The sequence below is a fragment of the Helcococcus sp. KG196 genome (genome assembly GCF_046035495.1).
GTDB lineage: Bacteria > Bacillota > Clostridia > Tissierellales > Peptoniphilaceae > Helcococcus > Helcococcus ovis.
On sequence record NZ_JBFNFI010000005.1, the window covers coordinates 1 to 57671 of the forward strand.

A 57671-nucleotide genomic window follows, 5' to 3' on the forward strand; every position below is an offset into this window, starting at 1 on the left:
TTATACCATTACCAATAATCGAAGAAAAATTTAAGACGTCAAATCTGTCAGCATTTAAATTTCTAAATGATTTTGAAAGAGGATGTTCTGAATTATATTCTAAAGAATAAGCTATATTCAAAACTTCTTCTCTTTGATATCCTTCAGATATATAAATATCTGTAATTTGTGGATTTCCTTGTGTAATCGTACCTGTTTTATCAAAAATTATAGTTTTAGCCTTACTTAAATTTTCCAAAGCTTCAGAATTTTTTACAAGTATGCCATTTTCTGCTGCTTTACCATTTGCAACCATCATTGCAACTGGAGTTGCCAATCCTAAAGCACATGGACATGAAATAACCAAAACTCCTATGGCAATTGATAATGCAAAAGTAAAACTATATCCTAAAATCAACCATGTTACAAAAGATAAAAATGAAATTATTATAACTATAGGTACAAATATACCTGAAATTTTATCTGCTAATTTTGATATAGGTGCTTTTGTAGCTGAAGCCTCTTCCATCAGATTAATTATTTTAGAAATTGTTGTTTGCTCTCCTACATTTTTAGCTCTCATTATAAATGTACCTGTTAAATTTACAGATCCGGAAATTACTTCTAATCCTACCGATGCTTGAACGGGAATAGATTCACCTGTAATAGCTGATTTATCAACACTTGATATCCCATCTGTTATAATCCCATCTATAGCAATTCTCTCACCCGGAAAAATTTTAATTAAATCTCCTACTTTAACATCATCCAAAAGAGTTTCAACTATTTTATCATTTTTAATCACATTTACTGTATCAGGTTGTAACTCAATCAGTTTATTAATAGCATCTGTAGTTTTAGCCTTTGATCTTACCTCTAAAAACTTTCCAAAAGTTATCAACGTTAATATCATAGTTGCAGCTTCATAGTACAAATCATGATGATATAACATAACTAAATTTTCATTTTTTTGACCTAATCCATAAAAAATCATAAATGATGCAAATATTCCATATATTACAGCTGAAAATGAGCCAATCGAAACTAACGAATCCATATTTGGATGTAACTTGATTAAAGACTTAAAACCATTTTCAAAATATATCCTATTTACATAAATAATTGGTAAAGCAATTATCAATTGCAAAAACGCAAATAAACCCGCACCTTCATATCCTTTTAAAAAATTTGGATATGGTAATAATAACATTTCTCCCATTGCAATATACATTAAAATCAACATTAAGGGAATTGAAATAATAAGTCTATTTTTGATTAAATTTATTTCCTTATCAAATTTATCTTTAGGGTTTACACTATTTTCTTTTTTGTTAAAATCATTTCTTGAATATGCTTTATATCCAGCATTTTCAATTGATTCTATAATTTTTTTATCAGATATATCAGTATTAGAAATTTCTAGTGTATTAGTTAATAAACTTACATTAGCATCTTCAATTCCTAATTTTTTAACAGCTTTTTCAACTGTTAGTTGGCATGAAGCACATGTCATACCTTCAATATCAAATTTTCTTTTCATCTTTTTAATACCCCCTACCCGTATATATTATATCCAATTAAAATGAATTATTCAATAATTAAATAAAAAAGGTACTGTTGCAAAAAGTCATTTTCTCTTAAAATTATTTCATTAAAATCATACATGACAAAACTTCAAATTTTTCTATAATAAAATATTTTATAAATTAATTTATATTTTATATCAACATATTTTTAATGTATAATTTATAATGAAATGAATTGGAGGGATTATGTATAAAAATTTTATTAAAGTAGCAAGTGCTAATATAAGCACAAAATTGCTAAATGTAGAAGAAAATAAAGAAAGTATATTAAAATATATGGATTACGCCTCAAATAATAATGTAGAAATTTTATTATTTCCAGAATTGACTCTGACAGGCGTAAGTGCTGGAGAATTAATTGCAACAAATGAAATTACAGACAGATGTAAAAAGGCTTTATATGAAATTATTGATAATTCAAAAGATTCTGAGATACTTATAATATTTGGTATGCCTGTAAAAGTTAATAATAAATTTTATAATGCAATGTTTTTTGTACAAAATGGTGAAATTATAAATATAACAAGCAAAAAAAATCTATCTTACGAAGAAAAAAAATATTTTAATGTTGTTAGAGATAATTTATTTTTTGCTGTTAATTATGGTAATGATTCTTTTTACTTAAGAATGTTTAATACTGATAAAATAAATTCTTACGAAGGAAATATAAATTTTAATTTACAATTGATTTTTGAAAATGAATTGATTAATAATAATTATACAGTTTCAGAAAATACTAATTTATTACTCGTTCCCGGAAGTATTAAATCAACTGTAAATCAAATAAATAATATTAAAGATATATTAAAATTTGTAACCAAATCAAATAAAGTGGGTTTAGTTTATGCAGGTGCTTCAAATTATGAATCTTCTGGTGATGGAGTATATGCTTCACAAAAATTCATACTTGAAAATGGGAAAACTATTTCGAAAGGTAAATTATTTACAAATGGTTTAATTATTTCAGAAGTTAATACTTATGAATGTAAAAATAGAAATATTGAACTACACATCGAAGAAAATTATTCTCCATATGAATATAAATTGTCAAATAAGACATTTAATCTAACTAGAAAACTAGATAAATATCCATATTTCCCGGGTAATGAGAACTTTGAAAAATCTATGAGAAACATATTGGAAATACAATCAGAAGCATTAGCTAGAAGATTAAGACAAATACCTGAAAAAAAAATATTTTTAGGTATTTCAGGTGGTCTTGATTCGACATTAGCACTTATAGTATCTTCTCTTGCCTATTACAAATTAAAACTGAATAGCAAAGATATTCACACTATAACATTACCAGGACTTGGAACTTCAGATAGGACAAAAAATAATGCAATTAATTTATCTAAAGCTTATGCAACTACATTTAAAGAAATAAGCATAGTAGATTCTGTTAAGCAACATTTTAAGGATATCGAGCACGATGAAAATGATACATCTATAGCATATGAAAATGCTCAAGCACGTGAAAGAACTCAAGTTTTGATGGATTTGGCAAATAAGCATGGTGGTATAGTATTAGGTACAGGTAATATGTCAGAAATTGCATTAGGCTGGGCAACATTTAACGGAGATCATATGTCTATGTACAATGTTAATAGTGGTTTACCAAAAACATTGTTAAAACAAGTAGTTAAATATGTAGCAAATAGCACTGAAAATACATTACTTAAAAATACATTATTAGATATAATCAAAACTCCTATATCTCCGGAACTTTTACCTACAAGTGAAGAAGGAACAATATCTCAAAAAACAGAGGATAATATCGGACCATATGAACTCCATGACTTTTTTGTATATCACCTAGTAAGAAATAAATCTAAATTTGATGATATTTTATTTATGGCAAAAAACGCATTTTCAGATATTTATTCAGAAATTACTATTGAAAAATGGTTTAAAAAATTTAAATGGAGATTTATAACTCAACAATTTAAGAAAAACATTGCGGTTGACGGTCCACAAATACTTGATTATTCCTTAAATCCAAAAAATGGATTTATGATACCATCCGATTTAGATCCAAATTCATTTAACTAGTATACAAATAAAACATACTAAACAAAAAATAAAGAGCTGTTGTAAAATAACTAAAAACATTATTTTGCAACGGCCCTTTTTATTATAATTTATTTTCAATTAAATTAACCAATGATTTTACAGCTTTTTCTTCATCTTCTCCATTTGCTCTAATTATAATTTCTTCTCCTTTACCAGCGCTCATACTTAATACACTCATAATTGACTTTCCATTATAAACTTTTTCATTTTTTATGACATCAATATTTGATGAAAATTTAATAGCTTCTTGGATAAATAAAGATGCTGGTCTTGCATGTAAACCTATTTCATTTTTAATTTTCACAGCTGACTCATACATATTTATGCCTCCTAACTTCACATTCTAACTAGTAGATATTATACCATAAACAAATATAAAAAGCTACACTTTTTTTGAAAAGGTTTACAATATTATAATTAAATTATCTAATTTTTAAAAATATTTAATATTTATTTAATTAATAGTAATAAAATAACCCCCGGAATACCCAATACTCCAACAATAAATGCATTTAATGTTGTAATTTCAATATTTGCTCCAAGAGCATTTGCTATCGTCAATATAACAACTCCGATAACACTATTAACTATAAATTTTAGTATTAACTTAAACGATGCCTTAAATAGCTTTAATATTAAAAATAATACTATAATACCTATTATAGCAACTGAAATTTCCATAATTTCCTCCTTTAATTTTATAATAATATAATACATTATTTACCTTAAATATAAAAATTTTATTGATTTAATTTAACTCATAGTATATCATACAATTAATACATATTAGGAGGTATTATGGAAAATTTTAAGAATGCTTTCAAAAAAGAATTCGAAAAGAATAATCAAGAAAATTTTGGAAATATTTTCAATAATATAGATTTAAAAATGAAAAATAAATTTAGAAAGGGGCAAAAAATATCCGCAATAATTATTTCCTTAGTTTTTGCCTTAATCTATTTTTATATATTTTTACCACCAATAAATATAAGATCTATTGAAACGTGGATTTTTCTTATTTTAACATTTACTATATTTGTTGCAATAGGAGGAAAATCATTTAAATATTATAAATTGCTTAGACGTATTTTAGTCGGTGTAATATTATTAATGTTACTTTTAAAAATCCCTGGATTAAAAATATTTAGTTCTAAGTTATATGCAAACATTATAAAAATTGAAAATTCAACATTTGAAAAAGATATTACTCAATTACCAATAAATAAAATACCAACAATTGATAGAGATTCTTCTATTAAATTAGGTTCAAGAAAAATGGGAGAACTTTTAGACTTGGTTTCTCAATTTGATATTGATAATACTACCTATACTCAAATCAACTATAAAGATCAACCTATAAGAGTTACACCATTAAAATATAATGGGTTCATAAAATATATCTTCAATATGAGTCAAGGTTTACCAGGATATCTAAAAGTTGATATAGTTAACGGAAATACTGAACTTACAAAGCTTGACAAAAAAATTAAAATTTCAAAAGAAGATTATTTCTTCAGAAATGTTTGGAGATATGCTAGATTAAGATATCCTTCAGAGATTTTTGATAATATAAGCTTTGAAATAGATGAAAATGGTATTCCTTATTGGGTAATACCAACTTATGAACCTAAAATATTTATGTTTGATGGACTGGATGTAAACGGTGCAATATTAATAAATGCATCAACCGGCGAACATAAAAAATATGACTTAAATCATATACCTAAATGGTTAGACAGAATTTATGAAGCAGATAATATAATAGAACAACTTAATTGGAACGGATTATATCAAGGTGGATATATTAATTCACTATTTGCTCAAAAAAATGTGTTAAAAACGACTGAAGGTTATAACTATTTAGCTCTAAATGATGATGTATATCTTTATACCGGATATACTTCAGTTGCAGGAGATGAATCAAATGTCGGTTTTATATTATCAAATATGAGAACTAAAGAAACTAAGTTCTATCCAGTTTCATCCGCTAAAGAACAATCAGCAATGGAATCAGCTGAAGGTGCTGTACAAGAGAAGAAATATAAATCAACATTCCCATTATTACTTAATATAAAAAATAAGCCTACTTATTTCTTATCATTAAAAGATAATGCAGGGTTAATTAAACTTTATGCATTCATAGATGCACAAGATTATCAAAAAGTTTCTGTTGGAAACACAGTTGCACAAGCATTATCTAATCATTTAGGAAATATAAATACCGCTCAAAATAATGATAAAAAAGATGATAAAAAGAAAGAAGTTCTTAATTTAGAAGGCAAAATTACAGATATTAAACAAGTTGTTATAAAAGGAAATACTCATTATTACTTTACATTAGAAGGTAAAAATGAGATATATGTAAGTAATATAGCTTTATCTGAAAAATTACCTTTCCTAAAAGAAGGCAAAACGATTAAATTCCAATATGAAAAAGATAATATAAATAAAGTTATTATAATTGAACAAATCAAATAAAAAAGTTCTGATAATGTATGTACATTATCAGAACTTTTTTTATATTTTATTCTTTTTAGTTGTTGATTTAAGTTTATTAAACGCTCTTGATAGATTTGCTTCCGCCATATGAAATTCTTTACTACTATTTTTTTCTCTAATTTTACGTAAAGCTTCTGCTTCAGCTCTCTTTATTGCATTTATATCTATTTTATCAGGATCTTCACATCTGTGAACTAAGACTAATACATTTCCTTCTTCAATTTTAATTAATCCTCTTGTAACTGCTGCTTTTATGTCTTTTCCACCAGCCGGTCTAAATGTCATAATACCAGGTTCAACTTCTGATATAGTATTTCTATGATTTGCCAAAATACCATATTGTCCATTTTCAATTGGAATCATTACATGTTCACATTCACCATCAAAATAAATATGATCAGAGGCATATATTTTCAAATTAAATGTATTCATTAATTTTCACCTTTAATCTTTTCAGCTTTTTCAATTACTTCTTCAATTGTGCCAACATTGAAAAATGCTGCTTCTGGATATTGATCCATTTCACCATCTAATATAGCCTTAAATCCTTTTATGGTATCTTCTAATTTTACATATTTGCCATCTAATCCTGTAAACTTCTTAGCAACATGTGTAGGTTGTGATAAGAATCTTTGAATTCTTCTAGCTCTATAAACAATAGCTCTATCTTCTTCACTAAGTTCGTCCATACCTAAAATTGCAATAATATCCTGTAATTCATTATATTTTTGTAGTGCTTCTTGAACTCTTCTAGCAGTTTGATAATGTTCTTCCCCTACAATTTCCGGTTCCAAAATTCTTGATGTTGAATTTAATGGATCAACAGCAGGATATAAACCTTGTTCAGCAACTTTTCTAGACAAAACCGTTGTTGCATCCAAATGAGAAAATGTTGTCGCAGGGGCAGGATCTGTCAAATCATCAGCAGGAACATAAACAGCTTGAACAGATGTAACAGAACCTTTCTTTGTTGATGTAATTCTTTCCTGTAATTGTCCCATTTCTTCTGCTAATGTTGGTTGATACCCTACAGCTGATGGCATACGTCCAAGTAATGTAGAAACTTCTGAACCTGCTTGAACAAATCTAAAAATATTATCAATAAATAAAAGAACGTCTTTTCCTTCTTCATCTCTAAAATATTCAGCCATTGTTAAACCTGTGAGAGCAACTCTCATTCTAACACCTGGTGATTCATTCATTTGCCCGAATACCAGTGCTGTTTTATCAATAACTCCTGATTCGTTCATTTCTAACCATAAGTCGTTACCTTCTCTTGATCTTTCACCAACACCGGTAAATATTGAATATCCTCCGTGTTCTTGTGCCACATTATTGATTAACTCTTGTATTAAAACTGTTTTGCCAACTCCGGCACCACCAAATAACCCAATTTTACCACCTTTTGGGTAAGGCTCTAGTAAGTCGATAACTTTAATACCTGTTTCAAGAATCTCCACAGCAGGGCTTTGGTCTTCAAATTTAGGTGCATCTCTATGAATCAACCATTTTTTTACATTTGGATCTAATTCAGAACCTTTATCTATCGGAATACCTAAAACATTAAACATTCTTCCTAATGTAACATCTCCTACAGGTACTCTTATACCAAATCCATCCCTTTCAACTATCATATCCCTATTTAGCCCTTCACTACCTGATAGCATAATGCATCTAACAATACTACTTCCGATATGTTGAGCTACTTCCATAACTTTTAATTCATTCCCAACTTTTGTAGATAAGGCTTCTTTAATTCTTGGCAAATTCGCACTTTTTTCAAACTCAACGTCAACTACCGGTCCTGAAATTGCAATTATTTTTCCTTGTTCTTTCATACTTTCTTTGCCTTTCTTCTATTTTGTTTCATTACTTTCGCACCAGCACTTACCTCTGTTATTTCTTGTGTGATGGATGCTTGTCTTACTCTATTATATTCTAAAGATAAATCAGCTAGAATCTTATCAGCATTTTGATTTGCTGAATTCATAGCATTCATTCTAAAATCCAATTCACTACAATAACTATCTACTAAAGCACCGTAAATAAATCCGATAATATAATTTTCAGTAAGACTTTCTAGTAAACTTGATGTATCAGATGTAAACTCAAATTCATTTTTTACAACTTCTTCTTCTAATTTTTTTGAATCTTCGAAATAATCCCTATGAAATGGTAAAAGTCTGGTTAATCTAGCCTCAGCACCTGCTTTTCCATCAAAATCCGTATATACTATAAAGATTTTTTTTATTCTTCCAAAATTATATTCATCAAGTAATATTTTAGCAATTTGTCTTGCTTCTTCCATCGTTGGTGCTTGTGCACTATAATGAAAATCTTCTTCATAATCTAAACCATGTCTATTAAAATATTGTCTACCATATTCTCCAACTATAAAATATCTCGAGTCATTTTCATGAGAGATTTCTCGTGACTTATTTATAATATTATGATTATAAGCTCCTGCCAATCCCTTATCAGCCGTTATTACAAGAATACCGTATGTTCCATTTACAAATTGATTCATATTAGTTGGATATAAATACGGACTATCAATATCCTTTACGGTTCTAAAAATTCTTTTAATTTCTTTTCTTAGTGCATAAAAATATGGTCTAGTATCATCTAAAGATTTTTTTGCTTTTTTAATTTTTGTTGAAGAAATTAAATACATTGCATTTGTTATTTTTCTTGTATCAGTAATACTTTTTATTCTTGATTTTATTTCTTTTGCACTTGACATTTAATCCTACTTTCCCTGATTTAAATATTCTTTTGCAAGTGAAATTATCTCATCCTTTGTATAATCAAGTAATTGTCCTGTAGATTCAATTTCTAGATAAATATTTGGATTTTTCGTATTAATATAATTAATAATTTCATTCATTGTATTTTTAATATTTTTTTCTTCAACACCAATTAAAACTTGTGACAATGAAACTACTAAAGTAATTACTTGTTCTGATTGATTCAATGGACTATATTGATCTTGCTTTAGTAATTGCATCAAACCCTTACCAAATTTTAATTGTTTCTTTGTTGTTTCATCCAAATCACTTGAAAATTGTGTAAATATTTCCATTTCTCTATATTGAGCTAACTCTAATCTTAATGTAGATGCGGCTTTTTTTACAGCTTTTGTTTGTGCAGCTCCACCAACACGAGAAACTGATAAACCAACATTAACAGCCGGCCTTTGTCCTGCAAAAAATAAATCACTTTCCAAGAAAATTTGTCCATCTGTAATGGAAATAATATTTGTTGGAATATATGCTGATACATCACCTGCCTGCGTTTCAACAATTGGTAATGCAGTTATGGAGCCTCCACCATTTTCAGCTGACATTTGTGCTGATCTTTCTAATAATCTTGAATGTAGGTAAAATACATCACCCGGATAAGCTTCACGTCCCGGTGATCTACCTATTAATAAAGAAATTGTTCTATATGCAATAGCATGCTTTGATAAATCATCATATACTATAAGAACATCTTTACCTCTATCCATAAAATATTCTGCAATTGCTGTTCCCGAATAAGGAGCAATATATTGCATTGATGCTGGTTGACTTGCCGTCGCAGCAACTATAATTGTATAATCACTAGCCCCTTGTTTTGATAAATTCTCAGAAATTTGTGCAATTGAACTTGCCTTTTGTCCAATGGCAACATAAATACAGATTACATCCTTACCTTTTTGATTTACAATTGTATCTAAAGCAATAGCTGTCTTACCTGTTTGTCTGTCACCAATAATCAATTCTCTTTGTCCTCTACCGATTGGAAACATACTGTCTATAGCTAAAATACCTGTTTCCATAGGTCTTGAAACTGGTTTTCTTTCTAAAATTTCTGGTGCTGGTTTTTCAATTTGATAGTATTCTTCCGGTACTATATCTCCTAACCCATCAATTGGTGCTCCCAATGCATCTACAACTCTACCTAAAAGTTGTTCAGATACCCCTACACCAGCTGTTCTATTTGTTCTTCTTACTTCATCACCTTCTAAAATTTCCGAATCTTTTCCAAATATAACACATCCGATATATTCTTTTTGAATATCTTGTACAAGTCCTTTTTCTCCATTTTCAAAAACTACTATTTCTCCATATGTTACATGTTTTAATCCACTTATAATAGCAATGCCGTCTCCAACTTCTTCAACATAACCAACTTCTTTTGCAACAACTTTAGGACTCCATTCTTTAACACTTTGTCTTAAAAGTGGCATAAAATCATCAGTCTCAGTATTAACTTGTTCAATATTTTCTCTTAATTGCTCTACTTTACCAATTGTAGACCAGTCATATATATCCGATCCAACTTGTAATATTAAACCATCAACAATACTATCATCATATTTCCAGTCAAATTCGACATTGTTATATCTTTTATCAATAAATTTCTCTAACTTATTTAGTTGCTCTTTTGTAGGTTTTTCATTACTTCTTAATCTAACTACTAATTTACTCATCAATATCCTCTTCCGTATGATCCAAAAAATCATCATATACATTACCATTTAATAATGCTAATTTAGCTGCCGCTTCAACAACAACCTCTTTTAAGTCTTTTCTTGTATTTCTTATCAAGGTATCTCTTTCCAATTTAGCTTTAATTCTAGATTGTTCAATAATTTTTTCACCCTCCGCTTGAGCATTTTCAATTTTTAAGTTAGCTTGTATTTGAGATTCTCTAATTGCCTTATCTTTAATTTCTTTAGCTTCTTGTTGAATAATTGCCAATTTTTGAGTTCTTTCTTGTAATAAAGCTTTGGAATCCTCTAAATTTTTTAATTTCTCTATTTCTAAATTTTTATAATATGCTTCTCTATTTTCTATGAATTTATTTATAGGATTATAAAGTAATTCATTTAATAAAATTGCAAGTAATGCAAAATTGAAAACATGAAGTAAAATATCTTGCCAGTTTATGCCTAGCATGTTTCACCTCCAAAATTTTCTATAATACAAATATTACTAATATAGCTACAATCAGCGCATAAATAACAACAGTTTCAACGAAAACTAGCCCAATCATTAATGCTGATCTTATTTTTCCTTCTGCTTCCGGTTGTCTTGAGATACCATCTGCGGATTTAGCGATAGCTAGCCCCATACCAAGTGCTCCTCCTAAACCGGTTAAACCTATTGCAATACCTGCTGCTATTGCTTTTGAACCGGTTGAGGAATCAACTGCTTGTGTTTTTGTTGTATTTGTCTCTTGTGCATTTGCTACTCCACCTAAAAACATAAAACTTGAAACTAATATTAATGCTAATAATAATGATGCTAATTTATTTGATTTTTTCATTTAATTCTCCTTAATTTTTATTTGATTTTTTAATGTGTTTCATGTATTTCTGAAACTTCTCCATAATATATTGATGTTAATAATGTTAAAACATAAGCTTGAATAATTGCATGCAATAATGTAAATAATACAGCTACTACAACCGGTAAACCAAAACTTAAAAATATTGAGTGATATACTAAATCCATTACTAAAAGTCCACTAACTAATGCACCGAATAATCTAAAACTCATTGATATTGGTAGTGAAAAATCTTTTAATGTCTTTAATACTCCCTTAAAGCCGTTTGATGTTAATCCCCCAGACATAATAAATAGATATGATAAACATCCCATTGCTATAGCGGCATTTAAATCTGATAATGGAGCTGGCAAAGTTATTGGATTTCCTTGAATTGAAACAACTTGCACCCCTGATAATTCAAATAAAGTACCAATAAATATGTAAACTCCAGCAGCGAAAATATATCTAGATAAAATTTTATATTTATGAGGACTGTTTGAAATAGCCAAATTTTTAAATGTCATTACAACTTCTTCTAATATTAATTGAAATCTCCCAGGAACTCTTTTAAATTTTGGAATTATAAATATTCTTACTATTAATGAAAATATAAAAATAATTCCTGTAACAATTAAAGCTGAAATTACAGATGGATTAACATTTATTAATCCAAATAAGTTTATCTTATCTACTTCGTGTAAAACAGCTTCTCTCATAGCTAATTTTAATCCATGACTTTCACCATGAGATCCAACTATGAAACTTCCCACAAGAGATGCAACTGCAAGAAAAATCAAAAAATATCTGATTTTTTTCTTCATTTATTCCCCTTTCTATATTTTTATTTTTTGTGAATTTTAAGCACAAAAAATACAAGAACTCTTTTAGAGCTTGTATTGTTCAAATATTCAATATTGATTATACTCCTAAAAAGTTAAGTATTCAATAAAATTAAAATAATTTCTAAGAGTACTTTTAATGAAAAAGTTTACAAAATTAAAATAAAAAATTTTATTAATATTTTATAAATATTAACAAAAAATAAAAAAATAGTAATCAAAAATAATTGTGATTACTATTTATAGTATATTATTTTATATATTTTTTTCCTGTAAATACCTCAATGTTTTTATTTAATATTGAAACATCTAATGGTAATCTAGGACCTCTATCTCCATCTAAATCAACATTAATTTTTTCTGAATTTAATGATTCAATTCTGATATTTTTCCCCTTCATGTACTCTACATTTTCATTATCTAATAAATTTCCTATAATAACTTCGATTCCAACTCTTAGTTTTTCAAATATAGCACCTTTTTTTAAGATATATACATTAAGGTATCCATCATCTATTGATGACTCTTCATTAGGAATATTTAAATTTCCAAATTTATCTGAAACTAATATAAGTAAATGATCAACTTTACCTTCATATTCTTTACCATCTACAATAACTCTTAAATAGTGAGTTTTTCTTTTTCTTATAAGTCTTTTTAATAAATTAGAAAAATATGCAAAAAAACCATTTTTTTCTTTTTCTTCATTTGTAACTTCATTAATAGCTTCAGGAATTTGGCCAATACTTAAAGCAAAGCTAAAAACTTTTTCTCCTGCTTTACCTATATCAATTTTTTTAGTTTTAGTAAAGTCTATTGAATTAATAACAGTCTTTTTATTTTGTCCAATTTTTAATGATTTAGACATAATGTTTCCTGTCCCAGCCGGAAATATTACTAATTTTGGAGATTTCTCATATTTTACCATGCCTTCAATAACTTCTGATAATGTGCCATCTCCTCCCACTGAGCAAATTGAATGATAATTATCTTCACACGCCTTTGCTGCTATTATAGTGGCATCTCCTACTTCTTTTGTATATTCAAAATCTACAGTTTTATAATATTTACTTAGTTGTTCTTTTATTAATTCTTCAAAATCCTTACTATCAGATTTGCCTGATTGTGGATTTGCAATAACTTTAATATTACTATATCTTCCCATTAATAATTCCTATATAAACCTTTCGATCTAAATTTAGGATCTGAAGTAAAATGTAATCCTAATTTTCTTAATATAGTTTTATCATTAGATTCTAGCATTATTGTTGAATGAGCTTCACATCCTCTTAATTTCTCTAATTGTTCCATAGCTAAATGTGAAACCGGATTTGTTGTTGCAGACATTGCTAATGCTATTAAAACTTCATCAAGATGTAATTTAACTCCATCCTCTTTAATTATATTATACTTCATTTCTGTAATAGGTTCTAGTATATTAGGTGATATTAAAGGAATTTCATCGTTTATATTTCCTAAAGTTTTTAATGCATTCAATAAGCAAGCTGAGGAAGCATCTAACAACTGAGTTGTTTTTCCGGTAACAATTTTATTATCTGGTAATTCTATAGCAAAAGCTGAAGTATTATTTTCTTCTGATTTTTTTCTTGCTTGTAGTGTAACTTTTCTATCTTCAGGTTTAATGTTTAACTGAGTCATTAATATATCAATTTTTTGTATTACATTTTCTTTTACTTTACCAATTTTCAAATCACATAAAGCATCATAATATCTTCTGATAACCTCATCTTTACTTGCAGAAATAACCCCATCATTATCACTTATACAGTATCCAACCATATTAACTCCCATATCTGTTGGCGATTTATATGGACATTCTCCCATAATTTTATTAAACATTGATTGTAATATTGGAAATGCTTCTACATCTCTATTGTAATTTATCGTAGTTTCACCATATGCTTCTAAGTGAAATGGATCTATCATATTAACGTCATTTAAGTCAGCAGTTGCTGCCTCATAAGCAATATTTACAGGATGTTTTAATGGTAAATTCCATACTGGAAATGTTTCAAATTTTGCATATCCGGCTTTAACACCATTTTTATATTCATGATACATTTGGGACATACACGTTGCTAATTTTCCACTTCCCGGTCCGGGAGCAGTAATTACAACTAAAGGTCTACTTGTTTTAATATATTCATTTTTTCCAAATCCTTCATCACTTACTATTAAAGAGGTATTGTTTGGGTATCCTTCAATTGTATATGAAACATAAGATTTAATATTCATTTTATCTAAGTAATTTCTAAATTTAATTGCATTTGGTTGATTTTCAAATTGGTTAATCATTACAGATGAAACATATAGATCAACACTATTAAATGAGTCAATTAATCTTAAAACCTCACTATCATATCCTATCTCTAAATCACCTCTTAATTTATTACTTTGAATATCATTTGCATTTACAACTATAACAACTTCTGCTTTATCTTTAAGTTTCAACAACATTTGAAGTTTAGTATCTACCTTAAATCCTGGTAAAACTCTGGATGCATGAGCATCATCAAATAATTTCCCACCAAATTCCAAATATAGCTTATTATCAAATTTACTAATTCTTTCTAGAATTTTTCCCGACTGCATTTTGATATATTTTTCATTATCAAAAGAAATTTTTTCCATACACACCTCTTTTCTTACTTTTTAATATCCTAAATTATATCAGAATTATAATGATTTACAAAATTATTTTTATAAAAATAGCTGTTGCAAAATAATATTTTTAGTTATTTTGCAACAGCTTCTATAGCTTTTAATTAAAAAGCTGCTTTAGCATGTCCTTTTAATTTTTCTTCAATAAATTTTTTAATTTTTTCTCCATTCATTACATCTTTCAATACTTTAATTTTTTCAGAATCTCTATTATCTTTTCTAGCTGCAATTATAATTGAAAAAATTTTATCTGCATCCGGTTCAAGTATTAATCCATTTTCTAAGGGTTTTAATTTTAATGCCTCAATATATGTTGGATAATTAAATGTTAAATCCGATTCTTGATATGCTTCATTTAAATTAAGTAATCCCCATTCCTTAAATTTTAAGTTTTTAGGATTTTTTACAATATCATCAACTGAAACTTTATAACTATTTGGGTCTTTTAATTCGATTAACTTAGAAGATGCCAATAATCTTAATGCACGTGCTTTATTTGTAGGATCATTTGGTATAGAAACTATAGCTCCATCTTTTAATTCATCTAATGATTTTATAGTTTTTGAATAAAATGCTACTAGAGCATTATAAACAGGAGTTACCTTAACTAAATTTCCTTTATTTTTTTCATTAAATTGAGCCATAAATGGTTCATGTTGAAAAAAGTTCGCATCTACTTCTTTATTTTGTAAAGCAACATTAGCTTGTACATTATCACTAACTGCTACTAATTCCAATTTATATCCTTTTTCTTTTAAATCAGGTTCTATAAGCTTTAACATCGTTGTCATAGGATTGGTATGAGCAGCAACTTTTATCACTTCAATTTCTTTATTTAATTTTTTTGATGTTTCGTTCATCTTTATTTGTTTTTGTGAATTTCCCGCACAACCTACTAGTAATGCTGAAAAAACTAATAAAACTGTTAATAATTTTTTCATTAATTTTTCTCCTTATATTTGTTAACTTTTTTTGCAATGAAATATCCAATACTTTGAATAAAAAAAACGTATAAAACAAAAATTATTATTATAAGATACATTAATTTATAATTGTATTCCTGATATCCATATCTAAATGCATAGTCACCTAAACCACCCGCTCCTATAACTCCTACTACTGTCGAGTATGATAATGTACTCATAATTACAGAAGTAAATGATAAAATCAAATCACTATATATTGAAGGAAATAAAAAATAGTAAATTATTTGAATTTTTGTAGCTCCCATACTTATAGCTCTATCTATTATTGATTGATCAATATTTATATATGCTTGTTCTACAAATCTAGTATAAATACTTATTGTAACCAATGATAATGGAATAATTGCTGAAATAACACCATATGATGTATTAAATAAAAACCTATTTACAGGAATTAACACAAATATAAATAATAAAAATGGAACAGATCTTAAGGTGTTTAATGCAAAACTTAAAATCTGATATAAAATTTTATTTTTTATAAGGTATTCCTTGTTTAACGAATATAGTAATGTTCCTAGAGGCAATGATACTATCAATGAAAAAATAATAGTAGCAGCAATCATTATATTAGTTTCTATAAATGCCTGAAATATTTCTTTTCTATTTTGTATAAGTAAATCAAACATTTAAATACTCCTTAACATTACGGTAATAATTATCATTTGACGATATATATTTTTTATTAGGAATAATAGAATCTTTTATTTCTCCATTTTCTAAAAATAAAATCCTATCACAAAAATTTTTCATAATATTTAAATTATGCGAAATAATCAAAATTGATATATTTGAAGAATTCATAATTTTTTTTAATAAATCAAATATCTCTTTTTCAGATTTTGTATCTAAAGATGCACTTATTTCATCGCATAATAAAATTTTAGGTTTTTGTAAAATAGCAATGGCTATTGCTACTTTTTGTTTTTGTCCTCCACTTAAATATATACAATATGTGTATTTTAAGTGTTCTATTTCCATAAATTTTAATATATCATCAATTTCTTCTTCATTAACTTTATAATAATTCAATTTATACACTAAGCTCAAATGATAATAAACAGTTTTATTATCTAAAAGATTTGCCTCTTGAAAAATATATGCTATATTTTTTCTCATATTCAAAATTTGTTTGTATGATAAGTCCTCAATAGAAATATTATCATATATTATTTCACCGGAATCTTTTCTTACAAGATTATTAGCAATCCTTAAAATAGTGCTTTTACCAGAGCCATTTTTACCAATTATTCCTAAAACCTCTTTTTCATGCAAATCAAATGAAATATTCTTTAATTCGAAGTTTATTTTTGAATTATTAAATTTTTTTGATACATTATTAAATCTTAATATCACACCTATTCCTCTATAAAATTCGACATTAAGATAGCTCCACTTACGCCAGCATTAAGTGACTCAATCCTACCTAACATTGGAATTTTAATTAATTCATGTTTTATTTTTAATATTTCATCCGAAATACCATTTCCCTCATTTCCTATTACAATAGCAATTTTTTTTGATGGAATTGATTTTCTATAATCATAACCATGCATATCTGCAATGTAAATTGTGTAATCCTTCATGTTTTCTAAGAAACTATAATTAGTATCAATTAAATTAAGTCTAAAAACCGAACCCATGGTTGCTCTTAATACTTTTTCATTATAAAAATCAACTGAATTAATTGATACAATTGTATTAAATCCAAAAGCTTCTGCAGACCTTATCAAAGTTCCCATATTTCCGGGATCTTGAATATTATCTAATATTAAAACTTTATTAGATAAAAAATTGTTTTTCTTAATTCTTAAAATAGCTAAGTATCCATCCGGATTAACCATACATGAAACATCATTAAATAATTTTTCTGATATATAAGTTTCATTATGAAATAAAGATAATTTTCCTTCCATAACAAAAACTCTTTCTACTTCATATCCTGATGAAATAGCTTCTAAAATTAATTTTTTTGATTCTATAATAAATTTATTTAATTTTTGTCTATTTTTTTTAAATCTTAGTTTTTTAATTTCTTTTATAAAATTATTATTTAAACTTGTTATTATTTCATACATAAAGACTCTTTCTACTATGTAACATAAATGATTACATAGATATTATAATTTAAAAAATAAATATCTTAAGTGATGAAAAACACATAAGATATTTTTTTCTATTCAATACTTTCAATTTTAGATATTTCATTTGTTGAACCCATTATAATTAAATTATCCCCCGGCTTTAAATCCATAGATGGACTTGGATTACCCACAAATTCTCCATCCTTATTTACCCCTAAAATATTTAAACCATAATGTTTTCTAATATCTAATTGTGCAATTGTTTTACCTTGCCATGACTCCGGTACTTTCATTTCAACAATATCATAATTTGAAGAAAGTGTAATAATGTCAACAACATTTTTAGAAGATAAATTATGAGCTAATTTTTTCCCCATATCTTTTTCAGGGATAACTACATTATCAACACCTATTCTTTCTAAAATCTTAGCATGACTATCATTTCTAGCTTTTGCTATTACATTTTTAGCACCTAATTCTTTACATAGTAAAGCAGTCATAATAGATGTTTCAAAGTTTGTTATAGCAATAATTACTGAATCAACTTCTTTGACTCCTGCAGCTCTTAATACATCCATTTGAGTCGAATCTCCAATTAATCCATGCGTACAATAATCTCCTAATTCATTTATATTATCTTCATTTTCATCTACAACAACAACCTCATGCCCTAATTCATGAAGAGTAGAAGCAACTGAAGTACCAAATCTTCCTAATCCAATAACTGCATATTGTTTCATATATTTTCTCCTATCCAATTAAAATATTTTCTTCTTGTTCCTTAAATGTTTTTGGTTTAGATTTTCCTATAAATGCATATATCATTGATATAGGCCCTATTTTCCCAAAAATCATAGTTGCCATTATAAATATCTTGCCTAATTCTGATAAATCAGGAGTAATTCCCCTCGTTAAACCAACAGTACCATATGCAGACAAAATTTCATAGATTATATCTACAAAATCTTTAGCAGAGTCTGTTAAAGACATTAAAATTGTTATAGTAAATATCCAAGCTATTGATATTGTAAATAAGGCAATAATTTTTTTTGTAATTTGTGAAGATATTGTTCTTCTAAAAATAACAATATTTTTCTCTTGTTTAACATTTGACTTTGTGATTAAAAACATGCTTGCAAAACTTGTAGTCTTAAATCCCCCGGCAGTTCCAGCAGGTGAGCCCCCAATAAACATCATCAATATCATTATTAATGCAGATGCATTTGAATACATTTTTTGATTAGTTGTGAAAAATCCAGCAGTTCTTAATGTTGTTGATTCAAAAAATGACACTAATAATTTTCCAAAAAAACCATATTGACCTAAAGTTTCAGGATTATTCCATTCTACTATCATAAAAAATATTGTCGGGAAAATTAACAAAGATGCTGTCATAATAATTACAAGTTTAGTATGTAGTGAATAATTCTTAAATGAAAATTTTTTTTCTAAAATTTCAGTTATAACCTTATGTCCAATACCACCTATAATTATCAATGCAGAAATTACAAGTGATACATTTACATTTAATGCATACTTTGTTAAACTTTCAGATCCTATTATATCAAATCCCGCATTACAAAATGCGGAAATTGAATGAAAAATACTATAAGCTATACCATTTAACACTCCATATTCGGGAATAAATGTAAACATAAAAAATATAGCTCCGACTAACTCAATTATAAATGTAGAATAAATAATAAATTTTATAAGTCTAATAATGCCTTGAATCGAAACGGTATTTTTTTCTTCTGATAAATGTAGTCTATCTGAAATAGACATTTTTTTATTAAAAATCAATGATATTATGGATGCAGCAGTCATTATACCCAATCCACCAAGTTGTATAAGTATAATAATTACAAACTTACCTATAACTGACCAATGTGTTGCAGTGGTTACAGTAGTTAATCCTGTAACACATATTGCAGAAACAGTTGTAAATAATGCATCCATTAATGATGTGAAATTTCCTGAATTTGATGATATTGGAAGCATCAAAATAAATGCACCTATTATAATTATTAAAATATACATATTTAAGATAAATCTTGTTGCATTTTTAGCCTTAAATATATTACTTAAAAAATTTTTAACTTTCATATATCCCCTCAATTTTGAATTACAAAATTATTATATCACAAATAAAAGGGGGCCGTTGCAAAATATTTTTAAATATACTTCGTTCAAATATATAAAAATAAATTTCCCAACAGTTCATTTTTAATTTTATGAATTTAAACTTATTTTTTAAATATAAAAAAGGACTATTTAAAATATTATTATTTACTGAATATAATTATAGCCCCTCTTTATTTTAGTAATCTTATTATTCTCCTATTACGGTAACCGTAAATTTTCTTTTTCGTTCTCTTGTTCTATCAAAATCTACAAAATATATATATCCTGTTATTCCAACAAATAACTCATTATTTTTTACAACAAAAGTCTCACTTGAACCTATTATTGAAGATTTTATATGTGCATCTGCATTCCACAATTTTGAACGATCCCCATTAGGTAACCATTGTTCATGATTTTTCCAAGATTTAACCTGATGGTAATGTTCATCTCCCGGATATCTATAAATCTCTGAACTTTCATGATTTGGAATAATTTTTTGAAGACATTCATCCATATCAAGTAGCAAAAAATCCGTTCCATTTTCGTCAATATCATGTGTAAATTCTTCAAAAAATATTGAACATGTTGTATGATTTGTTGTTACTATACAAATTCCCTTACTTATACCACTAGATTCAATAGAATATCTTACTTTTTTTGTAATATCTATATATGTAACCTGTCCCTCCTTAGTTTCAACTTCATAATCTTTCATATATACGGTCATAAACTAACCTCCAATAGCTTTGTTAACAGCTTCAATCATATCAATTATCATTTGTTCAGGATTATCAGCTTTTACAATCCCGCTTGTACATCCAGTTCCATCAGCTCCTTGAGTAATTATATTATATACATCTTCAGCTGTACTCACTCCAGCTGCTTGCATAATAAGAACATTTGGATTTATATTTCTAATAGCACTACTTGTAGACTTAACATAATCCCTATTACTTGTTATTCCTGTTCCTATTAATTCAGTAGGTTCGCATAAAATAATATCTACATCAAAATTTGCTATAGACTTTGCTTCTTCTACTGAATCTGCACATACAATTGTAATTATGTTTAATTCTTTAGCTTTTTTAATCGAACGAGAGAGTTCTGATAAGCTTAAAGGATATTCTGCATGATTTAAAAATGTAGCTTTAACTCCTACATTTAATAATGAATCAGCTAAAACTAATCCCATTCCTCTACCAGGATCTATACCATCTAAATGTTGTGAGGTCACAATTATATTTTCCGTTTCCAAACTCAAACGATATAGATCAGCATATGGTGCTGTCACAAAAATATCAATATTAGGATATTTTTTAGCCATTTTATCAGCAATTTTAGCGTAATTTATTAATTTTTCACCATATAAATATGATTTTGGATTAAATACAAAAAAATTCCCTTTTAAATCTATTTTCATATATGACTTCTCCTTTTATTCAATTAATCTAAATACTTTATAATATTCTATTAATTTCTTTTTTATATTGTCTTTTATATTAAATATCAAAGATGGATAATCATTTACATTAGTTTTTTTATTAGCGTCAAATCCTGCATTAATCATATCTGAAAATAAATTTATTTTAGTTATTCCTCCCAAAACACATTTGTTTAAGTTATCATAACCTGTTGAGGATCCACCATGTAAAACTAAAGGTAAATCTATTTTTTTTCTAATTTCAGATAATCTTTGAAAATTAATTTTTGGAATACCTTTATATATTCCATGAGCTGTTCCTATTGAAATCGCTAGTGAATCAACATTTGTTTTTTTTACAAATTCAACTGCATCTTCAACATCAGTGTATATTGATTTTACTACTTTATGATTTTCTAAGTTATCATTTGCACCAACAAATCCGATTTCAGCTTCTACATCAACACCATATTTATGGGAATAATCAACAACTTCTTTTGTTATTTTTACATTATTTTCAAATGTTTCTGTTGAAGCATCAATCATTACTGAATTAAATCCTAAATCAATTGCTTTCTTTATATAATCTATATTTTGTCCGTGATCCAAATGCAATACTATTGGAGATGAAGCACTTTGCTGAATGTATTTTCCTATAAAAGCTGCATCTTCTAAAGACAACCACTCTTCATGAGCTTGTGCAAATGCTAATATCAAAGGAACATCATATTCTTCAGAAACTTCTAAATATGCTTTAGCCGTAAGTCCATCAATAAAATTTACCGCAGGTACCGCATAATTATTTTCTTGAGCATTTTTTAAAATTTCTCGAGATGATACTTTCATTTTTTATCTTCCAATTCTATTTTTAATTTATTCCACATTTCATCAACTCCAATATTAGTTAATAATGGAAGTCCAAATATTACTTTTTCTTTAATATTATCCGGAACTGTTGTTGTTGAAATTACAACATCATAATCATCTATATGATTAACTTCTTCCGCAACTTTTGATTGGTAAATTTGTACATTATTTTCTAAATTATTATCTTTTAACCATTGTTTAACTTTACCTGCAACAACTGTAGAAGTTGCAATTCCTGAACCACACATAATAAGTAATTTCTTCATTTATACTCAACTCCTCATTTTAATTTTATTTTTTATTTTTAACTTTATTTACATAATATAGCCCAATTAAACTGACAACTAAAATTATACTTATCATTATCCATGGCATATATTTCCCAGATAAAATAAATATTAAAGTTGGCCATAATCCACCTTCTGCCATAGCCGTTATACTTTTATTTCCACCTAAGTCAAAATTAGCAGATTTTGCCGCCATAGTTACTAATGGAGCAGCCCAAGAAGTTATATATAATATTAGAGCCATATATATAGTTCCTCCAACTACAGTACGAACAATATTTCCATTAAATACCGCTGCCATCAAACATACAACAAATGGTATTGTGGCTAAGTCCCCAAATGGTAATGTTGTATTTCCTGGTAAAATAACAGCTAAAAGAATTGTTATCGGCACTAATAGCAACGAACTTGATAGGACTGCTGGATGACCTACTGATAAGGCAGAATCCATTCCAATATTAACTTCTCTTCCCGGAAATCGTTTTTGAACAAATGAATTTGCTGACTCCGAAATTGGTGACAACCCTTCCATTAAAAGCGAAACCATTCGAGGCATTAATACCATTACAGCTGATGTCTTAATCCCTAATTGTAAAACTGCTCCAAAATCATATCCTGCTAAAATCCCCATTCCAAAACCTATTACCAATCCTACAACTGTACTTTCACCAAATACCCCAAATCGTTTTTGAACCGACTCTGGGTCAGCTTCTATTTTATTAAAACCAGGAATTCTTTCAAATATCCAATTTAATGGTAATGCAAATAAAAACCCAGGTGCAGATGTTCCATGAGGAAATGTTATATTAGAAAATCCATAAAACTTTTTAATTCTAGGAGCTATAATATCAGCTAACAAATATATCATTGTTAAATATGCAACTGTGGCATAAATTCCTAAAGCAAAATCTTTAGTTATTGCATAAACTAGAGATGCAACAAAAGCTGCATGCCAAAAGTTCCACATATCAACCATAAGCGTTTTTGTTAATCCTAAAAATAATAATATTATATTAAGCCCTATTCCTATAGGAATAGCTAAACTTCCCAAAACAGTTCCATAAGAAATCGCAGCCGCTGCTGGCCATCCAACATCGATTGTCGTTAAATTTAATCCAAATATTTTTACCATTTTTTGAGCTGCTGGTCCTAAGCTACTACCCAATAAATCTATAACCATATTAAGTCCAACGAACCCAACCCCAACTATTATTCCAGATACAAATGCTTTTTTAGGTTTTGTTCCAAGTATGATTCCAAATATAAAAATCAGAATTGGTAACACTACTATAGCTCCCATATCAATAAATTTTTGAAAAAGTTCTAACATTTTTACCTCCTTAATTAAATTCATACTCTTCTAATAACTTAATTAATTTTTTAATATTAACTTCTGAATCGTCAAATGAATACAATTTGTTCATTGTATCTTTATCCTGAACTAATTTCATTACCTTTTGTAAAATTTTTATATGTTGTTCACTATTTTTTAATGCCAACATAAAAATTATTTTTACATCGATTTCTTTATCAAGTGATGTCATTTCATAAAACTTTACCGGTTTTTCAAGTGTCATAATTGCAATTTGAGATTTGTTGACATGTTCGCTCTCTGTATGTGGCAAAGCAATACTATACCCCTCAAACTCTAGTCCAGTAGGATATTTCATTTCACGATCTATTACAGCATTTTTAAATGATGACTTTACAATTTTTTCTTTTATAAGAGCATTTGATAAAACATTTAACACCTCCTTATTATTTTTTATATTTTTAACTTTTAACTTTATAATTTTATGCTCAAACATAATCCTCTCTCCAATTTATAAATGTTGATATTAATTCCTCTTTTGTTTTTGAGCTAGATATTTTATCAATAAAATTTCTATTTTCTATTTTTCTATATATATTAATCAAAATATCCTTGGTACTATTAATATCATGATCAGATATAGCAATTAATAACACCACCTTTATTAAGTTTTTTCCCCATTCAATAGGTTTATCTAATGTAATAATTCCTAGCTGTGATCTGGCAACATGTTTGGGATCGCAATGCGGAATTGAAATACCTGTATAAACACTAGTACTACCCATATTTTCTCTTTTTTTTATTGAATCTAAAAATTGAGAATCTTTTTGATTAAGCTTATTTGATATTTTAATTATTTCTTCAAAAACTTGTTCTTTATTTTTAGCTTTACTATTTAACAATATATTTTCTTCTAATAGTTCTCTAATTAAATTTTTATTTGTTTCTATTTTTTCATTAGATTTTGTTAACCTATTTTTATCTAGATTATTATAAAATATACGAATATTTTTCATCTCTTCGTCAGTTATTACTGGACTAACTTCAAATATAGGTATTTTAAGATTATTTAATTTTACTGAAGAAACTATAAAATCAATATTATTAAATTTAATTTTATCTAAATCATCAAAATCTGCTTTTATTACTTTATCTGTTCCTAAAATTATCCTATTTAATTTACTAACAATTAATTCAGAAGTTGATATCCCATGTGGACATATTACTAATATATTTATAGATTTATGGACTTTTTCCACAGCAATTTGAAAATGAATTGCTAAAAACGCCGCTTCATCATCTGTCATTTTTATATTAAATTCATCTGTTAACTCTCTAACAGATAGCCATATAACATTATACAAAACACTATATTGTTTCTTCACTTCTTCAACAACTGGATTGATAACAGAAATAGATTTTTTTAATCTAAATATCATTGGTCCCACATGACTTATTAACATATCTTTTAAATGTTCATCTTGTGTTAAATCAATATCTAAAATATTTGATACTTTTTTTATCAATGCTATTACACTCTTATATAATCTTGAATTATATCCAATACTATTTATTTCAAATCCTACTGCTAATAATGTATAAGATAATGCTTCTATTTCTTGACTAGGAATTTCTTCTTTCAAATTTAATATTTTTGTCAAAATTTCTCGTGCATAAAAATATACCTCAAAATGATTAATATCAAAATTTAAACTAATTTTATAATCATATAGTATAAATCCTAATTCAATCATATGTATTTGAACCAATAAGTCTATTAATAACGTATTGAAATATCTTTTACTAAGACTATAATTATATTTCCTTCCTAATTCATTTATTACATTCTTACAATTATAAATAGTTTCTATGTTATAAAATCTTGATAAAGTTTTTATATCTTCAAAATTTGAATTATCTATTAATGCATATAAATATTCTTTAATGGTTTTTCTAATATTTACTTCATCACCGGTTACATAAAATCTTCCATTTTCTTTTTCTAAATATATTTTTTTTGATATTAAATATTTTTCAAATTTTTTAATATCTCTCCTTGCTGACCCTTCACTTAGATATGCATTATCCTCATAATCAAAAACATTTAATTTTTTCCTATTTAGTAAAATTTCCTTAAATAAATATTCTTCTCTAAACTCAATTGATTTGTTATCATTATTTTTGTTAAAATCTAAATTTGATAAAATTGAAAATAATTTTTTTATTTGATATTTATCATTTATTTTAATTCCTTTTCGTGGCAATTTTTCTATTTTTATATCATATTGTTTAATATATTCATTTATTTTATCAATATCTTTATAAATTGTTTTAGTCGAAACTCCAAATATTTCTGACATACTTTTAGCTGTTATATACTCATCTTTTAATTTAATTGTTTGTAAAATCATAATTTGCCTTTTATTCAAAATTTCACCCCCTCTCTTCAAAAAATGAAAATGTTATCATCTTTAATTTTAGTATATATTAACTTATTTAATTATTAAAATCTATATATGTCTACATTAATCTGGAACTTATAAAATTTAAATAATACACAAAATTATTTAAATATCTACAAATAAAAAAAGAATTAGAAATTTTACTCTCTAATTCTCTCAATATGCTACTTCAATTCTTCACAAAACTACTTATCCCTTACAGGGTATTTTACAAAGAATCTAATATATTTAATTCAATTAAGCATTTTTAGCTGTTTCAACTAATTTTGAAAATGCTTGAGGATCATTAATAGCTATTTCTGATAACATTTTTCTATTGATATCGATATTAGCTTTCTTTAATCCACCCATAAATTTTGAATAGCTTAAACCATTTGCTCTTGAAGCTGCGTTGATTCTTGCAATCCATAATTGTCTAAAATCTCTTTTTCTATTTTTTCTACCAATATAAGCATATTGTAATGATTTCATTACTGCTTGTTTAGCTGTTCTGAATAATCTTGATTTTCCACCAAAGTATCCCTTAGCTAATTTTAAGTATTTTTTATGATTTTTCTTTGAATTTACTGCACGTTTTACTCTTGCCATCTTTTACCTCCTAAGGAATCATTTGTCCAATTCTCTTCATATCTGCACTACTTACCAATGTAGATTTTCTTAAGTTTCTAATTCTTTTTGGTGATTTTTTTGCTGTGATATGACTCTTATAAGCTTTAAATCTCTTTAATTTTCCCGATCCAGTTCTCTTAAATCTTTTTGCTGAACCTCTATGTGTTTTCATTTTTGGCATACAACGTTCCTCCTTATTCTGATTTTGGTTCTATTATCATCTGCATGCTACGGCCTTCCATTTTAGGTTTACTGGATATTTGAGCAATATCACTTACTAGTTCGAAGAATTTATCCAATACTTCTTTACCTAAATCTTTGTGAGCCATTTCTCTTCCTCTAAATCTAATACTTACCTTAACTTTATCTTCTTTTTTTATGATTTTACTTGCATTTTTGGCTTTAATTTCTAAATCATGTTGTTGAATTGTTGGAGACAATCTTATCTCTTGAACGTTAACAGTTTTAGCATTCTTTTTAGCTTCTTTTTGTTTTTTTATTTGCTCATATTTGAATTTACTGTAATCCATAATTCTGCAAACTGGCGGATTTGCATTAGGTGATAATAACACCAAATCTAATCCTTGTTCATCGGCTCTTTTTTGTGCATCTGCTGAAGTAAACATACCTAATTGTTCTCCATCAACATCTATTAATCTTACTTTTGGAAAACGAATTTGATTGTTTATTTGAAGTTCTTTAATAACATACCTCCTAAAGTATATAAGTTTTAATTTAAAATAAAAATAGTAGCTTAGAGATACCTACGCTACTACATTAACAATCATTAATTTAGTTTAACCCAATTCGCAATACGATTAGGTGAGAGTAGGCACTCTTCTTCATTACTAAACAAGTATACAACAATTCAAGACAAATGTCAATTATTTTCTTTGTTCAAAATCTTCAACCATTTGATTTAAGAATTTATCTAAATCAATATCAACTGATTTTGTTTCTCCATATTTTCTAACTGATATAGTGTTATTTTTTAATTCATTATCACCAATTACTAATTGATATGGAACTTTAGATGTTTGAGAGTCTCTTATTTTCTTACCCATTGATTCATTTCTATCATCAAATTGAACTCTTAGTCCTTTTTCCAAGAATCTATTATATATTTCCTTTACTTTTTCCCCATGAACATCTAAACTTACAGGAATAAATGTTGCATGTACTGGGGCTAACCATAGTGGAAAATGTCCAGCATAATGTTCTATTAAAATACCGATAAATCTTTCTAATGACCCATATAATGCTCTGTGAACCATAACTGGTCTTACCTTTTCTCCATGTTCATCAACATAATGAATATCAAATCTTTCAGGCATTTGGAAATCTAATTGAACTGTACCACATTGCCAAGCTCTCTTTAACGAGTCAAATAATTGAATATCAATTTTCGGTCCATAGAATGCTCCATCTCCCTCATTTAATTCATAAGGTAGGTTCAATTCTTCTACAGTAGATATTAACGCTTGTTCTGCTACATCCCAAACTTCAGGATCTCCCATGAAATCTTCTGGTCTTGTTGAAATGAATACTTTATATTCAAATCCAAATTTTGTATAAATTTCATCAGCTAATTTCATAATATTTTTAATTTCTGTTTTAATTTGCTCTTTTGTCACAAATAAGTGAGCATCATCTTGTGTAAATGCTCTTACTCTAAATAATCCATGTAACGCACCTGATAATTCATGTCTATGAACATGTCCTAATTCTGATAATCTAATTGGTAAATCTCTATATGAATGAGGTTGTGATTTATAAACTAAAATCGCTCCTGGACAGTTCATTGGTTTTATTGCATAATTTTCATCATCAATCTTTGTAAAATACATATTGTCTTTATAATGATCCCAGTGTCCAGATCTGTGCCATAATTCTTCATTTAAAATCATTGGTGTTTGAATTTGACCATACCCTGCCCTATCCATTAATGATTTTAAATACCTTTCCAGGCTATTTTTTAATATCATACCGTTTGGTAGATAGAAAGGAAATCCTGGCCCCTCTTCAGAAATCATATACAAATTCATTTGCTTACCTAAGACTCTATGATCTCTTTTCTTTGCTTCCTCAATCATATTTAAATATTCATCTAGTTCTGATTGCTTCTTAAATGTTATACCATAAATTCTTTGAAGCATTTTATTATTAACATCACCTCTCCAATAAGCACCAGCAATAGATAATAATTTTACAGCTTTAATATCTTTGGTATTTAAAATATGTGCCCCTTTACACAAATCAGTAAAATCACCCAATTTATATAATGAAAGTGGTGCATCTTCAGGTAAATCATTAATTAACTCTACCTTATATTTATCACCTTTTTCTTCAAAATATTTTAATGCATCTTCTCTTGTGATCTCTTCTCTTATTACATTTTGCTTTTCTTTTGCAATTTTCAACATTTGTTCTTCAATTTTTTTCAAATCTTCAGGTGTAAATTGATGCTCACTATCTATATCATAATAAAATCCATTTTCAATAGCAGGTCCTATAGCAAATAACGTTCCCGGAAATAATTTTTGGATAGCTGCAGCCATTAAATGTGAAGAAGTATGCCAAAATAAATGCTTACCTTCTTTGGTATCATACTTAATGAAGTTAACTTCACTATCCTCACTTAATGTTTCCTGTAATCCCATTAAAGTGTTTTCATTTACAATGGCACCCTCTACTGAACGTGCCAACCCTTCAGATATTGATTTTGCAATATCTAATAAACTTGTATTTTTTTCAAACTCTTTAATACTTCCATCTGGAAATTTAATTTTCATTTTTTCCCCCGTTTAATATTTTAACTAAATTTTCTAACTTAAATTCTTCTTGATCACCATTTTCAAAGTTTCTCAAACTAATAGTTTTATTTTGCTTTTCGGTTTCACCAATAATAATTGCTTTTTTTATGCCGATTTTATCTGCATAGTTAAATTTTTTCTTCGTTTTTGTTGTCTCTAAGTATATTTGAGAATTTATGTTATTATTCCTCAACAGATTAACAACTTCAATAGAATAATCATAAACCTCTTCACTCATAGGAATTACTAAAATATTATGATTTACTTTTTCCTCTTGTTTTTTCAATAAATTTGACTCATTTAATTGATAAAACAATCTAGTCAATCCTATCGATAAACCTATGCCTGGGTATTTTTGTTTAGTAAAATTACTTGCAAGATCATCATATCTTCCACCACTGCAAATCGAGCCAATTGATTCATATCCGTCTAAAAACGTTTCAAATACAGTGCCGGTATAATAATCAAGCCCCCTGGTAATCATTAAATCTATCTTAATATTTTTAGTTGGAATTCCAAATAATTCCATATATTTATATACCTTATTTAATTCATTTAACCCTTCAAAATACACATCATTATTTATTTCTGTATTTAATAATTTATCTAACACTTCTTTATTTTCTAATTCAGATAAATTAATAAAATCAAATATTTTATTAATTTGAATTACATTTAATCCAAACTTTTCCAACTCTAATTTAGTTTTTTCTATTCCAATTTTTGGTAATTTATCAATTGCCCTCATTACAGATTCAAAATCCTTAACATAAATTGATTCCAAAAATCCATTTAATAATTTACGATTATTTATTCTAAATGTAATATTTTCTAATCCTAAATCATTAAAAATATTATAAATTACAGATGGAATTTCACCATCATTCGCAATATCTAGTTTTTCATTTCCGACTATATCTATATCACATTGGTAAAATTCTCTATATCTTCCTTTTTGATTTCTTTCCCCTCTATAAACCTTTCCGATTTGATATCTTCTAAATGGAAAATTTATTTCATTTGCATGCATAGCAACATATCTTGCTAAACTCACAGTTAGATCAAATCTCAATGCCTGAGGCGTAGTTTCTTTATCTATTCTATAAATTTGTTTTGATGTTTCTCCTCCACCTTTAGAAAGTAAAATTTCTTCTTTTTCTATAAGTGGCGTATCTAAATTAACAAAACCATATTTAATAAAATTTTTTTCAATTGTAAATTTTATTTCATCAAATAATTTCTGCTCTTCTGGCAATAATTCCATAAATCCAGAAAGTATTGATGGATTAACTATATCCATAATTTCTCCTTATACATCTGTTCTATATATTATATTAAAAATGCTAGAATATTTAAAGTAAAAAAATTTTTAATAAAACAGTTATATAAATTTTTAGCACTTATTTATTTTTATATTATTTTTTTAATTTTTTTATTAATATTATACCATAAAAAATCCCTAGACGTTGGAATCTAGGGATTTTTTATGTTCATTATTAATTTTTTATAATTAAATATCATTTATTTTACAACCATTCCAAATAATCATTAATTACATTTAGGTTATAAATTAATAGTTACTTAATAACCTAATTCTTTTAATCTTTGATTTACAAGAGAATTTATATGCTCAACATCAAGTCCATTATTTTTTAGTATTTCCTGTCTTTCAGCTCCATATCCTAAATCTCCTCTAATTATCATATCCACTAATTCTTTTTCAGATGCATTCTTAATCCTTTCATCAGATGCGATAGCAGCATATGGATTGTCAGAGTTTCTATTATCACTTCTTTGTCCATTATCAGGTTTATTATTTTCTTTTAAAGTTTCTTTATTTGTTTCTTTTAATGTTTGTTTTGAATTCTCTTTATTATTTTCTTTTGAGGTTTCTTTGTTTGTTTCTTTTATGGATTCCTTTTTTGTTTCTTTATTTGTTTCTTTTGCAGATTCCTTTTTTGTTACCTTAAATGTTTGTAATTTTTTCTTTTCAGCTTTTGTTTCTATTGTAGTGGTTTTCACATCCTTTTTATTTGAATTATCATTTCCACCAAAAAATGCAGATACTACATAAACAATAAAACATAATATTAAAATTACAATTAATGCAATCATAATATAATTAAGCATTGTATCATTTTTCCTCTTTAAATTTGGTCTTCTGTCCATTTATCCCCTCCAAGTGTTTATATTAATATAATGTTATTATAAATTAATAAATTTCTCAACATTTTTTTCATTTTTGTAAAAAAAAATCAGGATAATCCTGATTTGATTGGAGCGGAAAACGAGATTCGAACTCGCGACCCTCGCCTTGGCAAGGCGATGCTCTACCACTGAGCCACTTCCGCATAATAACATACAATATATTGCAGTATTTACTTTATAAATTATTATAAATTAATCTTCCATAAAAATAATCAATTTATAAAATACTATTTCAGTATATCTGTTTTATAAATAATTGTCAAATTTTTTTACTGAATTGTAATATATTTATTTCAAGATTATGGTATAATTTATAAAAAGGATGGTGTAAAATGATTTTAAAAATTATAACATATATAGTAATATTTCTCAGTTTAATATTGATTCCTTATTCCCTGTATCAGTTTTTTATTGGATTACATTATTTCAAAAAAATAAATAATATTCCTGATACTGATAATTACAATAAATTTGCAATTCTTGTAGCTGCTAGAAATGAAGCAAAGGTCATATCAAATCTTATAGATTCATTAAAGTCCTTAAATTATCCAAAAGATAAATATGAAATCATAATAGCTCCAAATAATTGTACTGATAACACTAGAGAAGTTGCAATAAATAAGCAGGTAAGAGTATTTGATATTAAATCTCCAATAAAAAATAAAGGTGATGTTTTACATCAAATGTTTGATTATTTAATAGATAATGAAGACCATGATGCTTATGTAATATTTGATGCGGATAATATCGTCGATAAAAATTTTCTGTTAGAAATGAATAAACAAATTGAATATGGATTTTCAGCATCTCAGGGATTTAGAGATTCGAAAAACCCATATGAATCTTTTACATCAGGCTCATATACTTTATATCACTATATGATAAGTACTTTTTACAATAAACCTAGAACTGCTCTAAAATTAAATAATATGATTATAGGATGTGGATTTATGGTTACAAAAAAAGTAATAAAATCATTAGGTGGGTGGAATACTAAAACAATAACAGAAGATTTGGAATTTACAGTTTTGACAACTCTTCAAGGTGAAAAAATTGGTTATACAGAAAAGGCAATTTTTTACGATGAACAACCAAATTCTTTTATTGATTCATGGCATCAGAGAATTAGGTGGCAATTAGGATTAAAACAAGGTTTTTTAGCAAATTCTAGAGAAGTACTTAAGTCTTTATTCAGGGGGAAAGGTATTAATTTTTTAGATACATATGCAATGCTAATTGCAAATTATATAAGCAATATAAGTTTACTTTCTATGATTTTCGGTACTATATTAATATCTATGAAAACAACTTCAATTGTTGGGTTTTCAATTTTAGGGTATAATATTATTGGAATGGTTTTTGGTCCTTCATTATTTGCAATTCTTATTTTAGCACTTAATGGCAAAAAAATTATTCCTATGTGGAAAGGAATATTATTTTTTGGTGTGTTTTTAGCATCGTGGATACCAATTAATGCATATGTCCTATTTAAGGACAATGTTGAATGGAAAGAAATAAAACATGATTCAAAAAATAATATCACAAATTAAAATAAAAAAGGATGGAATATGAAAAGTAATATAAAAAAAATTATAGCATTACTATCTATTTCTTTAATAGTTACTGCTTGTTCAACAAATGCTAAAAACAATACAAAATTAGTCGAAGAAAAAGAAACTAAAAAAGAGACTTTAATTGAAACTAAAAAAGAAATCAACAAGGATATATTAAATAAATGGTTTCAAAATTTAATTAAATTCCCACACGGAACAACAGGTTCATCTTTAAGAGCTGTTAAGCTATTGGATGAGTCATTAAATCTTCAAGATTACTCTGATGAAACAATTAATTATGTTAATAAGCTTTATGAAAATTCAGAAAAAAAATCAGATTTAAATATGACTATTTCTTTACTTTTTGAAAATATCAAAAAGTTCAAAAGTAATCCTAGTGAATATAAAAAATCACATGAAGATGCAGGTGCTAAATTTACTAACGAAAAAAATATTAATAATTTGGAAAAATTAGTAAATAGCTTATACGAATTGTCAAAAAAAGAAAATAATAGCAAAGAAAATGAAAAAAATTCTAGTTTATCTAACTTAGAAAAAGAAAATATAAATAAATTTGTTACAGAATTAGAAAAAACACCAAATGGAACTGCCGGATCAGGCTTACAAATTATAGGTACGTTTTATGATTCATTAAATTATGCTTCAGTTTTTGAAGAAAAACCAAACTTAAGTATTAATTATATAAATTCATTAATACCTAATTTAGAAAAAAAGAATAATTTTAAGATGAGTTTAGATGCCTTAAAGTTCCAAATTAAAGAATATAAAAAAGACAAACAAGATTATATAAATTCAAATAAAGCTGCAGGTTACACATGGAATCCATCTATTTCAATAGAAGCTTATGAAAATGTTATAAATAATATAAATGTACAATAAAATAAAAAGTTATAACTTGCATAGGGCTGTTGCAAAATAACTAAAAATGTTATTTTGCAACAGTACCATGTTTTTTATATTATAACCGCTTTTAGTTTATAATTATTCTATAATTCTTAAATTTTCAAAATATTTTTCAATATCTATATTCTCATTTATTTTATAATTCCACGTTTTAGCAGCAAATGCTCTTAACTCTTTTTTTATATCCTCAAAAATAATATCTTGACTTACTAGATTTTGATTATCACACCAAATTGATATAGAAGCACCTTTAATCCTCTTATCTTCATTATCAATATTTTCACCAAAGAAAACTCCAGGACTCCAAATATTATATATTCTTTGATATTGATTAAAGTAATCCCATGAATTTTGTTTTCTACCATCTTTCGGCATTTCTTCTCTTAAAACATAATAAAAAAAGCTTGAATTTGAATTGTATATTTCATTATACCCCTTATCCAATAAGTAAGAAATATTAACAACATTATCATCCCATGGAATATTACACCAATAATCTACTCCTATCCTATTTTCAAGTTTATTCGAAAATATATTTGATGTATTTTCTCCATAATGTAAACAATCATTCCATATTCTTGGAATAAAATTATTTTCTATCATTAGTTTACTAATTTCATTTAAATATAAATTTATTGAATCTGTCCAACTTGAAAATCCATTTATCTTAGAATTTTCTTCTAATATTTTTTGATATTTATTTTTAAATTGTTCACTTTTAAAATCCATGTATTCATCAAATCCTATATGAAAATATTTTGAATTATTAAATAATTCCATAAATTCTAAATATAGATTTTTAATATATTCTAAAACTGATTTTCTAGTTATATCAAAAGAATATTTACTATTTTTTCCATTAATATCAATTTGTCCTAATTCTGGATGAATTTTAAGAATATGTTCAACATGACCTGGAGTATCTAAACTTGGAATTATTGAAATATTTTTATTTTTAGCGTAATCTATGATTTCTCTTATATCTTTCTTTGTTAGAAAACCATCTTTTGAAACAATACTAGGATCAAATTCGGATTCAATTCTAAACCCTCTATTTTCTGAAAAATGTAACATTAATGTGTTCAATTTTAATTTTGACATTTCAGATATTAAATTAAGTATCCAATCCTTTGTAAAATACTTCCTACCAATATCAAGTAAAATTCTTCTTTCTGATAATCTTGGATAATCTATAATTTCAAATTCAAATAAAGACTTATTTATTTTTATAATGTTATTTAACTTCATCAAAGCATATATAAGCCCAATTTCATTTTTATATTCAACTAAAATTTTATTTTCTTTTACAATTAATTTATAACCTTGTTCTGAAAAGTTAAGATTTTCATTAAAATTTAATTCTAAAATAAATACTTTTCCATCATTAATAAAAAACTCTTTTATATTTTCATAAAAGATATTATAAACATTACGTATTTCACCAGAATATATAATATTTTTTATATAAAATGTTTCTGAATTAATAGATTTTATCTCTTGGGGATAAGTAAAAGTTAATAATTTTTCATTTAATTTTTTCGTATTTATCCTCATTTTATAAATTCCCTTTCAATTAAAACATTTTTTTCATCATATATCAAAGATATTTCTTTATACATCCCATCATATATTTTTAAAATATATTCCATTGAATCAGAATGTCCTTCCATTGCCTTAAATTCTTCATAATCTTCAAAAAATAAATTTCCTTCTATATTTTCTGATATTAACTTTCCATCAAATCCATGTGCTGTATATAAAAGGCCAACATATCTCTCATCAGAATTCTTACAATACCACTGAATAAAACCGTTAAATTCTAAATCTTTTATATCTAAGTTAGTTTCTTCTTTTATTTCTCTAATTGCAGAATTATTAAAAGATTCAAAAGGTTCAACTTTTCCCCCGGGAAATGTTAATCCTTCCCAGCCATATTTTTTCTTTTTATCGAGAACCAATACTTTGCTTCCATTAAAAATTCTGACCATATTCATCATAATTGTTTTCATAAAATTCTCCTACATCAAAGGGGCTACTAATTTAAGTATTTTTCCTAAAAATCTATAAAAAATAGAGTAATCTTTATAATTTCTATATGTTACTTCTCTAGATAAATTTCTAGTTTTTTCAAAATCATTTTTTATTATTTTAGCTAAGTTTTTACTATAAAACAAAATAGCATTTTCATAATGTAAATGTAAACTTCTAAAATCTAAATTAATTGTCCCAACTACAGAAATCAAGTCATCTGAAATAATTGATTTAGAATGTAAAAATCCGGGTATATACTCATATATTTTCACACCATTAAAAAGTAATTGTTCATAATTTGAACGAGCCATTATATATGGAACTTTCTTATCGGGTATACCCGGCATTAAAATTTGAATATCAACTCCTCTTTTAGCAGCGAATATCATTGCATCTTTAATTTTTTCACTTAAAATTAGATATGGTGTCATGATATATACATAATTTTTAGTCCTATTAATTATATCGGCATATACATTTTCTCCAACAGTTTCTCCATCATTTGGAGAATCATCGAAAGGTTGAACATAATCGTTGTTATCTACCTTATAAACATTTTTCAAATATTTTTCATAATCAGAATTTTCATATTTAGAAAGATTCCATAAATTTAAATACATAACAGTTATACTTCTAACCGCTTCGCCCTCAATTCTAATACCATTATCTTTCCAATGTCCAAATCTTTCTATTTCATTTATATATTCATCAGCTAAATTTAAGCCGCCAGTATAAGCTATTTTATTATCAATTGATACTATTTTTCTATGATCTCTATTATTATGAACAGTAGATAATATTGGAGTAACAGCTGAAAATACTTGAACTTCAAATCCTAAATTAAGTAAAAACTCTTTGTAATTATCAGGTAAATAATAATCATTCATTCCATCATACATAAATTTTACTTTAACACCCTCATTTACTTTATCAATTAATTTATCTAGTATTTGTTCAAGCATTTTTCCTGGTCTTACTATAAAATATTCTAAAAATATAAATTCCTGAGCATTTTCTAAATCTTCTAATAGTTTTTCAAAATATTCTTCCCCTGATGAAAAATATTTATAATTTGTATTTTTATATATTGGATAATTTATAGTATTTTGTAAATATTTTTCAATTCCATTATTAATTTTTTTGTTATCATCTATTTCTTGTAAAATCTTATCATCTTTTACTAGTAAATAAGAGCTACTTTCTTTAATTTTCTCCAGTTTTCTCTTTAACCTTTTTGGACCTGGAAAAATTTCAAATACCAAATAAATCAAAAAACCTGCAACAGGTAAAATGGCAATAGGTATAATCCAAGCTACCCTGTATTCTATTGGTTGATTTAAATTTATAATATAAATTATTAGCGAATATGAAACAATACTCCATAAATAATTAATCAGTAATTTTTCTCCCTTAAACATATTAGATAAATAAATTAAAAGAGTAAATTGAAGAAATATTATTATTGTAACCCAAAAAATAGGTTTAACTAAATGTCTCTTACTTTTTAAATTTTCAAGAGCTTCTGCTATTTTATCCTTATTTTTTATTTTGAATTTTTTCATAAAAACTCCTCAATTTTAATATATTACATAAAATATCATTAATCTACATATCTATTAATTTTTATTTTCTATAATCTAATCTTGAAAAAATCATTTCATAATTAGGCAATCTTGTATTTTTCAATGAAATATAAGATTCTAACTCGTCAATTTCATTTCTTAAATTAATCATATTTTTATTTAATAAGAAATATTGATATGATAATTCAATCTTGTCATTTATATTATTAAGTTTATTTCTTCCTTCTTTTATTTTAATATTTTCTTCCAAAATGAACTCTAATTTATTAGATAATAAATCTAGTTTATTTCTTAAAACTTTATTTTCAACATTTAATAAAAATGTTGAAATATCATTGATTTCGTCCATAATACTTGGAACAATTTCTCTATCTACAATAGACACAAATGTCTTAATTTCCAAATTAAATGTATTTATTGCGTTTTCTAAAAAAATATCATGCAATGCAATTATTTCTTCTTTTTTGTATATTCCATTATTTTCTAATAATGCTATATTTTTTTCAAAAAGTAATGTAGGAATAGCCTCTATAAAGGTCCTTATATTTGGCAATCCACGTCTTTCTGCTTCATCAATCCATTCTTTAGAATACCCGTCTCCACTAAATAATATTCTTGAATGTTTAGTCAAAATTTCTTTAGCTATGGTTTTAGCATCATTAATTAAACATGATGAATCTTTTAATTTTTCATACATATTTTTAAGAGAATCTCCTATTGATGTATTTAATATAGTATTTACATCACTTGCATTCATAGATGAACCAAGCATTCTAAATTCAAATTTATTACCTGTATAGGCAAATGGAGAAGTTCTATTTCTATCAGAATTATCAAAAGGAGTATATCCTAAATTGTTGATTACAATATTTTGTTTTGTATCTTCTAATTCATATTCTAATCCTGCGATATTATATAATTCTTTTTCAATAGGTTTACCCAAAAATATTGAAATAATTGCAGGAGGTGCTTCATCAGCTCCTAATCTATAATCATTTCCCGGACACGAGGAAAATAATCTTAAAAGTTCAGGATATTTATCACAAGATTCAATAATTGCACACATAAATAATAAGTATCTAACTTGTTCTAATTCTGTTTTTCCTGATTCTAAACAATTTATCCCATTATTTGTTACTATAGACCAGTTATTATGTTTACCCGAACCATTTACGTGATTAAACGGTTTTTCATTTAATAAACATTCTCTAAATCATTTTTCTTAGCAACACTCTTTAAAATTTGCATAACAATCAAGTTATTATCCACTGCAATATTTGCGTTTTCAAATAAAACGGCAATTTCAAATTGACATGGTGCAACTTCATTATGCTCTGTTTTTGGATAAATTCCAAGTTTTTCCAATTCTATATTTAAATCTTTATAAAATTGTTCTACTCTTTGAGGAAAAAGTCCATAATAATAATCTGAAAACTCTTGTGCTTTAATTGGACTTGCCCCAATCAATGTCCTACCCGCATTTACAAGATCTCTTCTTTGATAAAACATTTCTTTGTCTATCAAGAAAAATTCTTGTTCTAATCCAACTTTTACACGTACTCTATATATTTTATTTTTAGAGAATAAATTTACTAATTTTGTTGCATATTCTCCAACAAAATCCATAGATCTTAATAATGGACCTTTTTTATCAAGTGTCTGTCCATTAAATGATACAAAAATTGATGGTATATATAAGGTTTCATCTATAATAAACGTATTTGATGTTAAATCCCAATATGTATATCCTCTTGCTTCAAACGTAGAACGCATTCCTCCTGATGGAAAACTGGATGCATCCGGTTCACTTTTGATTAATTCTTTTCCAGAAAATTTTATTATAACCTCATTGCTATATCTTCTATCTAGAAACGATTCTAATTTTTTTGCACTTAATCCGTTCAATGGTTGAAACCAATGACAAAAATATTTAGCCCCATTTGCAATCGCCCACTCCTTCATTGATGCGGCAATCACATCAGCAGTTTCTTTATCCAACAAAGATTTTTTTCTAACAGAGTTTTTCCATTTGATATAAAAAGCTTCAGGAAGATATTTCTTCATATTCTTTTTACCAAATGTTTTTACACCAAAATCGTTTTTAAAATCCATATTAACTCCTATATTTTATTTTTATATCCCTATAATAAAAACTTTATCATCATCAGTAATTCCTAATTTATCAGAATTACCAAAAATTTCATCAATTGCTAAGTTATCTAATAAAAAATAATCTTTAGCATCTTTATCAATTAAATCTTTATCAATATTTTCATCTTTAATTTGCATGAATACTGCATTATTAGTTTCTTTATCATTATGAATTAAAAAAGCCTTTGTATATTTATCTTTATTTGTTAAAAGTAATTCCCCTACTTTCAAATCTCTCCCCCAAGCATTATCTATTTATAATAGACTCTTTAATCTTCATTATCTGATTAAACATTTCATCAGATAAATCTTGATATTCCAAAATAAAATTAAAATCTTCAATTGCTTTATCAAATTGATTTAATGAAATCAAAATTATCGCTCTATTATACCTCAATTTAATTTCTGATGGATATTTTTCAATTGCATCATTAGCTAAATGAAGTGCCTCTACATCTTTTTTTAATACGTATTTTATATATACCAAATCTGTATAAAGGGTTGCAAAATCAGCACCTTTTTCAATAGATTCTTCAAAAAATTGTTCTGCTAATTTTGGATTTTCTTTATTCATATAAGCAATTGCGAGATAATATGGAATATCATATCGAGATGAATTTTTTCTAGCTTCCATTAATTCTGAAATCGCTGTACTATAATCCATTTTATTAATATAATAAATTGCATTTTCAACAGCTACATCAGGTGCTATCTTATTCATTTCATCTCGAATTGCATCTTTCAATTCTTCAAATTCAGCATTTCTTAAAGCTCTATTATAAAAATTATTTGCTTTTATAAATTTTCCGGTAGCTTTTGAAATATTACCCAACTCAAAATTTGCTAATGAATATGATTCATTATATCTTAAAATTCTTTCCAAAATTCTTATTGCCTGTTCTACAAAAACTTCTTTATATTCTTTAGAAACATCAATATTCCAAAGAAGCTTAGCATAGCTATATGCTGCCATTTCATTTTGTTCGTCAAGTAAAAATGCAGCTCTTGTAAATAACAAAGCTTTTTCAAAATTTTTATTATAAAATTTTACAGATTTTAATAAAGCATATTTTGATGAATTATCCAATAATTTCCCTAAAATTTTTTTATACTCATTTATATATATAAACTCAGGATCAATTGCTATCATATATAATATACCATCAATTATATATTCTATTTTTATTTCATTATCAAATTCGCTATTTGTCATTCCCATCATCATATCATTTAAAATAATAGGTAAAGGGATATCTTCTATACCATAATCTCTGTAATGTTCAAAATTATCTTTTAATTCTATAAAAGAAACTTTATCCGACTTTTTTCTAAAATACTTTTCTATAACATTCATAATAATCTAAAACTTCCCTTGAAATTGTCTTTTTCTAATTGATGAGCCGTCTAAAATCTTAAATAAATGCCCTTTATAGATATAAAGAATAGCCATTATCAATGAATATAAACCAACATTAATAATAAACGTAAAATCAAGTATAAAAATAGCATAGTTCACTGTTAACAAAAATTTAGTTGCAACAAATATTATAACTATTGGTAACCATTGAATTATATTATCTTTTATAAACATAGTAGATGAGATTACAGCTTCTGTACCATATTCTTCAGAAATATATACTTTTTCATAAACTGTACTTAATACAACAAGTACTAAAATATCAATTATAAATGTATATTGAAAATTAATATTTCCTAGTACAATATGAGCTAAGTATTCTACAACATAAACAATAAACAATGTATTTGACATAGGTAAATAATACCTCTTTGTACCATCTATTATATTTTTAAATCTAAATCTATTATAGTTTACAATATCTGATAAAACTCCAACTAATGCAGATGCAAATATAATTGTAATAATGTATCTAATAAACCCTAAAATAAAGTTTCCATGTGTAGTATATGTTGTAAATAAATTTAATAAATATTTTTCACCAACCCCTAGAGCAAATAATATTAAAGCTAATACCGGGACATATTTCATACTAGATATTGAATTTTTAACGGCAGTTTTATTCACATATATAAAATCTTTTATAATAATATCCATAAATCCTCCTACATTTTATTTGGAGCATGTATGCCTAATAAGCTTAATAAATTACTTATAGATATTTTTGTTGCATAAACCAGTAACGCTCTTGCTTTTTTCACTTCATCTTCTGAATTCAATATGTGAATACTATTGTAGAATGAATTAAAGTTTTGAGCAATTTCTGTTACATGTCTTGTAATTACTGAAGGTTCTAATTTATCTCTTGCAGTTAAAATTACATTTGGCACATCATATATTGACTTCATTAATGCAACCTCCTGTGGCTCATTTAATAATGAAAAATCAACATCTTTACTTAGTTCTAAACATAATTTTTCCAAAATTTGATTTGCTCTTGCATGTGCATATTGTACATATGGACCTGTTTCACCTTCAAAATTCAATACTTGATCCCAGTCAAATACATAATCCTTGATTCTCGTATTGAATAATTCTTGAAATTTCACAGCACCTATACCAATTTCTCTCGCAACAACTTCTTTATTTTCTAAATTTGGATTTCTATCTTCAATAATTTCTTTAGTTTTATCAATTGCTTTATTTAAAACATCTTCTAAAAATACAACTTTTCCTTTTCTTGTAGACAATGTACCATCTTTAAGACTAACCATACCAAATTGTACATGCTCACAATCTTCAGACCATTCATATCCCATTTTTGCTAAAACATCTTTAAGTGTCTTAAAATGAAGATTTTGTTGAGTTGCAACAACGTAAATATTTTTGTCAAAATTATAAATTTTCTTTCTGTGAAGAGCAGTAGCTACATCCCTAGTAATATATGTTGAAGAACCATCTCTTTTCAACACTATTGCAGGAGGTGTATCTTCTCCCATCTCGATAACTGTTGCTCCTTCCGACTCTGTTAAAAGATTTTTTTCTTTCATCTCTTTTATTACATTTTCAACAAATTGTGCATGATAAAATTCTCCATTATATGAATCGAATGAAATTTCTAATAAATCATAAACTCTATTAAACTCTTTTAAGCTTATTTCCTTAAACCAAGTCCATGTTTCTACAGCGAATTCATCACCTTCTTCTAATTTCTTAAACCATGCTCTTGCTTCATCCATTAACTCAGGATTAGCTTCCGCCTCTTCTGTATATTTTACATATAATTTTAATAGTTCACTAATTGGATTGCTATTAATCGTTTCTTTATTGCCCCATTTTCTATATGCGGAAAGTAAAACTCCAAATTGTGTACCATAATCGCCTAAATAATTTATAGCATCAACATGATATCCTAAAAATTTGTATATTCTCTTAATTGAGTCACCTATAACTGTTGATCTTATATGACCAATATGAAATGGTTTCGCAATATTTGTTGAACTATAATCAATAACAATATTTTTCCCATTTCCAACATTTGATGAACCATACATTTCCTTTTTATCAAAAACTTCTTTTAATACTGTCTCATTGAATTTTGTTTGATTTACAAAGAAATTAATATATGGTCCAACAGGTCTTATTTCACTAAATAATTCAGAACTAATCTTTTCAGCTAATTCCACAGAAATTTGTGCAGGTGCTTTTCTTAAAGTTTTAGCTAATCTAAAACATGGAAATGCAAAATCTCCCATTTCTTTGTTTGGTGGTGTTTCAATACTTAAATATATATCATCTAATGAAATATCTAATTCTAAAGAATTTAATATTTTAGAAATCTCTTTTTTATAATCCATACTACTTCAAAGTTACTACTGTAACTCCTGCTCCCCCTTCTTTTATACTTCCTATTCTAAACTCTTCTACATATCTAGATTTTTTGAAAAACTCTGTTAATCCAATTCTTAAAGCTCCTGTTCCTTTACCATGTATTATATGAACTGTTTTCATTCCCATTAGAATTGATTTATCAAAAAAGCTTTCTATTTCTATCATAGCTTCTTCTACTGTATGACCTCTCACATCAAGTTCATATTGAGCATCCTTAAATAATGTATTTTTCAATACCTGTCTGTATGATGATTGTGATTTTTCAATTTCAATTTCCTTATTTGTCTTTGCTAAATCAGAGATATTTACATTAAATTTCAATATTCCCATTTGTACAGTTAAATCACCTTTATTATCAGGTAATGTCTGTACTACAGCTAAATCATTCATTGAAATTACTTTTACAGTTTCACCAAGTTTAACAGTAATATTTTTACCATACCTCTTTTTAATAACCGGTTTTTCTTCAAATTTATCGGTAGCTTTTTTAAACTTATCCGTAATTTCTGAATAAGCTCTATCTATCTGTCTTGTTTCTGTATTTGCTTTTTGACTTTTTGCAAGTTTTAATATTTCTTTAGACTGTTTTTTAGCATCTTCTAAAATTTTTCTTGCTTCTAATTTTGCAGCCTCAATTTCTTCTTCAGCTTTTTCTTTTTTCTTTCCCACATCCTTATTAAAATTATCAATAAGTTTTTCATATCTCATTTTTTCTTTTTGAACATATAATAATTCATTATCTAATTTTATTCTATCAGTTTCAATTTCAGCAATAATTTCCTCAAAATCTCTATTTTCCTTTGATACATAATTACTTGCAATTGAAAGAATCTTTTCAGATAATCCTAATCGCCTAGAAATTTCAAAAGCATTTGACTTCCCTGGCCTCCCAATTATTAATTTATATGTTGGAGATAATGTCTCAACATTAAATTCTACATTAGCATTCTGTACTCCATCTGTACTCATTGCATATAATTTTAATTCACTATAATGAGTTGTAGAAACCAGTAAAGTTCCTCTTTTAACTAATGTGTCAATAATAGCCATTGCAAGTGCGGCTCCTTCTGTAGGATCTGTACCATTCCCTAACTCATCAAATAATACTAATGATTTATCATTAGCATATTTTAATATATGAACGATATTTGTCATTGATGCCGAAAATGTAGATAATGACTGCTCAATACTTTGGTTGTCACCAATATCTGTATAAATATTATTGAATATAGCAACTTTTGAAAAATCATCACATGGAATATACAATCCTGATTGTGCCATCATAACTACTAGCCCCAAAGTTTTCAAACTCACAGTTTTACCACCTGTATTTGGACCAGTAATAACTAATGCACTATATCTTTCTCCTAACTTGACATCAATCGGAACAACTTTCCCTTTTAATAATGGATGCCTTGCATTTTTAATATCTATAATTTTTTCACTATTTAATAAAGGCTTTGTATGCATCTTATCTAATGCATATTTTGCCTTTGCAAAAGTAAAATCAAGATCAACTAATAGATATTGATTGTTCTCTATTTCATGATGATAAACAAATATCATTTCAGAAAGTTCTTTCAATATTCGTCTAATTTCCTCGGTTTCTTTAATCTCTAAATCTCTAATTTTATTATTAATTTCAACTACAGCCATCGGCTCAATATATAAAGTTTGTCCTGAAGCTGAAATATCATGAGTAATACCCGGAACTTTTGATTTCGCTCCTGATTTAACCGGAACTACATATCTTCCATCTCTCATTGTAATAAATCCATCTTGAAGATTTGTAGTATCTTCTTTAACAATAGAATTTAACTTATTTCTAGCTTCTTCTGTCTTTTCTCTTATACTCTTTCTTATTTGAAATAATTCTCTTGATGCATCATCAGCAATTGTATCTTCATCAACTACAATTCTTTCAATTTCTTTTTGAATTCTAGTGTTTGTATAAAGCTTATCTATAATTTTAACGACTTCATTAATTTCTGAATCAAATTCAGATTTATAATCTTTTAAACTTTGAGAAACCCTTAAAGAATCAGCTATTTGCATCAATTCTAAATTTTCCAAAACAGCTTGCTTTTTTAATCTACTAATCATTCCCTTTAAATTATATATCCCATATAATGGTGGAAATGAAAATTTTCTTATTAATTCAATCGCATCAGCTGTCTTATTTTGTAAAAATTCAATTTTATCTAATTGTGTTAATGGGACAATTTTTGAAGCTTTTTCAGCTCCTAAAGAAGATGAACAATATTCTTGCAATTCTTCCTTAATTTTATTCCACTCCAAGGTGGCAATTGTATTTTGCTCCATAAATTTCTACTTTCTATTTTCGTTTAATAACTCCTGCACTTGTTTTTTCGCATGCAAAGTTTCTTTTTCTTGTTCTAATAACTTTTCTCTTAAATATTCATTATCTTTCCTATCTTTCTCAGAAAGTGTAATTTGTCTATCTAATTCTAATTTAAATTTATCTCTATCACTAGTTAAATAATTTAAATAATTTTCAAGTTCTTTAACTTTAGCCTCTAATTTTTGAATTTTTTCAAATGAGTCTTTATTTAATTCTTTAAATTCGTCAAATTCATTTTTTAATGGTTCATATTTCTCCATAGGCTCTTTTGAAATTTTTAAAAGCTCTTTATGTTTTAACTCTAACGAATACAAATCATCCGCTATATTTAAACAAGCTAATGTAGCATGCATGGTAGGATTTCGATAATTTAATGCTGTTTTAGCTTTTTTTATTTCACTATCCACATAATAGACAATTTTATCAGTTTCATCTTTGCTTCTCTGAGTTTTTAATACATAATTGTTTCCATTTATCTGAAATTCGTACCTATTTTTTTCCATTATATTCTCCAATTAGCTTCTTAAATCTATATCAAAGGCATTATTTAAGCCATTTACAATATTTTCAAAAGCTGTTTTAATTACTTCATCTTTCAATGTTGATTCATTTGATTGGAATCCAATCTTATATGCAAGAGAAACTTTATCTTCTGCAATTTGAGAACCCTTATAAATATCAAATAGTTTAACAAATTTTAAGTATTTTCCACCATTTGCTTTAATAACATCAACTATATCTTGTGATTGAGTAAATTTATCAACTACTATAGCGATATCTCTTTCTACTAGTGGATATCTTGAAATTTCTTGATATTGAATTAAATCTTTTTTGAAATTATATAATTCTGTAAGATTTGCTTCAACCATATAAACTCTCTTTTCAATATCATAATTTTCAGCAACTATTGGACTAATTTCCCCTATCACTGCCACTTTTGTATCATTTACATATACATTAGCACATCTTCCTGAATGAAATATTGAATTTTCTGTTTCTCTTTCAAATCTAATATCATTAATTCCAAATGTATCAAATAAAGTTAAAAGTATGTCTTTTATATAGTAAAAATCATAATTCCCTACTACTGAAAATGTCATCAACTTAACTTCTTCTATATTTTCTCCATTTTTTATAAATGTATTACCAACTTCAGATAATTTCAAATCAAATTGTTTATTATTTAGATTTTTTCTAACTACTTCTAAATTATTTCCAATTAAAGTTGTCCTCATAACAGAAAAATCTTCGCCTAATGGGTTAATTATTTTTACAGTATTTCTCATTGAATCATTTTCTGATAAACACAATTTATCAAATACTTTATTTGAAATAAATGAATAAGTTAATATTTCAGAAAATCCTAATGCATAAAGCTCCATTCTTGCTTTATCCAAGAAATTTCTCATATCCGACTTCACACCTTTTGTCAAGCCACCTATTAAAGGTTTTGGTGTAATATTGTGAAATCCATATAATCTACCCACTTCTTCAATTAAATCAGCTTCAATAGTTAAATCACCTCTGAAATATGGAATTGTTACTAATAAGTTTTCGCCTTGAATTTCTGTATTCAACTCAAGTGATTCCAAATATTTCTTCGTTTCTTCAATTGATAAATCAAGTCCCAATAATGAATTTGCTCTATCATTTCTTAATTCGATAACTCTATCTCTCGGGTTAAAATTTTCTACACTTTCAATACCTGAAACAACTTTTCCTGAATTTGTTTCTTCAACTAATTTCAAGAATCTTTGAATACCATATTCTGCTAATTTCGCCGGAACTCCTTTTTCAAATCTTGATGAAGCTTCTGATCTTAAAGCTAATCTCTTAGATGTTTTTCTAATTGTTTCCGAATCAAAACTAGCTGCTTCAATTAATATATTCTTTGTATTTTTAGTTACTTCTGTGTCTTGTCCCCCCATTACACCGGCTAATCCAATAACTCTTGAATTTTCATCAGCAATAACAATATCTTCTGAAACTAATTTTCTTTCAGCATCATCAAGTGTTTTAATAGTTTCTTCATCTCGAGCCATTCTTACAATTAAAGATTTTCCTTCAACTTTATCTAAATCATATGCATGAAGTGGTTGTCCATATTCCAGCATAATAAAATTTGTAAAGTCAACTATATTATTAATCGGCCTCATGCCTGCATTTCTCAAATAATTTTGAATATATAGCGGTGATTCTTTAATTTCAACATCTTTAACAATTGCAGTCATAAATCTATTTACTTTATTTGTTTCAATTTTTATTCCATTAAAGTATTGTTTGTAAGAATCAACTGTATTTTCAACTTTCATAGAGGGTTCTTGTATTTTTTTATCAAATACTGCAGCAACTTCTCTTGCCATACCAATAATTGATAAACAATCAGGTCTATTTGGAGTAATTTCAAACTCAATAATTGAATCATCTAAACCTAATGCTTTTACTGCATCTTCTCCAACTTTTGCATCATCATTTAATATGATAAGTCCATCTTCCGAATTTTTAGGAACTAAATTTTCTGAAACTCCCAATTCACTATATCCGCAAAGCATTCCTTTTGATACTACCCCCTGTAGTGTAGCTTCTTTAATTACAATGCCTCCCGGTAATGTTGCTCCTAATTTGGCAAATACAACATTATCTCCTATTTTCATATTTTTAGCACCAGTTACAATTGTTTCTATGCCTTTTCCAAAATCAATATCAACTAATGATAACTTATCTGCATTTTCATGTTTTTTAATATCTAAAATTTTTGCTATAACTAGGTTTGATAATCCTTCATATTTTTGAATTGATTCAACGTGTGAACCTGAATCTGTAACCCTATTAGCTATTTCTCTTGCATCAGCTTCAATATCTAAATATTCTCTAAGCCATTTTACCGGAACTAACATCTATCCTCCTAAAATTGTTCTAAAAATCTCTTGTCGTTATCATACAATGTTCTAATATCTTTTAATCCATATTTAACCATTGTAATCCTATCTACACCCATTCCAAATGCAAATCCAGTATATTTTTCACTATCAATACCACAATTTTCTAATACTTGAGGATGTACCATACCACAGCCTAATAATTCCATTGACCAACCTGTATGATGGCAAACATCACATCCTTTTCCCTTACAATTAAAGCAAGAAACATCTACCTCCATTGATGGTTCTGTAAATGGAAAATAATGAGGTCTAAATCTTGTTTCAAATTCTTCACCAAATAGCTCTTTTATAAATACATTTATTGTGTCAATTAAATTAGCCATAGAAACATTTTCACCTACAACTAGACCTTCAATTTGATGGAACATTGGTGAGTGTGTAGCATCTACTTCATCAAATCTAAATGTTCTTCCTGCTGATACCATTCTAATTGGCGGCTCTTGTTGCATCATAGTTCTAACTTGAACTGGTGATGTATGAGTTCTTAGTAATGTTTCTTTATCTATATAAAATGTATCACTTAAATCTCTTGAAGGATGGTTTTTTGGAGAATTTAATTTATCAAAGTTATTTTCTACAGTTTCAATTTCTGGACCGTCTATAACTGAGAATCCCATATATCTAAATAAATTTTCTAATTCTTCCATTGTTTGGTTTAGAGGATGTCTATGACCTATTGATACAATATCTTTTTGTGCCGTAACGTCAATAGTTTCTGAAATTAATTTTAATTTTAATTTTTCCCACTTAAAACTTTTTTTCTTTTCATCCAACGCTATTTGAATTTCTTCTCTAACCTCATTAGCTAATTTTCCCATTACAGGTCTTTCTTCTTTTGAAAGTTTACCCATTTCTCTTAATAATAGAGTTAACTCTCCTTTTTTTCCTAAAATATTTATTCTTAAATCTTCTAATTCTTTATCTTCTTTTGCATTATTGATAATTTCCAATGAATTAATTTTTATATTTTCTAATTTATCTTTCATAAATTCCTCCATAATCTATATAATTATATCATAAATTGCACATTTGAGCTAAATTTTAACATATTTTAATTCAAATTTTTCATGGTTTATTGTAAATATAATATAAATATGATATCATTATCACAAAATATAGAAAAAATAATTAATCCATTGAAAAATCAATATTTTAATCAGGAGAGAATAATGAAAACATTAAAGATGTTATTTTCTATTGGATTTGCCGTGATACTTGTTTCATGTAGTACAAATAATCAATTAAATGATTTTCTACCAGAAGATACATCAAAAAAAGTCACTGCTATAGTTAAAGAACTGAAAAATAACACAATCATTTATGAATTAAGAAATAATAAAGATTTAAACTATACATTTTCAGACTTTTATATAATTTATAAATTAAATAATGAAAGAAATTGGGAAGAATTAAGTGTAAATCAAAATTTTAAAAATATATTATTTAAACTGAAGCCAAGTGAATTTAAAGAATTTGAATTGAATTTACCTGAAAACTTCACAAAAAATTATAAAGGTATTTTTAGAATCAGAAAGCCTTTCGTTTATGATGAAAAGAATGAAATGGAAAATGCTGATATGATATTTGAAATAAAATAATTTTTAATAGTTTAAAAATATATATTGATAATTCCACTTGGAAATTTTAGAGTGATATTCACTAAAAAATTAAAGTTTCCAAGTGGAATTTTTATCACATTTTTACAAACTAAATTGTGAATTATAAAGATCTGCATAGAAACCGTTTTGAGTTAATAGTTCTTCATGCGTTCCTTGTTCTATAATATTTCCTTCATTCATTACTAATATTAAATCAGCATTTACAATTGTTGAAAGTCTATGTGCAATAATAAATGAAGTCTTACCTGTCATAAGTTTATCCATTGCTATTTGAATCAATTCTTCAGTACGAGTATCAACGTTTGATGTTGCCTCATCTAAAATTAAAAATGGAGAATTTTTCATCATACCTCTTGCAATTGTAAGTAATTGTCTTTGACCTGCACTAACAGAATCATTATCTCTAATTTCAGTTTCATATTTTTCAGGTAAAGTATTAATAAAATGCTTCAATCCTATGAATTCTGTTAAAGAATCGAGCTCTTCTTGTGTTACATTTGGCATATTATAGACTATATTTTCTCTTATTGTTCCCTTAAATAACCATGTGTCTTGAAGAATCATTGTAAATAACTGATGGATATTTTCTCTTTTAATGTTTTTTATAGGTACATCATCAATTAGTATTTCACCATCTGTAATATCATAAAACTTCATTAATAGATTTACCATTGTTGATTTTCCTGCACCTGTTGGCCCAACTATGGCAATTTTTTGTCCAGGATATGCAACCGCAGAAAAACTTTTTATAGTTGGTTTTTCGTTACTTGGATATTTAAATACAACATCCCTAAATTCAATTTTTCCTTTTACTTCATTAGGATTTAGTATTGATGTTTTTGATGATTCATCATCCATTTCCGATTCATCTAAAAATTCGAATACTCTTTCACTTGATGCTGCCGACGACTGTAATGAAGATACAGACTGTGCAATACCTGTTAAAGGATTTGTAAATAATTTTACATATGTAATAAATGCTATTATTACACCAAATGTTATAGTACCATTTTTCGCTAAAACAGCTCCAACTATTGAAACTGATACAAATCCTAAATTTCCAACAAATGTCATTATAGGATACATTAAACTCGATAAAAATTTACTTTTCAGATTTGAATCATATAATTTATAATTTAATTCATTAAATTTATTTAATGTTTCTTCTCCAGCATTATATGCCTTAACTATATTTAATCCGGAAAATACTTCTTCAATATGTCCATTTAACTTACCCAACTCAATCTGTCTATCATTAAAATATTTTTGAGATTTCGATAATATTATTCCCATCATTGCAAATCCCGCTAAACTGGATAAAATAGCTACTAATGCTAAAATCCAGTTTGTATAAAACATCATTACTACTGAACCCAAAATTAAAGTTATAGATGTTGCCATTTGCCCCAATGATTGATTTAAACTTGTTGAAATAGTGTCTACGTCATTGGTAATTCTAGACAAAATATCTCCAACCTGATGTGTATCGAAAAAATTTAATGGTAATTTATTAATTTTATTTCCAACACTTTTCCTTAAATCTCTTGAAAAATTATTAGTTACTTCTGATACTATTATAGCTTGTATGTAACTTAATATTGCTGAAACTATATAAATAAGCAATAAAATTTTTGCAATATTCCATATAACATTAAGATTTAATTTAGGTTCAACTATTCCTCTAATAGAATTTGGTAATTTTTTATAAAAAGCTAAAATGCTTTTTTGTTGATCCTTTGGTGAATCTTTTTTAATATTTTTATCTTTCGCTTCTTTATTTAAATTTTTCATTAATTCTAAATATTTTATTTGATCATTTGAAGAAACCTCAACACCATCAATATAAATACTTTTTTGACTATCAATTTTTAAATTTTCAGAAACTTTCTTTGCAATTTCAGCAAATTTATTATTATCAATTTTAATAGATTTCGTTATTTCATCTGTTAACTCTGATAATTTTGTCGGAGAATAAATTGTTATAATTGAAGAAAACAAAGCAAGTATAATTGAAATTAACAAAAATATTTTTTGCCCTTTAATTTCTTTCAACATTCTCTTTATTGCTTTACCAAAATTTTTAGGATTTTCTGCCAATTCTTGACCACGACCACCTCTATGTCTTTGAGAAGAAGTATTTGTTTTACTATTTGATTGACTCATTGATTTCCTCCTCTGATAATTGTGATCTAACTATCTCTCTATATAATTCATTATTTTCCCATAATTTTTTGTGTGTTCCTATTCCGGAAATTTCACCATTGTCAAGTAAAATAATTTTGTCAGCTTTCATTATCGAACCTACTCTTGATGCTACAATCAATGTAGTTGCTTCATTTGTATTTTCTTTTAATTGCTTTCTAAGGGTTGATTCCGTTTTGAAATCTAATGCTGAAAATGAATCATCAAAAATAAATATTTCCGCCCTTCTAGCTATAGCTCTTGCAATTGAAAGTCTTTGTTTTTGACCTCCGGATACATTAGTACCTCCTCGAGCTATCATGGAATCTTTGCCTTCATCCATTTTTTCAACAAATTCTTGAGATTGTGATATAGATATAGCTTCATCTATAATACTTTCATCCACATTTGTCCCACCTTTTCCAAAAGCAATATTTTCTTTTACAGATAAATTAAACATTACTGCCTGTTGAGGTACATAACCAATCTTATTATAAAGTGTTTTAAAATCATATTCTTTAACATTTATTCCATCAATTAAAATTTCACCACTCGTCACATCATAAAATCTTGTAACCAAATTTATTAAAGTTGACTTTCCTGATCCGGTTGTTCCTATAAATGCTAAAGTTTCTCCCTTTTTAGTTTTAAATGAAATATTGTTTAATACATATTCTGAAGCATCAGGGTATTTAAACGATACATTTTTAAATTCAATAATACCCTTTTCTTGAGTTTCTCCACTAAAACTACCCGAATATATAGTTTCTTCAGTATCAAAAACTTCATTAATACGATCAGCAGATACTTGAGATCTTGAATACATTACCATTAAAAACGCCATCATCAAAAATGACATAATAACTTGCATAGAATATGCTGAAAATACTATCATATTACCAAAAATATTAATTTTATCAGGAAGTATAGCCTCAGATATCAATCTAGCCCCTATTATATAAATAACTAATGTAAGTATATACATTATAGTCATCATCATAGGTTGCATTATCGCAAATGATTTTTGTATGAATTTTTGCAAAGATGTTAATTTTTCATTAACACTTGCAATTTTATCTTCATGAAATTTTTCCGCATTAAAGGCTCTTATAACCCTTATCCCTGTTATATTTTCTCTTGAAACCAAATTTAATTTATCTATAAGAGTTTGTAAAACTTGAATTTTAGGTATTACAATAAAAATTAAAAATGATAATACAATTAGCATAATTATAACAGCGATACCTGTTGCTATTGTCCACTCTATACCTTTATTTAATATTTTTCTTATAGCCCAAAAAGCCATAATTGGTGATTTTATAAATATCATCATCCCAAATCCAAGAAACATCTCTATCTGAGTTACGTCGTTTGTGCTTCTGGTTATTAAACTTGCTGTAGAAAACTTTTCAATATTTTCAAATGAAAATGATTGTATCTTCTTAAATAATTCTTTTGTAATATTATATGAAAACAATGATGATATATATGAAATTAAATATCCGGAAATTACAGCAATCAAAATTGAACCTAATGTACATAAAAGCATACACATTCCGTTATACCATATATCACTAATCTGTGTTCCCGGTGTCTGTACAAGTCTTGTAACTTCAGCCATATAATCAGGCATTTTAAGCTCAAACCAAACTTGTCCGAAAATCAACACAATTGATAAAATAATTAATATAACTTGTTTTTTTGTAAGTTTTTTCATTAACTTTATCATTTTTATCCTCACATTCTTTTAAAAATTTTAAAACTTTCTATTTCCACTTGAAAAATTATATCTATTTGATATAATAATTAAGTAACGAATTTGGCGGTATAGCCAAGCGGTAAGGCATAGGTCTGCAACACCTCGAGCACCGGTTCAAATCCGGTTACCGCCTCCAAATTAAAACTCCTCGGTCATAACTGAGTTTTTGAATTTTAAAAATAATCTAAAAACTTTAGAGGATTGTTGTAAAATAGTCAAAAAGATTATTTTACAACAATCCTCTAATTTTATTAAAATTTAAATCTTATGTTTACTATTTATAATTCCATATATAAGAATTGATGCTGAAACTGATGCATTTAATGATTCAGTTTTTCCATACATAGGAATTTTTATTAAATAATCACACTTTTGTTTTGTTAATTTTGAAATTCCCTTTCCCTCGTTACCGATTACCAATCCAACTGAACCACTAAAATCAACTTGATTATAAAGTGTATCTGTATGACCATCTGCACCATATATCCAATATCCATTATTTTTCAATATTTCTATTGTTTGATTTAAATTTGTCACCATTGCAACTTTCATATGAACTGTAGCTCCTGCAGATGTTTTATGTACTGTATTATTAACTCCTGCAGAACGATGCTTTGTAATTATAACACCTGTTGCACCAGCAGCTTCAGATGTACGGATTATTGCTCCTAAATTATGAGGATCCGTAATTTCATCCAAAAGCACAATTAATGGATCCTTTTCTTGTTTTTTGCCATATTCAATAATATCTTCCAATGTAGAATATTCATAATCTTTAGTTTGTAAATAAACTCCTTGATGATTAGAAAAATTTGTCATTTTATCTAATTCATTCTTATTTATACCAACTATTGAAATTTTCTTTTCATTTGCTAATTTAATTATTTTAGAAATAGCACCCTTTTGATTTCCATTTTGAATATATAGCTTTTCAGCACCATCCATATTTTCTAAATATTCAATTACAGAATTTCTTCCAAATATATAATCTGACATATAATTTACCTATAATTTATTCCACATTACCCCTGTAGATGTGTCTTTTAATTCTATTCCTTTTTCTTTTAATAAATCTCTAATTTCATCAGCTCTCTTAAAATCACGTTTTTTTCTAGCTTCTGTTCTTTCAGCTATTAAATTTTCAATTTCTTCTTCAAGAATTTCATTCTTAAACTTAATACCTAATAAATCAACTAAAATATCAAATTTATTTTTTACATATTCTAATTCTTTTTTTGAAGAATTTTCGCTATAGTTTATATTGATAAATCTTGAAAAATCAAAAATTACCGCTAAGGCATTTGCTGTATTAAAATCATCATCCATTGCACCTGAAAATTTAATTTCAAATTCATCAATTTTATCAGCAATAAATTCAGAATAATTATTAGAATTTTCAATAAATCTATTTAATTCATCATTTGTATTTTTTAACCTATCATAGGCATTTTTTATAGCCAATAAATTTTCCCTTGAAAAATCAATAGGTGTTCTATAGTGACCTGATAAAAGCCACATCCTTACTATCATTAAATCAAATTCTTTTTCAATATCATGAATTGTAAAGAAATTTCCTTTTGATTTACTCATTTTTTCTTTATCAACTGTAATCATAGAATTATGCATCCAATAATTTGCAAATGGCTTTTTATTTAATGTTTCTGACTGTGCAATTTCATTTTCATGATGAGGAAATTGTAAATCCTCTCCACCACCATGAATATCTATAGTTTCTCCTAAAACTGACTTAGCCATTGTAGAACACTCAATATGCCAACCCGGTCTACCCTTTCCCCATGGACTATCCCATGCAGGTTCATTAGGATATTTTTGTTTTTTCCATAATGCAAAATCCATAGGATTTTTTTTATCTCCACTTACATCAATTCTTGAACCTAATTCTAATTCTTCAATATTTTTCTTTGACAATTTTCCATAATTTTCAGCACTGTCAATATTAAAATATACAGTAGTAGATGCATCATATGCTGCCCCTTGTTTTTCCAAATCAGAAATAAAATTAATCATATCATCAATATAATTTGTTGCTTGAGGCTTTATAATTTTATCAACATCAACATTGAAATCTTCAGCATTTTTTAAAAATGCTGCAATATATGTCTTTGTAATATCTGTAAATTCTACACCTTCTTCATTTGCCTTATCTATAATTTTATCATCAATATCAGTCAAATTCATTACAAATTTTACATTATAATTTTTATATTCTAAATATCTTCTAACTGTATCAAAAAACACAAGCGGTCTGGCATTTCCAATATGAATATAGTTATAGACTGTTGGTCCACATACATACATTCTTACTTTATTTTCTTCAATCGTTTTAAATTCTTCTTTTTTTCTTGATAATGTATTATAAATTTTCATATTAATAATTCTCTAAAACATAGTTTAATCTATTTAAAATCCCCTCTTTTCCAAGAATCATAAAGATGTGAACCATTTCCGGTCCATGTTCTGAACCTGATAGTGCTGATCTTACCGGAAAGAATAATGATTTTCCTTTTATTCCTGTTTCTTTTTGAATTCTCTTCATAACAGATTTTGCTAGTTCTTCGTTCATCCCTTCATTTTCAACAATTACTTTT

52 protein-coding genes, 2 tRNA genes and 1 pseudogene (1 of these 55 running past the window's edge) are annotated in these 57671 nt (G+C 26.7%); 6 read left to right on the forward strand and 49 right to left on the reverse strand.

Annotated features, from left to right (window positions below; all coding sequences use genetic code 11):
- Positions 1 to 1519, reverse strand: a 1519-nt coding sequence (locus tag ABGF45_RS03280) for a heavy metal translocating P-type ATPase (protein ID WP_408112635.1), incomplete at its 3' end; no start/stop codon positions are given.
- Positions 1520 to 1751: 232 nt separating this feature from the next.
- Here ABGF45_RS03280 and ABGF45_RS03285 point away from each other — a divergent pair.
- Entirely contained in the window at positions 1752 to 3617 is a 1866-nt protein-coding gene (locus ABGF45_RS03285) for an NAD(+) synthase (RefSeq protein WP_134711045.1), read from the forward strand.
- A gap of 82 nt (positions 3618 to 3699) precedes the next feature.
- Here the strand turns inward: ABGF45_RS03285 and ABGF45_RS03290 are convergent, their stop codons facing one another.
- Entirely contained in the window at positions 3700 to 3957 is a 258-nt protein-coding gene (locus ABGF45_RS03290; RefSeq protein ID WP_134711047.1) for an HPr family phosphocarrier protein, read from the reverse strand.
- Positions 3958 to 4088: 131 nt separating this feature from the next.
- Positions 4089 to 4319, reverse strand: a complete 231-nt coding sequence (locus ABGF45_RS03295; protein ID WP_134711049.1) for a pro-sigmaK processing inhibitor BofA family protein — start codon at positions 4317 to 4319, stop codon at positions 4089 to 4091.
- Positions 4320 to 4436: 117 nt separating this feature from the next.
- On the opposite strand from ABGF45_RS03295, the gene ABGF45_RS03300 reads away from it, so the two are divergent.
- A complete protein-coding gene (locus ABGF45_RS03300; RefSeq protein WP_209021412.1) occupies positions 4437 to 6116 on the forward strand; it encodes a hypothetical protein in 1680 nt (559 codons plus the stop codon).
- 39 nt (positions 6117 to 6155) lie between these two features.
- On the opposite strand, the gene atpC is transcribed toward ABGF45_RS03300, so the two are convergent.
- The 29 genes from atpC to ABGF45_RS03445 form a co-directional block, all read right to left on the reverse strand.
- A complete protein-coding gene (gene atpC, locus ABGF45_RS03305; RefSeq protein WP_134744345.1) occupies positions 6156 to 6569 on the reverse strand; it encodes an ATP synthase F1 subunit epsilon in 414 nt (137 codons plus the stop codon).
- Positions 6569 to 7975 (reverse strand): F0F1 ATP synthase subunit beta, encoded by a 1407-nt coding sequence (gene atpD, locus ABGF45_RS03310; protein WP_134711053.1) that lies wholly within the window; start codon positions 7973 to 7975, stop codon positions 6569 to 6571. The genes atpC and atpD overlap by 1 nt, the downstream gene beginning before the upstream one ends.
- A complete protein-coding gene (gene atpG, locus ABGF45_RS03315) occupies positions 7972 to 8880 on the reverse strand; it encodes an ATP synthase F1 subunit gamma (RefSeq protein ID WP_134711055.1) in 909 nt (302 codons plus the stop codon). The genes atpD and atpG overlap by 4 nt, the downstream gene beginning before the upstream one ends.
- Before the next feature lie 6 nt (positions 8881 to 8886).
- Positions 8887 to 10611: a F0F1 ATP synthase subunit alpha gene (gene atpA / locus ABGF45_RS03320; RefSeq protein WP_209021413.1), complete on the reverse strand. Its 1725-nt coding sequence runs from the start codon at positions 10609 to 10611 to the stop codon at positions 8887 to 8889.
- Positions 10604 to 11080, reverse strand: a complete 477-nt coding sequence (locus ABGF45_RS03325; RefSeq protein WP_134711057.1) for an ATP synthase F0 subunit B — start codon at positions 11078 to 11080, stop codon at positions 10604 to 10606. The genes atpA and ABGF45_RS03325 overlap by 8 nt, the downstream gene beginning before the upstream one ends.
- A 19-nt stretch (positions 11081 to 11099) precedes the next feature.
- Positions 11100 to 11450, reverse strand: coding sequence for an ATP synthase F0 subunit C (atpE, locus tag ABGF45_RS03330; RefSeq protein ID WP_134711059.1), 351 nt, complete (start codon positions 11448 to 11450; stop codon positions 11100 to 11102).
- A 29-nt stretch (positions 11451 to 11479) separates the two neighbouring features.
- Positions 11480 to 12274: a F0F1 ATP synthase subunit A gene (locus tag ABGF45_RS03335; protein WP_134711061.1), complete on the reverse strand. Its 795-nt coding sequence runs from the start codon at positions 12272 to 12274 to the stop codon at positions 11480 to 11482.
- Positions 12275 to 12542: 268 nt separating this feature from the next.
- Positions 12543 to 13457, reverse strand: a complete 915-nt coding sequence (locus ABGF45_RS03340; protein WP_134711062.1) for a diacylglycerol kinase family protein — start codon at positions 13455 to 13457, stop codon at positions 12543 to 12545.
- Positions 13457 to 14944, reverse strand: coding sequence for a DUF1846 domain-containing protein (locus tag ABGF45_RS03345; RefSeq protein WP_408111640.1), 1488 nt, complete (start codon positions 14942 to 14944; stop codon positions 13457 to 13459). The genes ABGF45_RS03340 and ABGF45_RS03345 overlap by 1 nt, the downstream gene beginning before the upstream one ends.
- A 134-nt stretch (positions 14945 to 15078) precedes the next feature.
- Positions 15079 to 15915 carry a MetQ/NlpA family ABC transporter substrate-binding protein gene (locus ABGF45_RS03350; RefSeq protein ID WP_134711066.1) on the reverse strand — a complete coding sequence of 279 codons (837 nt, stop codon included), beginning with the start codon at positions 15913 to 15915 and terminating at the stop codon, positions 15079 to 15081.
- The gene (locus ABGF45_RS03355) at positions 15915 to 16589 is read right to left on the reverse strand and encodes a methionine ABC transporter permease (protein ID WP_134744344.1); all 675 of its coding nucleotides are present in this window, start codon (positions 16587 to 16589) and stop codon (positions 15915 to 15917) included. The genes ABGF45_RS03350 and ABGF45_RS03355 overlap by 1 nt, the downstream gene beginning before the upstream one ends.
- Positions 16582 to 17316, reverse strand: coding sequence for an ATP-binding cassette domain-containing protein (locus ABGF45_RS03360; RefSeq protein ID WP_134744343.1), 735 nt, complete (start codon positions 17314 to 17316; stop codon positions 16582 to 16584). Before ABGF45_RS03360 ends, ABGF45_RS03355 begins: the two co-directional genes overlap by 8 nt.
- A gap of 2 nt (positions 17317 to 17318) precedes the next feature.
- Positions 17319 to 18038 carry an RNA methyltransferase gene (locus ABGF45_RS03365; RefSeq protein WP_134711072.1) on the reverse strand — a complete coding sequence of 240 codons (720 nt, stop codon included), beginning with the start codon at positions 18036 to 18038 and terminating at the stop codon, positions 17319 to 17321.
- A 98-nt stretch (positions 18039 to 18136) separates the two neighbouring features.
- Complete coding sequence (locus tag ABGF45_RS03370) at positions 18137 to 18784, reverse strand: TrkA family potassium uptake protein (protein ID WP_134744500.1); 648 nt, start codon at positions 18782 to 18784, stop codon at positions 18137 to 18139.
- A 10-nt stretch (positions 18785 to 18794) separates the two neighbouring features.
- On the reverse strand, positions 18795 to 20150 hold the full coding sequence (locus tag ABGF45_RS03375) for a TrkH family potassium uptake protein (RefSeq protein ID WP_134711076.1): 1356 nt from the start codon (positions 20148 to 20150) through the stop codon (positions 18795 to 18797).
- Positions 20151 to 20376: 226 nt separating this feature from the next.
- Positions 20377 to 20898 (reverse strand): YjbQ family protein, encoded by a 522-nt coding sequence (locus ABGF45_RS03380; RefSeq protein WP_134711078.1) that lies wholly within the window; start codon positions 20896 to 20898, stop codon positions 20377 to 20379.
- A 3-nt stretch (positions 20899 to 20901) separates the two neighbouring features.
- Positions 20902 to 21591 (reverse strand): triose-phosphate isomerase, encoded by a 690-nt coding sequence (locus tag ABGF45_RS03385; protein WP_134711080.1) that lies wholly within the window; start codon positions 21589 to 21591, stop codon positions 20902 to 20904.
- Between the two features lie 15 nt (positions 21592 to 21606).
- On the reverse strand, positions 21607 to 22437 hold the full coding sequence (locus ABGF45_RS03390) for a class II fructose-bisphosphate aldolase (protein ID WP_134744501.1): 831 nt from the start codon (positions 22435 to 22437) through the stop codon (positions 21607 to 21609).
- Positions 22434 to 22724: a PTS sugar transporter subunit IIB gene (locus ABGF45_RS03395; RefSeq protein WP_134711084.1), complete on the reverse strand. Its 291-nt coding sequence runs from the start codon at positions 22722 to 22724 to the stop codon at positions 22434 to 22436. The genes ABGF45_RS03390 and ABGF45_RS03395 overlap by 4 nt, the downstream gene beginning before the upstream one ends.
- Before the next feature lie 25 nt (positions 22725 to 22749).
- On the reverse strand, positions 22750 to 24075 hold the full coding sequence (locus ABGF45_RS03400; protein WP_134744502.1) for a PTS galactitol transporter subunit IIC: 1326 nt from the start codon (positions 24073 to 24075) through the stop codon (positions 22750 to 22752).
- Positions 24076 to 24085: 10 nt separating this feature from the next.
- Positions 24086 to 24553 carry a PTS sugar transporter subunit IIA gene (locus ABGF45_RS03405; protein ID WP_134711088.1) on the reverse strand — a complete coding sequence of 156 codons (468 nt, stop codon included), beginning with the start codon at positions 24551 to 24553 and terminating at the stop codon, positions 24086 to 24088.
- Positions 24546 to 26486: a transcription antiterminator gene (locus tag ABGF45_RS03410; protein ID WP_134744503.1), complete on the reverse strand. Its 1941-nt coding sequence runs from the start codon at positions 26484 to 26486 to the stop codon at positions 24546 to 24548. The genes ABGF45_RS03405 and ABGF45_RS03410 overlap by 8 nt, the downstream gene beginning before the upstream one ends.
- Before the next feature lie 270 nt (positions 26487 to 26756).
- Positions 26757 to 27107 (reverse strand): 50S ribosomal protein L20, encoded by a 351-nt coding sequence (gene rplT, locus ABGF45_RS03415; RefSeq protein WP_134711092.1) that lies wholly within the window; start codon positions 27105 to 27107, stop codon positions 26757 to 26759.
- Positions 27108 to 27117: 10 nt separating this feature from the next.
- Positions 27118 to 27309, reverse strand: coding sequence for a 50S ribosomal protein L35 (gene rpmI / locus ABGF45_RS03420; protein ID WP_134711094.1), 192 nt, complete (start codon positions 27307 to 27309; stop codon positions 27118 to 27120).
- A 13-nt stretch (positions 27310 to 27322) separates the two neighbouring features.
- Positions 27323 to 27853: a translation initiation factor IF-3 gene (infC, locus tag ABGF45_RS03425; protein WP_134711096.1), complete on the reverse strand. Its 531-nt coding sequence runs from the start codon at positions 27851 to 27853 to the stop codon at positions 27323 to 27325.
- Positions 27854 to 28012: 159 nt separating this feature from the next.
- The gene (gene thrS, locus ABGF45_RS03430) at positions 28013 to 29920 is read right to left on the reverse strand and encodes a threonine--tRNA ligase (RefSeq protein WP_134744504.1); all 1908 of its coding nucleotides are present in this window, start codon (positions 29918 to 29920) and stop codon (positions 28013 to 28015) included.
- Positions 29910 to 31241, reverse strand: a complete 1332-nt coding sequence (hisS, locus tag ABGF45_RS03435; RefSeq protein ID WP_134744505.1) for a histidine--tRNA ligase — start codon at positions 31239 to 31241, stop codon at positions 29910 to 29912. Before hisS ends, thrS begins: the two co-directional genes overlap by 11 nt.
- Before the next feature lie 281 nt (positions 31242 to 31522).
- Complete coding sequence (locus ABGF45_RS03440) at positions 31523 to 32110, reverse strand: hypothetical protein (protein WP_134744506.1); 588 nt, start codon at positions 32108 to 32110, stop codon at positions 31523 to 31525.
- 107 nt (positions 32111 to 32217) lie between these two features.
- Positions 32218 to 32292 (reverse strand) — tRNA-Gly (locus ABGF45_RS03445).
- Between the two features lie 189 nt (positions 32293 to 32481).
- Here ABGF45_RS03445 and ABGF45_RS03450 point away from each other — a divergent pair.
- On the forward strand, positions 32482 to 33699 hold the full coding sequence (locus tag ABGF45_RS03450) for a glycosyltransferase family 2 protein (RefSeq protein ID WP_134744507.1): 1218 nt from the start codon (positions 32482 to 32484) through the stop codon (positions 33697 to 33699).
- 18 nt (positions 33700 to 33717) lie between these two features.
- Positions 33718 to 34602: a hypothetical protein gene (locus ABGF45_RS03455; RefSeq protein ID WP_408112022.1), complete on the forward strand. Its 885-nt coding sequence runs from the start codon at positions 33718 to 33720 to the stop codon at positions 34600 to 34602.
- A 102-nt stretch (positions 34603 to 34704) separates the two neighbouring features.
- Here the strand turns inward: ABGF45_RS03455 and ABGF45_RS03460 are convergent, their stop codons facing one another.
- The 12 genes and pseudogenes from ABGF45_RS03460 to pheS form a co-directional block, all read right to left on the reverse strand.
- The gene (locus ABGF45_RS03460) at positions 34705 to 36180 is read right to left on the reverse strand and encodes a family 20 glycosylhydrolase (protein ID WP_408112636.1); all 1476 of its coding nucleotides are present in this window, start codon (positions 36178 to 36180) and stop codon (positions 34705 to 34707) included.
- Positions 36177 to 36635, reverse strand: coding sequence for an NUDIX domain-containing protein (locus ABGF45_RS03465; RefSeq protein ID WP_408112637.1), 459 nt, complete (start codon positions 36633 to 36635; stop codon positions 36177 to 36179). The genes ABGF45_RS03460 and ABGF45_RS03465 overlap by 4 nt, the downstream gene beginning before the upstream one ends.
- Positions 36636 to 36644: 9 nt before the next feature.
- Positions 36645 to 38219, reverse strand: coding sequence for a cardiolipin synthase (cls, locus tag ABGF45_RS03470; protein ID WP_408112638.1), 1575 nt, complete (start codon positions 38217 to 38219; stop codon positions 36645 to 36647).
- A gap of 61 nt (positions 38220 to 38280) precedes the next feature.
- A pseudogene (locus ABGF45_RS03475) lies at positions 38281 to 40352 on the reverse strand (glutamine synthetase III).
- A gap of 21 nt (positions 40353 to 40373) precedes the next feature.
- Entirely contained in the window at positions 40374 to 40622 is a 249-nt protein-coding gene (locus ABGF45_RS03480; RefSeq protein WP_134711116.1) for a hypothetical protein, read from the reverse strand.
- Between the two features lie 16 nt (positions 40623 to 40638).
- The gene (locus tag ABGF45_RS03485) at positions 40639 to 41745 is read right to left on the reverse strand and encodes a lipopolysaccharide assembly protein LapB (protein ID WP_134711118.1); all 1107 of its coding nucleotides are present in this window, start codon (positions 41743 to 41745) and stop codon (positions 40639 to 40641) included.
- Between the two features lie 6 nt (positions 41746 to 41751).
- Positions 41752 to 42465, reverse strand: a complete 714-nt coding sequence (locus ABGF45_RS03490) for a hypothetical protein (RefSeq protein ID WP_134711120.1) — start codon at positions 42463 to 42465, stop codon at positions 41752 to 41754.
- A gap of 8 nt (positions 42466 to 42473) precedes the next feature.
- Positions 42474 to 44165: an arginine--tRNA ligase gene (gene argS, locus ABGF45_RS03495; RefSeq protein ID WP_134711122.1), complete on the reverse strand. Its 1692-nt coding sequence runs from the start codon at positions 44163 to 44165 to the stop codon at positions 42474 to 42476.
- A gap of 1 nt (position 44166) precedes the next feature.
- On the reverse strand, positions 44167 to 46521 hold the full coding sequence (locus tag ABGF45_RS03500) for an endonuclease MutS2 (protein WP_134744389.1): 2355 nt from the start codon (positions 46519 to 46521) through the stop codon (positions 44167 to 44169).
- A 6-nt stretch (positions 46522 to 46527) separates the two neighbouring features.
- Positions 46528 to 47064: a cell division protein ZapA gene (gene zapA, locus ABGF45_RS03505; RefSeq protein ID WP_134711126.1), complete on the reverse strand. Its 537-nt coding sequence runs from the start codon at positions 47062 to 47064 to the stop codon at positions 46528 to 46530.
- 12 nt (positions 47065 to 47076) lie between these two features.
- On the reverse strand, positions 47077 to 49458 hold the full coding sequence (gene pheT / locus ABGF45_RS03510; RefSeq protein ID WP_408112641.1) for a phenylalanine--tRNA ligase subunit beta: 2382 nt from the start codon (positions 49456 to 49458) through the stop codon (positions 47077 to 47079).
- An 8-nt stretch (positions 49459 to 49466) separates the two neighbouring features.
- Positions 49467 to 50489, reverse strand: coding sequence for a phenylalanine--tRNA ligase subunit alpha (gene pheS / locus ABGF45_RS03515; RefSeq protein WP_134711130.1), 1023 nt, complete (start codon positions 50487 to 50489; stop codon positions 49467 to 49469).
- Positions 50490 to 50672: 183 nt separating this feature from the next.
- Between pheS and ABGF45_RS03520 the strand changes: the two genes are divergently transcribed.
- Positions 50673 to 51101: an immunoglobulin-like domain-containing protein gene (locus tag ABGF45_RS03520; protein ID WP_408112642.1), complete on the forward strand. Its 429-nt coding sequence runs from the start codon at positions 50673 to 50675 to the stop codon at positions 51099 to 51101.
- 102 nt (positions 51102 to 51203) lie between these two features.
- On the opposite strand, the gene ABGF45_RS03525 is transcribed toward ABGF45_RS03520, so the two are convergent.
- Entirely contained in the window at positions 51204 to 53285 is a 2082-nt protein-coding gene (locus tag ABGF45_RS03525) for an ABC transporter ATP-binding protein (RefSeq protein ID WP_134711134.1), read from the reverse strand.
- A complete protein-coding gene (locus ABGF45_RS03530) occupies positions 53269 to 55032 on the reverse strand; it encodes an ABC transporter ATP-binding protein (protein ID WP_134711136.1) in 1764 nt (587 codons plus the stop codon). Before ABGF45_RS03530 ends, ABGF45_RS03525 begins: the two co-directional genes overlap by 17 nt.
- Positions 55033 to 55124: 92 nt before the next feature.
- Here ABGF45_RS03530 and ABGF45_RS03535 point away from each other — a divergent pair.
- A tRNA-Cys gene (locus ABGF45_RS03535) sits at positions 55125 to 55198 on the forward strand.
- 122 nt (positions 55199 to 55320) lie between these two features.
- Here ABGF45_RS03535 and rlmB read toward each other — a convergent pair.
- The 3 genes in view from rlmB to gltX are tightly spaced (at most 9 nt apart) and all read right to left on the reverse strand, a layout consistent with a single transcriptional unit that may run on beyond the window.
- Entirely contained in the window at positions 55321 to 56058 is a 738-nt protein-coding gene (gene rlmB, locus ABGF45_RS03540) for a 23S rRNA (guanosine(2251)-2'-O)-methyltransferase RlmB (RefSeq protein ID WP_134744387.1), read from the reverse strand.
- A gap of 9 nt (positions 56059 to 56067) precedes the next feature.
- Positions 56068 to 57450, reverse strand: a complete 1383-nt coding sequence (cysS, locus tag ABGF45_RS03545; protein ID WP_134711140.1) for a cysteine--tRNA ligase — start codon at positions 57448 to 57450, stop codon at positions 56068 to 56070.
- A gap of 1 nt (position 57451) precedes the next feature.
- Positions 57452 to 57671: the 3' portion of a glutamate--tRNA ligase gene (gene gltX, locus ABGF45_RS03550; RefSeq protein ID WP_134744386.1), read on the reverse strand. Its footprint extends 1259 nt past the window's final position; only the last 220 of its 1479 coding nucleotides appear in the window; its start codon lies off the right edge, out of view; its stop codon occupies positions 57452 to 57454.

Coding starts and splice junctions, on each gene's coding strand:
- ABGF45_RS03285 (WP_134711045.1), top strand. CDS start 1,752: ATGTATAAAAATTTTATTAAAGTAGCAAGTGCTAATATAAGCACAAAA.
- ABGF45_RS03290 (WP_134711047.1), bottom strand. CDS start 3,957: ATGTATGAGTCAGCTGTGAAAATTAAAAATGAAATAGGTTTACATGCA.
- ABGF45_RS03295 (WP_134711049.1), bottom strand. CDS start 4,319: ATGGAAATTTCAGTTGCTATAATAGGTATTATAGTATTATTTTTAATA.
- ABGF45_RS03300 (WP_209021412.1), top strand. CDS start 4,437: ATGGAAAATTTTAAGAATGCTTTCAAAAAAGAATTCGAAAAGAATAAT.
- atpC (WP_134744345.1), bottom strand. CDS start 6,569: ATGAATACATTTAATTTGAAAATATATGCCTCTGATCATATTTATTTT.
- atpD (WP_134711053.1), bottom strand. CDS start 7,975: ATGAAAGAACAAGGAAAAATAATTGCAATTTCAGGACCGGTAGTTGAC.
- atpG (WP_134711055.1), bottom strand. CDS start 8,880: ATGTCAAGTGCAAAAGAAATAAAATCAAGAATAAAAAGTATTACTGAT.
- atpA (WP_209021413.1), bottom strand. CDS start 10,611: ATGAGTAAATTAGTAGTTAGATTAAGAAGTAATGAAAAACCTACAAAA.
- ABGF45_RS03325 (WP_134711057.1), bottom strand. CDS start 11,080: ATGCTAGGCATAAACTGGCAAGATATTTTACTTCATGTTTTCAATTTT.
- atpE (WP_134711059.1), bottom strand. CDS start 11,450: ATGAAAAAATCAAATAAATTAGCATCATTATTATTAGCATTAATATTA.
- ABGF45_RS03335 (WP_134711061.1), bottom strand. CDS start 12,274: ATGAAGAAAAAAATCAGATATTTTTTGATTTTTCTTGCAGTTGCATCT.
- ABGF45_RS03340 (WP_134711062.1), bottom strand. CDS start 13,457: ATGGGAAGATATAGTAATATTAAAGTTATTGCAAATCCACAATCAGGC.
- ABGF45_RS03345 (WP_408111640.1), bottom strand. CDS start 14,944: ATGGAAAAAATTTCTTTTGATAATGAAAAATATATCAAAATGCAGTCG.
- ABGF45_RS03350 (WP_134711066.1), bottom strand. CDS start 15,915: ATGAAAAAATTATTAACAGTTTTATTAGTTTTTTCAGCATTACTAGTA.
- ABGF45_RS03355 (WP_134744344.1), bottom strand. CDS start 16,589: ATGTTTGATTTACTTATACAAAATAGAAAAGAAATATTTCAGGCATTT.
- ABGF45_RS03365 (WP_134711072.1), bottom strand. CDS start 18,038: ATGTATGAAATAATAACAAGTTTAAATAATAATTTTATAAAAGAAATT.
- ABGF45_RS03370 (WP_134744500.1), bottom strand. CDS start 18,784: ATGAAACAATATGCAGTTATTGGATTAGGAAGATTTGGTACTTCAGTT.
- ABGF45_RS03375 (WP_134711076.1), bottom strand. CDS start 20,150: ATGAAAGTTAAAAATTTTTTAAGTAATATATTTAAGGCTAAAAATGCA.
- ABGF45_RS03380 (WP_134711078.1), bottom strand. CDS start 20,898: ATGACCGTATATATGAAAGATTATGAAGTTGAAACTAAGGAGGGACAG.
- ABGF45_RS03385 (WP_134711080.1), bottom strand. CDS start 21,591: ATGAAAATAGATTTAAAAGGGAATTTTTTTGTATTTAATCCAAAATCA.
- ABGF45_RS03390 (WP_134744501.1), bottom strand. CDS start 22,437: ATGAAAGTATCATCTCGAGAAATTTTAAAAAATGCTCAAGAAAATAAT.
- ABGF45_RS03395 (WP_134711084.1), bottom strand. CDS start 22,724: ATGAAGAAATTACTTATTATGTGTGGTTCAGGAATTGCAACTTCTACA.
- ABGF45_RS03400 (WP_134744502.1), bottom strand. CDS start 24,075: ATGTTAGAACTTTTTCAAAAATTTATTGATATGGGAGCTATAGTAGTG.
- ABGF45_RS03405 (WP_134711088.1), bottom strand. CDS start 24,553: ATGTTTGAGCATAAAATTATAAAGTTAAAAGTTAAAAATATAAAAAAT.
- rplT (WP_134711092.1), bottom strand. CDS start 27,107: ATGGCAAGAGTAAAACGTGCAGTAAATTCAAAGAAAAATCATAAAAAA.
- rpmI (WP_134711094.1), bottom strand. CDS start 27,309: ATGCCAAAAATGAAAACACATAGAGGTTCAGCAAAAAGATTTAAGAGA.
- thrS (WP_134744504.1), bottom strand. CDS start 29,920: ATGAAAATTAAATTTCCAGATGGAAGTATTAAAGAGTTTGAAAAAAAT.
- hisS (WP_134744505.1), bottom strand. CDS start 31,241: ATGGATATAGTTAATCCATCAATACTTTCTGGATTTATGGAATTATTG.
- ABGF45_RS03440 (WP_134744506.1), bottom strand. CDS start 32,110: ATGGACAGAAGACCAAATTTAAAGAGGAAAAATGATACAATGCTTAAT.
- ABGF45_RS03450 (WP_134744507.1), top strand. CDS start 32,482: ATGATTTTAAAAATTATAACATATATAGTAATATTTCTCAGTTTAATA.
- ABGF45_RS03455 (WP_408112022.1), top strand. CDS start 33,718: ATGAAAAGTAATATAAAAAAAATTATAGCATTACTATCTATTTCTTTA.
- ABGF45_RS03460 (WP_408112636.1), bottom strand. CDS start 36,180: ATGAGGATAAATACGAAAAAATTAAATGAAAAATTATTAACTTTTACT.
- ABGF45_RS03465 (WP_408112637.1), bottom strand. CDS start 36,635: ATGAAAACAATTATGATGAATATGGTCAGAATTTTTAATGGAAGCAAA.
- cls (WP_408112638.1), bottom strand. CDS start 38,219: ATGAAAAAATTCAAAATAAAAAATAAGGATAAAATAGCAGAAGCTCTT.
- ABGF45_RS03485 (WP_134711118.1), bottom strand. CDS start 41,745: ATGAATGTTATAGAAAAGTATTTTAGAAAAAAGTCGGATAAAGTTTCT.
- ABGF45_RS03490 (WP_134711120.1), bottom strand. CDS start 42,465: ATGGATATTATTATAAAAGATTTTATATATGTGAATAAAACTGCCGTT.
- argS (WP_134711122.1), bottom strand. CDS start 44,165: ATGGATTATAAAAAAGAGATTTCTAAAATATTAAATTCTTTAGAATTA.
- ABGF45_RS03500 (WP_134744389.1), bottom strand. CDS start 46,521: ATGGAGCAAAATACAATTGCCACCTTGGAGTGGAATAAAATTAAGGAA.
- zapA (WP_134711126.1), bottom strand. CDS start 47,064: ATGGAAAAAAATAGGTACGAATTTCAGATAAATGGAAACAATTATGTA.
- pheT (WP_408112641.1), bottom strand. CDS start 49,458: ATGTTAGTTCCGGTAAAATGGCTTAGAGAATATTTAGATATTGAAGCT.
- pheS (WP_134711130.1), bottom strand. CDS start 50,489: ATGAAAGATAAATTAGAAAATATAAAAATTAATTCATTGGAAATTATC.
- ABGF45_RS03520 (WP_408112642.1), top strand. CDS start 50,673: ATGAAAACATTAAAGATGTTATTTTCTATTGGATTTGCCGTGATACTT.
- ABGF45_RS03525 (WP_134711134.1), bottom strand. CDS start 53,285: ATGAGTCAATCAAATAGTAAAACAAATACTTCTTCTCAAAGACATAGA.
- ABGF45_RS03530 (WP_134711136.1), bottom strand. CDS start 55,032: ATGATAAAGTTAATGAAAAAACTTACAAAAAAACAAGTTATATTAATT.
- rlmB (WP_134744387.1), bottom strand. CDS start 56,058: ATGTCAGATTATATATTTGGAAGAAATTCTGTAATTGAATATTTAGAA.
- cysS (WP_134711140.1), bottom strand. CDS start 57,450: ATGAAAATTTATAATACATTATCAAGAAAAAAAGAAGAATTTAAAACG.